At 47.6% G+C, this 57,671-nt stretch carries 43 protein-coding genes, 9 tRNA genes, 3 rRNA genes and 3 pseudogenes (2 of these 58 cut by a window edge); 48 read left to right on the forward strand and 10 right to left on the reverse strand.

The window, feature by feature from the left end:
• The 9 genes from LAJLEIBI_RS01900 to LAJLEIBI_RS01940 form a co-directional block, all read left to right on the forward strand.
• Window positions 1-188, forward strand: partial view of a DUF6142 family protein gene (locus tag LAJLEIBI_RS01900; protein WP_006444223.1) — the end only. The gene continues 211 nt to the left of window position 1, outside the view; the window shows 188 of its 399 coding nt (coding positions 212-399); the start codon falls outside the window, past its left edge; the stop codon is at window positions 186-188.
• The gene (locus LAJLEIBI_RS01905) at window positions 189-2,237 is read left to right on the forward strand and encodes an aminopeptidase (RefSeq protein WP_006444222.1); all 2,049 of its coding nucleotides are present in this window, start codon (window positions 189-191) and stop codon (window positions 2,235-2,237) included. It abuts the gene before it with no gap.
• A gap of 78 nt (window positions 2,238-2,315) precedes the next feature.
• Entirely contained in the window at window positions 2,316-2,828 is a 513-nt protein-coding gene (purE, locus tag LAJLEIBI_RS01910) for a 5-(carboxyamino)imidazole ribonucleotide mutase (RefSeq protein WP_040435745.1), read from the forward strand.
• Between the two features lie 11 nt (window positions 2,829-2,839).
• Entirely contained in the window at window positions 2,840-3,865 is a 1,026-nt protein-coding gene (gene purM / locus LAJLEIBI_RS01915) for a phosphoribosylformylglycinamidine cyclo-ligase (RefSeq protein ID WP_006444220.1), read from the forward strand.
• A complete protein-coding gene (gene purN, locus LAJLEIBI_RS01920; protein ID WP_006444219.1) occupies window positions 3,859-4,485 on the forward strand; it encodes a phosphoribosylglycinamide formyltransferase in 627 nt (208 codons plus the stop codon). The genes purM and purN overlap by 7 nt, the downstream gene beginning before the upstream one ends.
• Window positions 4,486-4,522: 37 nt before the next feature.
• Entirely contained in the window at window positions 4,523-5,260 is a 738-nt protein-coding gene (locus tag LAJLEIBI_RS01925; protein WP_006444218.1) for a hypothetical protein, read from the forward strand.
• A gap of 70 nt (window positions 5,261-5,330) precedes the next feature.
• Window positions 5,331-6,602, forward strand: coding sequence for a phosphoribosylamine--glycine ligase (purD, locus tag LAJLEIBI_RS01930; RefSeq protein ID WP_006444217.1), 1,272 nt, complete (start codon window positions 5,331-5,333; stop codon window positions 6,600-6,602).
• 8 nt (window positions 6,603-6,610) lie between these two features.
• On the forward strand, window positions 6,611-7,210 hold the full coding sequence (locus tag LAJLEIBI_RS01935) for a helix-turn-helix domain-containing protein (RefSeq protein ID WP_006444216.1): 600 nt from the start codon (window positions 6,611-6,613) through the stop codon (window positions 7,208-7,210).
• Between the two features lie 41 nt (window positions 7,211-7,251).
• Window positions 7,252-7,707, forward strand: a complete 456-nt coding sequence (locus tag LAJLEIBI_RS01940; protein ID WP_006444215.1) for a hypothetical protein — start codon at window positions 7,252-7,254, stop codon at window positions 7,705-7,707.
• Window positions 7,708-7,800: 93 nt separating this feature from the next.
• Here LAJLEIBI_RS01940 and LAJLEIBI_RS01945 read toward each other — a convergent pair whose 3' ends face one another.
• The 3 genes from LAJLEIBI_RS01945 to LAJLEIBI_RS01955 form a co-directional block, all read right to left on the reverse strand.
• The gene (locus LAJLEIBI_RS01945) at window positions 7,801-8,295 is read right to left on the reverse strand and encodes a zf-HC2 domain-containing protein (RefSeq protein WP_006444214.1); all 495 of its coding nucleotides are present in this window, start codon (window positions 8,293-8,295) and stop codon (window positions 7,801-7,803) included.
• Window positions 8,288-8,773, reverse strand: coding sequence for an RNA polymerase sigma factor (locus tag LAJLEIBI_RS01950; RefSeq protein WP_040435743.1), 486 nt, complete (start codon window positions 8,771-8,773; stop codon window positions 8,288-8,290). The genes LAJLEIBI_RS01945 and LAJLEIBI_RS01950 overlap by 8 nt, the downstream gene beginning before the upstream one ends.
• Window positions 8,774-8,932: 159 nt before the next feature.
• Window positions 8,933-9,133 (reverse strand): helix-turn-helix domain-containing protein, encoded by a 201-nt coding sequence (locus tag LAJLEIBI_RS01955; RefSeq protein ID WP_006444212.1) that lies wholly within the window; start codon window positions 9,131-9,133, stop codon window positions 8,933-8,935.
• A 149-nt stretch (window positions 9,134-9,282) separates the two neighbouring features.
• On the opposite strand from LAJLEIBI_RS01955, the pseudogene LAJLEIBI_RS19460 reads away from it, so the two are divergent.
• Window positions 9,283-9,926: pseudogene (locus LAJLEIBI_RS19460) on the forward strand (transposase); the annotation flags it as partial.
• Between the two features lie 95 nt (window positions 9,927-10,021).
• Here LAJLEIBI_RS19460 and LAJLEIBI_RS01965 read toward each other — a convergent pair.
• Window positions 10,022-10,352, reverse strand: a pseudogene (locus tag LAJLEIBI_RS01965) (helix-turn-helix domain-containing protein); the annotation flags it as partial.
• A 432-nt stretch (window positions 10,353-10,784) separates the two neighbouring features.
• Between LAJLEIBI_RS01965 and LAJLEIBI_RS01970 the strand changes: the two are divergent.
• The 3 genes from LAJLEIBI_RS01970 to LAJLEIBI_RS01980 are packed head-to-tail and all read left to right on the forward strand — an operon-like array spanning window position 10,785 to window position 14,504.
• Window positions 10,785-12,053, forward strand: a complete 1,269-nt coding sequence (locus tag LAJLEIBI_RS01970) for an amidohydrolase family protein (RefSeq protein WP_006444207.1) — start codon at window positions 10,785-10,787, stop codon at window positions 12,051-12,053.
• Window positions 12,054-12,081: 28 nt separating this feature from the next.
• Complete coding sequence (locus tag LAJLEIBI_RS01975) at window positions 12,082-13,179, forward strand: M24 family metallopeptidase (protein WP_040435742.1); 1,098 nt, start codon at window positions 12,082-12,084, stop codon at window positions 13,177-13,179.
• Window positions 13,180-13,211: 32 nt separating this feature from the next.
• The gene (locus tag LAJLEIBI_RS01980) at window positions 13,212-14,504 is read left to right on the forward strand and encodes an MFS transporter (protein ID WP_006444205.1); all 1,293 of its coding nucleotides are present in this window, start codon (window positions 13,212-13,214) and stop codon (window positions 14,502-14,504) included.
• 108 nt (window positions 14,505-14,612) lie between these two features.
• Here LAJLEIBI_RS01980 and LAJLEIBI_RS01985 read toward each other — a convergent pair whose 3' ends face one another.
• Window positions 14,613-15,347, reverse strand: coding sequence for a GntR family transcriptional regulator (locus LAJLEIBI_RS01985; protein WP_006444204.1), 735 nt, complete (start codon window positions 15,345-15,347; stop codon window positions 14,613-14,615).
• 228 nt (window positions 15,348-15,575) lie between these two features.
• Here LAJLEIBI_RS01985 and LAJLEIBI_RS01990 point away from each other — a divergent pair, with 228 nt between their 5' ends.
• The 3 genes from LAJLEIBI_RS01990 to pnuC are packed head-to-tail and all read left to right on the forward strand — an operon-like array spanning window position 15,576 to window position 18,159.
• Window positions 15,576-16,568, forward strand: coding sequence for an ADP-ribosylglycohydrolase family protein (locus tag LAJLEIBI_RS01990; protein WP_006444203.1), 993 nt, complete (start codon window positions 15,576-15,578; stop codon window positions 16,566-16,568).
• The gene (locus LAJLEIBI_RS01995; RefSeq protein WP_006444202.1) at window positions 16,568-17,464 is read left to right on the forward strand and encodes a PfkB family carbohydrate kinase; all 897 of its coding nucleotides are present in this window, start codon (window positions 16,568-16,570) and stop codon (window positions 17,462-17,464) included. Before LAJLEIBI_RS01990 ends, LAJLEIBI_RS01995 begins: the two co-directional genes overlap by 1 nt.
• 2 nt (window positions 17,465-17,466) lie before the next feature.
• On the forward strand, window positions 17,467-18,159 hold the full coding sequence (gene pnuC, locus LAJLEIBI_RS02000; protein WP_006444201.1) for a nicotinamide riboside transporter PnuC: 693 nt from the start codon (window positions 17,467-17,469) through the stop codon (window positions 18,157-18,159).
• A gap of 72 nt (window positions 18,160-18,231) precedes the next feature.
• Here the strand turns inward: pnuC and LAJLEIBI_RS02005 are convergent, their stop codons facing one another.
• Complete coding sequence (locus LAJLEIBI_RS02005) at window positions 18,232-19,089, reverse strand: MurR/RpiR family transcriptional regulator (protein WP_006444200.1); 858 nt, start codon at window positions 19,087-19,089, stop codon at window positions 18,232-18,234.
• A 303-nt stretch (window positions 19,090-19,392) separates the two neighbouring features.
• Between LAJLEIBI_RS02005 and ald the strand changes: the two genes are divergently transcribed.
• The 23 genes and pseudogenes from ald (at window position 19,393) to LAJLEIBI_RS02125 (ending at window position 41,912) form a co-directional block, all read left to right on the forward strand.
• Window positions 19,393-20,508 (forward strand): alanine dehydrogenase, encoded by a 1,116-nt coding sequence (gene ald, locus LAJLEIBI_RS02010; protein ID WP_006444198.1) that lies wholly within the window; start codon window positions 19,393-19,395, stop codon window positions 20,506-20,508.
• Between the two features lie 224 nt (window positions 20,509-20,732).
• Entirely contained in the window at window positions 20,733-21,101 is a 369-nt protein-coding gene (locus tag LAJLEIBI_RS02015) for a GntR family transcriptional regulator (protein WP_040435883.1), read from the forward strand.
• A 59-nt stretch (window positions 21,102-21,160) separates the two neighbouring features.
• On the forward strand, window positions 21,161-23,599 hold the full coding sequence (locus tag LAJLEIBI_RS02020) for an ATP-dependent Clp protease ATP-binding subunit (protein WP_006444196.1): 2,439 nt from the start codon (window positions 21,161-21,163) through the stop codon (window positions 23,597-23,599).
• 56 nt (window positions 23,600-23,655) lie between these two features.
• Window positions 23,656-24,069 (forward strand): hypothetical protein, encoded by a 414-nt coding sequence (locus LAJLEIBI_RS02025; protein WP_006444195.1) that lies wholly within the window; start codon window positions 23,656-23,658, stop codon window positions 24,067-24,069.
• 125 nt (window positions 24,070-24,194) lie between these two features.
• Window positions 24,195-25,547, forward strand: a complete 1,353-nt coding sequence (gene radA / locus LAJLEIBI_RS02030; RefSeq protein WP_006444194.1) for a DNA repair protein RadA — start codon at window positions 24,195-24,197, stop codon at window positions 25,545-25,547.
• Between the two features lie 416 nt (window positions 25,548-25,963).
• A 16S ribosomal RNA gene (locus LAJLEIBI_RS02035) occupies window positions 25,964-27,506 on the forward strand.
• A gap of 125 nt (window positions 27,507-27,631) precedes the next feature.
• Window positions 27,632-27,749, forward strand: a 5S ribosomal RNA gene (gene rrf, locus LAJLEIBI_RS02040).
• Window positions 27,750-27,800: 51 nt separating this feature from the next.
• Window positions 27,801-27,874 (forward strand) — tRNA-Ile (locus LAJLEIBI_RS02045).
• 32 nt (window positions 27,875-27,906) lie between these two features.
• Window positions 27,907-27,979, forward strand: a tRNA-Ala gene (locus tag LAJLEIBI_RS02050).
• A 251-nt stretch (window positions 27,980-28,230) separates the two neighbouring features.
• Window positions 28,231-31,121, forward strand: a 23S ribosomal RNA gene (locus LAJLEIBI_RS02055).
• Together the 16S, 23S and 5S rRNA genes with 9 tRNA genes alongside form the textbook arrangement of a ribosomal RNA operon.
• Before the next feature lie 124 nt (window positions 31,122-31,245).
• Window positions 31,246-31,319, forward strand: a tRNA-Asp gene (locus LAJLEIBI_RS02060).
• A gap of 6 nt (window positions 31,320-31,325) precedes the next feature.
• Window positions 31,326-31,398: transfer RNA gene (locus LAJLEIBI_RS02065), tRNA-Val, on the forward strand.
• Between the two features lie 9 nt (window positions 31,399-31,407).
• A tRNA-Tyr gene (locus tag LAJLEIBI_RS02070) sits at window positions 31,408-31,489 on the forward strand.
• Between the two features lie 11 nt (window positions 31,490-31,500).
• Window positions 31,501-31,573, forward strand: a tRNA-Thr gene (locus LAJLEIBI_RS02075).
• Between the two features lie 24 nt (window positions 31,574-31,597).
• Window positions 31,598-31,671 (forward strand) — tRNA-Met (locus LAJLEIBI_RS02080).
• Between the two features lie 37 nt (window positions 31,672-31,708).
• A tRNA-Phe gene (locus LAJLEIBI_RS02085) sits at window positions 31,709-31,781 on the forward strand.
• Between the two features lie 26 nt (window positions 31,782-31,807).
• Window positions 31,808-31,880: transfer RNA gene (locus tag LAJLEIBI_RS02090), tRNA-Lys, on the forward strand.
• A gap of 218 nt (window positions 31,881-32,098) precedes the next feature.
• A complete protein-coding gene (locus LAJLEIBI_RS02095; protein ID WP_006444695.1) occupies window positions 32,099-33,175 on the forward strand; it encodes a glycosyltransferase family 2 protein in 1,077 nt (358 codons plus the stop codon).
• A complete protein-coding gene (locus LAJLEIBI_RS02100) occupies window positions 33,093-35,579 on the forward strand; it encodes a YfhO family protein (protein WP_083790655.1) in 2,487 nt (828 codons plus the stop codon). Before LAJLEIBI_RS02095 ends, LAJLEIBI_RS02100 begins: the two co-directional genes overlap by 83 nt.
• On the forward strand, window positions 35,566-35,955 hold the full coding sequence (locus tag LAJLEIBI_RS02105) for a GtrA family protein (RefSeq protein ID WP_006444693.1): 390 nt from the start codon (window positions 35,566-35,568) through the stop codon (window positions 35,953-35,955). The genes LAJLEIBI_RS02100 and LAJLEIBI_RS02105 overlap by 14 nt, the downstream gene beginning before the upstream one ends.
• A gap of 1,605 nt (window positions 35,956-37,560) precedes the next feature.
• Window positions 37,561-37,978: pseudogene (locus LAJLEIBI_RS02115) on the forward strand (GGDEF domain-containing protein).
• Window positions 37,979-38,215: 237 nt separating this feature from the next.
• Window positions 38,216-40,750, forward strand: a complete 2,535-nt coding sequence (locus LAJLEIBI_RS02120) for a cation-translocating P-type ATPase (protein ID WP_040435882.1) — start codon at window positions 38,216-38,218, stop codon at window positions 40,748-40,750.
• Window position 40,751: 1 nt separating this feature from the next.
• Window positions 40,752-41,912, forward strand: coding sequence for an AI-2E family transporter (locus tag LAJLEIBI_RS02125; RefSeq protein ID WP_006444690.1), 1,161 nt, complete (start codon window positions 40,752-40,754; stop codon window positions 41,910-41,912).
• A 56-nt stretch (window positions 41,913-41,968) separates the two neighbouring features.
• Here LAJLEIBI_RS02125 and LAJLEIBI_RS02130 read toward each other — a convergent pair whose 3' ends face one another.
• From LAJLEIBI_RS02130 to LAJLEIBI_RS02140, 3 genes are all read right to left on the reverse strand, one after another.
• A complete protein-coding gene (locus LAJLEIBI_RS02130; RefSeq protein WP_006444689.1) occupies window positions 41,969-42,943 on the reverse strand; it encodes a dipeptidase in 975 nt (324 codons plus the stop codon).
• Window positions 42,944-42,980: 37 nt separating this feature from the next.
• Window positions 42,981-44,216, reverse strand: a complete 1,236-nt coding sequence (locus tag LAJLEIBI_RS02135) for a DUF819 family protein (protein WP_006444688.1) — start codon at window positions 44,214-44,216, stop codon at window positions 42,981-42,983.
• A 159-nt stretch (window positions 44,217-44,375) separates the two neighbouring features.
• On the reverse strand, window positions 44,376-44,744 hold the full coding sequence (locus LAJLEIBI_RS02140) for a sporulation initiation factor Spo0A C-terminal domain-containing protein (protein ID WP_006444687.1): 369 nt from the start codon (window positions 44,742-44,744) through the stop codon (window positions 44,376-44,378).
• A gap of 133 nt (window positions 44,745-44,877) precedes the next feature.
• Between LAJLEIBI_RS02140 and LAJLEIBI_RS02145 the strand changes: the two genes are divergently transcribed.
• The 9 genes from LAJLEIBI_RS02145 (at window position 44,878) to LAJLEIBI_RS02185 (ending at window position 57,616) form a co-directional block, all read left to right on the forward strand.
• The gene (locus LAJLEIBI_RS02145; RefSeq protein WP_050765560.1) at window positions 44,878-45,615 is read left to right on the forward strand and encodes a helix-turn-helix domain-containing protein; all 738 of its coding nucleotides are present in this window, start codon (window positions 44,878-44,880) and stop codon (window positions 45,613-45,615) included.
• Between the two features lie 247 nt (window positions 45,616-45,862).
• Window positions 45,863-47,107: a sugar ABC transporter substrate-binding protein gene (locus tag LAJLEIBI_RS02150; RefSeq protein ID WP_040435880.1), complete on the forward strand. Its 1,245-nt coding sequence runs from the start codon at window positions 45,863-45,865 to the stop codon at window positions 47,105-47,107.
• Between the two features lie 70 nt (window positions 47,108-47,177).
• The gene (locus tag LAJLEIBI_RS02155) at window positions 47,178-48,062 is read left to right on the forward strand and encodes a carbohydrate ABC transporter permease (protein ID WP_006444683.1); all 885 of its coding nucleotides are present in this window, start codon (window positions 47,178-47,180) and stop codon (window positions 48,060-48,062) included.
• Between the two features lie 12 nt (window positions 48,063-48,074).
• Complete coding sequence (locus tag LAJLEIBI_RS02160) at window positions 48,075-48,905, forward strand: carbohydrate ABC transporter permease (protein WP_006444682.1); 831 nt, start codon at window positions 48,075-48,077, stop codon at window positions 48,903-48,905.
• A gap of 18 nt (window positions 48,906-48,923) precedes the next feature.
• Window positions 48,924-51,074 carry a glycoside hydrolase family 3 N-terminal domain-containing protein gene (locus LAJLEIBI_RS02165; protein WP_006444681.1) on the forward strand — a complete coding sequence of 717 codons (2,151 nt, stop codon included), beginning with the start codon at window positions 48,924-48,926 and terminating at the stop codon, window positions 51,072-51,074.
• 15 nt (window positions 51,075-51,089) lie between these two features.
• On the forward strand, window positions 51,090-54,392 hold the full coding sequence (locus LAJLEIBI_RS02170) for a GH36-type glycosyl hydrolase domain-containing protein (protein ID WP_040435879.1): 3,303 nt from the start codon (window positions 51,090-51,092) through the stop codon (window positions 54,390-54,392).
• A gap of 12 nt (window positions 54,393-54,404) precedes the next feature.
• Window positions 54,405-55,364 carry a LacI family DNA-binding transcriptional regulator gene (locus LAJLEIBI_RS02175; RefSeq protein WP_006444679.1) on the forward strand — a complete coding sequence of 320 codons (960 nt, stop codon included), beginning with the start codon at window positions 54,405-54,407 and terminating at the stop codon, window positions 55,362-55,364.
• A 226-nt stretch (window positions 55,365-55,590) separates the two neighbouring features.
• Window positions 55,591-56,217 (forward strand): nucleoside recognition domain-containing protein, encoded by a 627-nt coding sequence (locus LAJLEIBI_RS02180; protein ID WP_006444678.1) that lies wholly within the window; start codon window positions 55,591-55,593, stop codon window positions 56,215-56,217.
• A 13-nt stretch (window positions 56,218-56,230) separates the two neighbouring features.
• Complete coding sequence (locus LAJLEIBI_RS02185) at window positions 56,231-57,616, forward strand: alanine/glycine:cation symporter family protein (protein WP_040435927.1); 1,386 nt, start codon at window positions 56,231-56,233, stop codon at window positions 57,614-57,616.
• On the opposite strand, the gene brnQ is transcribed toward LAJLEIBI_RS02185, so the two are convergent.
• Window positions 57,613-57,671: the end of a branched-chain amino acid transport system II carrier protein gene (brnQ, locus tag LAJLEIBI_RS02190; RefSeq protein WP_050765559.1), read on the reverse strand. 1,258 nt of this gene lie beyond the right edge of the window; only the last 59 of its 1,317 coding nucleotides appear in the window; its start codon lies beyond the right edge, outside the window; the stop codon is at window positions 57,613-57,615. The two genes, LAJLEIBI_RS02185 and brnQ, sit on opposite strands and share 4 nt — an antisense overlap.

The raw sequence follows: 57,671 nt of genomic DNA on the forward strand, positions 1-57,671 counted from the left end.
GCAGTGTAAACGTGATCGCAGGCTTTGCCGGACTTGCGGTGATCATACTGGCCTGGCTCGGGCTTATGTCGGGGATCCGCGGTTTCCGTGAAAGAGAAAAGAATTACATAACCTGTAAAGTAGGAGTCGTCAGCAATGTACTTCTTCTTTTAGGGCTTATCAGTATATTTTTCAGGGGGCTGTTTTAAATGATAGAGGAAAGATATGAACTTGCAACAGAAAGAATAAGATCCATCTGTGAGGAGGATACGGCGGCGGACACATTCCGCGGCTATTTCCGGCATGTGGCGCGGTTTATCGTGATGCTCGACGAACTGAACAGCGAGATGGAGAAGGGAGTATACGCGCAGGCGCCGCTCGATCATCTTAAGAGATGGAACGAAAGACTGTATGCGGATATACTGCCGGAGCATTACGGGACAAGTTATGCCAATCCGGACTACGCGGCAGAGAAGCTGGGAGAAGAATACGGGCAGATACTCAGCTTTCTCTACACAGAGATCAGAGGGGCGGTCGCGTATGTGTTTGAGAGAAAGAAAGAATATCTGGATATTCTGTATGAATTGTTTATAGAGATATACAATGCATTTGAGGAAAAAGAGGCGCCGGAGACAGCGGCGCTCAAGGATATTGTCTACTGGTACGCAAGCGATTACAGTGATGTGTTCGCCGCGGACAGAATCAGGGAGCAGACGGATCCCGCGGCGTCATTTGCGGCGGATATTATTATGAACAGCGACCTTACGGACTTGAGATATCTGTACCGGTTCGGGGAGTATATAAGCGAAAATGAATGGAAGACGGCGGAACATCTGAACAGTCTTGGTGCGTCTGTGATCCGGAAGATGGCGGATACGTTCACGGAAGGCTACCGGATGGGATTCATCAACACGGGAAAGGATCTGTCCGTGAAATCGGTCGTAAACATCAGATATGTGCTCGGCTTCGAGCGGGTCATCCGGCAGGCGGCAGAGAACTTTACCGGGATGGGGCTTAAGCCGGTCATCTACCGTTCCGGCGTGAGCGTGCTGACGAAGCGCCAGCATCTGAAGACTGGTTATTACGGGGCTATTGCCAATAAGCAGTACGAGTATGACCACAGAAATGACCAGGGCCTGTTTCTGGATAAGAAGTTTGTGGAGCGCAAGCTGGAAGTCATCCAGTCCGCTTATGAGCAGAATAAAGAACTGGCAGCAGGCTTTGCCGGTCCGGCATGCATGGATGTCTTCGGGGAACGGCCGTTTGTTCCAAAGCAGAAAGACACGGCCGTAAAACTTACGAAGAAGCAGGAGGAGCTGGCGCTGCTCTTTGACAGCCGTTCGGCCCAGATCACGAATACGTATATCAAAGGAGAGGAGAGGAGCTTTACTATTGTGGCCTATCCGGTTCCTGAGATCGGCAGTCAGTACAAAGAGATATTTGATGAAATCATCCGGATCAATACGCTGGACGCCTCCCTATACGCGAAAGTGCAGCAGACGCTTATCGACGCTCTCGACAGAGGGAAATATGTGAAGATAAAGGGAAAGGGCGTAAATAAAACAGATCTCACGGTACAGCTTCACCGGCTGGCGGACCCGCAGAAGGAGACGATCTTTGAAAACTGCGTCGCGGATGTAAATATACCGGTCGGCGAGGTGTTCACTTCCCCGGTGCTGGAAGGCACAGACGGAGTCCTGCATGTGAGCCGTGTGTATCTGAACGAGCTTCTGTACAAGGATCTAAAGCTTACGTTCTCCAACGGTATGATAGCTGATTATACGTGCGGCAATTTTGAGCGGGAGCTGGAGAATAAAGAATATATCCATGACAATATTCTGCACAGGCATTCAACGCTGCCCCTCGGTGAGTTTGCCATCGGGACGAACACGACCGCTTATGTAGCTGCGAGGAAATACAGGATGGAAGACAAACTTCCCATTCTGATCGCCGAGAAGATGGGGCCGCACTTTGCGGTCGGAGATACGTGCTACAGCTGGAGCGAGGATATCAAGGTATATAATCCGGACGGGAAAGAGATCGTGGCAAGAGATAATTCCGTCTCCGTCAGACGTCTTAACGACGTGTCAAAGGCGTATTTCCACTGTCATACAGATATCACGATACCTTATGATGAGCTTGGCAGCATAACGGCAGTCACAGCGGACGGGGAGGAGATCCGGCTGCTTGAGGACGGAAGGTTTGTGCTTCCCGGGACAGAAGTTCTGAACGAACCGCTGGAAAAATACAATAATTAAGACATGCGTATTGAACTGCCGGCGTGCAGTATGATATGATTTATAGATAGAATTTTTAAATACGAAAGGATGAAGATTATGCCAAAAGTAGGAATTGTTATGGGCAGCGACTCAGACATGAAAGTGATGAGCAAAGCGGCCGACATGCTTGAAAAGTTAGGAGTAGAATATGAGATGACGATCATCTCCGCACACCGCATGCCGGATATATTTTATGATTATGCCAAGTCGGCGGAAGAAAAGGACTATAAAGTTATCATAGCCGGCGCGGGAATGGCCGCGCATCTTCCCGGTATGTGCGCAGCTATCTTCCCGATGCCTGTGATCGGGATCCCGATGTCCGGAAAGAATCTGGACGGACAGGATGCACTCTATTCCATCGTTCAGATGCCGCCTGGAATCCCGGTTGCGACAGTGGCCATCGACGGAGGGGCCAACGCCGCAATACTGGCTGCCAAAATTCTGGCGACTTCTGACCCGGAACTTCTTGGCAGGCTGAAAGCTTACTCAGAGGAAATGAAAGAGACGGTACAGGCCAAATCAGAAAAGCTCGACAAACTCGGATATAAAGAATATATGAAGCAGATGTAAGGAGAAGAGGAATGGATTACAAAAATGCAGGTGTAGATATCGAAGCAGGTTATAAATCTGTGGAGTTGATGAAAGAGCACATCAAGAATACGATGAGGCCGGAAGTGCTGACGAATATCGGTGGATTCTCCGGAGCTTTCTCCATGGAAGCATTTAAGGGGATGGAGAAACCGACGCTTGTTTCAGGCACAGACGGCGTAGGTACAAAACTGAAATTGGCATTTCTTTTAGATAAGCACGATACGATCGGTATCGATTGTGTCGCTATGTGTGTGAACGATATAGCCTGTGCGGGCGGGGAACCGTTATTCTTCCTTGACTATATCGCGTGCGGTAAGAATGAGCCTGAAAAGATCGCCGCGATAGTAAGCGGAGTGGCAGACGGGTGTGTACAGTCAGGCGCGGCGCTCATCGGAGGGGAGACGGCGGAGATGCCGGGCTTTTATCCGGAAGAGGAATACGACCTGGCCGGTTTTGCGGTAGGAGTCGTTGATGAGAAGGACCTGATAACAGGAAAAGAGCTGAAAGCCGGCGACGTACTCATCGGAATGGCATCTTCGGGTGTTCACAGCAATGGTTTCTCTCTCGTGAGAAAAGTATTTGACATGACGAAAGAGTCACTCAATACTTATTATGACGAGCTCGGCGCTACATTGGGAGAGGCCCTTCTCGCGCCTACAAAAATATATGTGAAAGCGCTGTCCGCAGTCAAGAGCGCAGGAGTGAAAGTAAAAGCGTGCAGCCATATCACAGGAGGAGGCTTCTATGAAAACATACCGCGTATGCTCTGTGATGGCGTGAATGCGGTCGTGGAAAAGGACAGCTATCCTGTTCCGCCTATCTTCCGGATGCTTGCGAGGGAAGGCCAGATCGAAGAGAAGGCAATGTACAATACATACAATATGGGGATCGGAATGATCGTAGCCGTGGATGCGGACGATGTGGACAAGACAATGCAGGCCGTCAGGGCGGCGGGCGAAGAGCCATATGTCGTAGGCCGTATCGAGGCAGGTGAAAAGGGAGTTACATTATGCTAAATGTAGTTGTGCTCGTATCCGGGGGCGGAACGAATCTGCAGGCTGTCATAGACGCCGTGGATTCTGGCGCTGTTGCCAATACAAAGATAGCAGGTGTGATCAGCAACAATAAGAACGCATACGCACTGCAGCGGGCGAAGGATAACGGAATTCCCGGAGTATGTATATCTCCGAAAGAATTTGCGTCCAGGGATCTGTTCAATGTGAAGTTCCTTGAAGCGGTGGATGAGATGAGGCCGGACCTCATAGTGCTGGCCGGTTTTCTTGTCGTCATACCTCCCGCGATGATAGAAAAATACAGAAACCGTATCATCAACATTCACCCGTCTCTTATCCCGTCTTTTTGCGGGACGGGCTACTACGGGCTGAAGGTCCATGAGGCGGCGCTTGCGCGCGGAGTGAAGGTGGCGGGAGCTACCGTACATTTTGTAGATGAGGGGACAGACACCGGTCCGATCATCCTGCAGAAGGCGGTGGATGTAGAACCCGGGGATACCCCGGAGACGCTCCAGCGGCGGGTGATGGAACAGGCAGAATGGAAGATACTGCCCGAGGCCATCGGACTCATTGCCGCAGGCAGGGTGAGCGTAAAAGATGGAAGAGTACAGATCAAAGCGTAAAGCAGGACCGTGTGTCTGCATATGAGGAGGGAACGCGATGAAACGTAAAAGGTTGTGGATGATCCTGGCAGCATTTATGCTGTCGGCGGCGCTTGCAGGGTGCTCAGGCGGCAGCAGCGGCAAAGAGGACAAGAGCCAGAAGCAGGAAGAGAAGAAAGAGCAGGACGAAGATAAGCAGAAGGAAGACGTAAAAGAAGAGGTCAAAGAAGAGGTCAAAGAATATGCGCCGGGCACTGTGGACGGAAATCACTATGAAAGCGAGTGGATGAACGTGCGCATTGACCTTCCGGAAGGCTTTGTCATGGCCACGGAAGAAGAAATTGCGAATATTCAGGAGGCAGGCGTCCAGTTTTTGGACGATGAGGAAAAAGATAAGCTCAATAATGCCCTTGATGAAGGCACGACTTTCTATGAGATGATGGCGGCGACCTTGACAGGCAGTCCAAATGTTAACATATCAGTGGAGAAACTGCCGTATAAAAACGCGACGGCAGAACAGTATGCCGATGTTACGAAGGAAGTTGTCGAGAAAAGCATGACGAACGGCATGACGGCCTCTTTCCAGGAAGGCACCACGGACGCGGTACTGGGCGGACAGGAATATAAGTGTATCGCAGGTACGGCCAATGTGCAGGCAGAAGGAGTCAGTGCGGATCTTAATATGGATATGTACATCCGTGTACAGGACGGATACGCCATAGTGGTTAATATCACTTATACGGCTGATACGGTGGCCCAGAAGGATGAACTTCTGGCAGCTTTCCAGGAGTTTTAAAGCCTGGTGCCGGCAAAACGGCATAACATGATAAAGGTTGACGGGAACAGATACAGGAGGAGAACTTGGAATGAAGGTATTAATTGTCGGAAGCGGCGGAAGAGAACATGCCATAGCTTACAGCGTGGCAAAGAGTGATAAGGTGGATAAGATTTACTGTGCTCCGGGCAACGCGGGGATTGCGGAACTTGCGGAATGTACTCCCATCGGCGCCATGGAGTTTGACAAGATCGTCGCGTTTGCCAAAGAAAAAGAAATAGATCTTGTGATCGTAGGTATGGACGACCCGCTTGTGGGCGGTCTGGTCGATGAGCTGGAAGCGGCAGGTATCCGCGCGTTCGGGCCGAGGAAAAACGCTGCGATCCTTGAGGGTTCAAAGGCATTTTCAAAGGACCTTATGAAGAAATACAACATTCCGACGGCCGGATATGAGAATTTTGAAGATCCGGATGAAGCGCTCGCATATTTGAAAACTGCAAAATTTCCAATTGTACTGAAAGCGGACGGACTTGCGCTCGGTAAGGGCGTGCTCATATGCGGAACGTACGAGGAAGCGGAAGCCGGAGTGAAGACGATCATGGTGGATAAACAGTTCGGAACATCCGGGAATACGATGGTTGTGGAGGAGTTCATGACCGGGCGCGAAGTCTCCGTATTGTCGTTTGTGGACGGGAATACAGTGAAGACGATGACGTCCGCCCAGGACCATAAGAGGGCCGGGGATGGCGACACGGGTCTCAACACGGGCGGTATGGGAACTTTTTCTCCCAGTCCGTTTTATACAAAAGAGGTGGAGGAATTCTGCGGCAAATATATTTACCAGGCGACGGTCGATGCCATGAAGGCAGAAGGCAGGCCGTTCAAGGGGATTATATTTTTCGGCCTTATGCTGACCGAGGAAGGCCCGAAGGTTCTGGAGTACAACGCCAGATTCGGCGATCCCGAGGCGCAGGTCGTACTGCCGCGCATGAAGAACGATATTGTCGAAGTGATGGAAGCATGTGTGGACGGTACGCTTGATAAGATAGACCTCCAGTTCGAGGATAATGCGGCGGTATGTGTCGTGCTGGCATCTGACGGCTATCCGGTCAAGTATGACAAGGGCCTGCCGGTCACCGGACTTGAAGAATTCAGAAAACACGACGGGTACTACTGCTTCCATGCCGGAACAAAATTCGACGGAGAGCAGATCGTGACGAACGGGGGGCGTGTCCTTGGCGTGACGGCAAAGGGCAGAGACCTGAAGGAGGCAAGGGCCAATGCCTATGCAGCCACGGAATGGGTGAAATTCGACAACAAATATATGCGCCACGATATCGGAAAAGCGATCGATGAGGCGTAGAGGCGGCAATGAAAGAATTCTGCAGTGTATGCTGCGGAAGAAAAGGAGCATGGAAAGAATTGAATGATATTCAGTTGATCGGTTACAGCATCCGCAGTCAGAGGCGGAAGAAAGGAATGACGCTGCAGCAGCTTTCTGAGGCGACAGGATTGTCGATCGGGTACCTGAGCAATCTGGAACGCAACGCAAACAGTCCTACTCTTGTCAATATCCAGAAGATATGTGAGGCATTCGGAACTTCTCTGTTCAGCCTTCTGGAGATGAATAAAGAAGAAGACATTATCGTCCGGCATAATGAGCGTGAGCCGATAATCAGTGAAGAACATAATATGAAACTTGAAAATATTGATTTTGGGCTGGACGATACTTCTTTTATCTACATGACGATCGAACCGGACGGAGCTGGCGACGGACTCTGGTGGGAACACGAATATCATGAGGTCGGGACCGTGATCAAAGGCCGTCTGACACTGAAACTGGACAATCAGGTATTTGAGCTGGATGAGGGAGATACGATCCTCATAAAAGCCCATACACGGCATTGCTATTATAACAAGACACAGGAGAGCTGCGTCTCCTATTGGACAAGATGTAAAGAAATAAAATAACCAATGGCACTAAGGCCGCCTTTCGCTATTTCATTGTAGTTTTGGGCTTGCTGCGTGGCCTTGCCAGCTATGAATCCAATGATTATAAAGACATCAACCACGGGAACCTTATCGCGCTGGCAGATTTCTATGGCGTGACCCTTGACTATCTGTTCTGCCGGACGGAGAACCGGGAGCAGATCAACACGCCACTAACAGAACTCCACATTATCGGACGGTATCGCCCCGGCGAGGATGCCCTATATCTGAAAGTGCTGCAAGCCGCCCATGTGGATGATGATGAATATTTCAGCCGCATGGTGCTGGATGATATAAACCTCATTATCCGGGATGTTCGTGCGCTGCATAAAAAGGACAGCGAGAGCGCACCGCTGACCACGGTTGCCGATGAGCTGAAAGAAAATCTGTCCGAAGAAGAATTTCGCTGGCTTATACGGATTCTTCAAAAATCAAAGAAAATGAGGATACCTATCAGCCAGAGAAAGAAGCGTAAATAAAAACTGCCGTTGAGGGAATGGGCGTTCCTGCAACGGCAGCTTGGGGATATACCTATTCAATTCAGAATCGAGCATATTATTCAATGTATTCCATCAACATTTTGCGTCTTTTTCGTTGAAATTGATTTTCTTGCGTTTAATAACACTCTTTATCATTAACATAACAATGATGTACACAGCGCATACAATCAATCCGGAAATTGCCATTTTCATAAGCCCTACAGACCATGCTACTCGAAGTCTTGCTAACTGATATTCTTGTATTCCACCAGATAAAATTACGGGAACGCCCACTTTTAGGATAGGAATACATGCTCCCAGTAAGAAACTGATAATTGCTCCCAGAATTAAACTTGCCTTTTGATACAAATTGATTTTTTTCAAATATGCCACCTCTTTCTTTTCTGTGTTGGAAGTTATTGATTCCAAAGTTGCCAACTCTTTTTTATATACCGAATATTCTTTTTGACAGTCCGAACATTTTTCTAAATGCTCTTTGATATACCCATTTGTTTCTTCTGTAGTTAGACCATCTACATACAAAGGCAATAAATCATGAATTATATTGCACGGGATTTTGTCATTCATTTTTATTCATCTCCTCAATTATTCTTTTTTTCCCTCGATAGAAATTAACACGTGCCCAGTTTTCCTTTTTGCCCATAATTTCTCCTATTTGGTAAAAAGAAAGTTCTCCTATCAATCGTAAATACATAACTTCTCGTATTGGCTCATCAAGTCGATGTATCAATTTCAATACTTCCGTGTTCTCCCATTGAATAAATACTTCGTCTTCAGCAGAAATGGTTTGAGATACATTTTCAAAATCTAAAATATCCGCATTTAACTTGTTGTCTCTCAAATATTTTAGCCAAAGATTTTTTGCAATTCCGCAGAGCCAGGTCAATACACTGCTATTACCCTTAAATTTATCAATGGCATTCACAGCATAGAAAAAAGTTTCTTGTGTTAATTCCTCGGCAAGTTCGTGACTATTGGTTTTGCTTAGCAGAAATACATATACTCTTTGAGAATAGTTTTGATATATCTCCTCTACGGTTTCCATTTTCATCCTCCTTTCTAAGTTAGTACCATAAAGCGGCGATTCGTTACAATAAATATCTATAATCTTTCAAGTGAAAAGCAGAGCGTATTTGCTCTGCTCCATAAACTTTCTTCACATTTGTTTAGAAGCAATGTCACTTCGCTTTGAAAGCAAATCACTTCATTTTTCCAGTTCTATCACATCAGTAATATCGCAATCCGAAGTCTCACATATTTTTATCAACGTTTCCATGCTGATGTGCTTTCCTTTTCCCATATTGGCAATCATATTTGTGGTAAGACCGGCGGCAAGCCGCAAGTCCTCTTTCCTCATATTTCGTTCTTTCAGTAAGTTCCAAAGGGGTTGATAGCTTATGTGCATTTATCGCCCTGCCCTTCTCCCGGTATCGGGGTTTCTGCTTCCCATTATATCAAAATTCTTGCCAACTCACAAGATTTCTTGACACAGCCGCCGGGTTCGTCTGGATTGTGCTTTTCCTTTCCGCTTTTTCATTACACACGAACGCACAAAAGCGGTTCTCACAGGCTGACCTTTGTGTATCTGCGGTAAATCCAAAACTTATCAAGGACTTTGGAGATAATTCTCTCCGCAAAGTCAAGTCTGACAAAGCAGATGCAGTAAAAATTGCCCGCTATACTCTTGATAGTTGGACAGAATTGAAACAATATAGTCTCATGGATGAAATTCGTAATCAACTTAAAACCATGAACTGCCAGTTTGATTTATCAAAAATGGTGTAAACGTAAGAAGTACAACTTCAGTCGATCAAAAGCTGAAGAAATTTACGAAGGAGCTAAGGAGCTTGTTTCCGTACTTCCAAAAGACGATTGACAAGGTTGATCATCAGACAGGCTGTAGATCAATTAAATACTGCTTCCCAGACCATAGAACAGCTTCGTACCATGATGAATGAGGCTGCTTCAAAACTGCCCTAATATCCGGTTGTTATGGTATGAAAGGTGTCGGCAAGTCGTTTCAAGTCATGGATGCCCTTATCAAAACAAAACCTCAGGACGCCCCTGTTTACTTGTTTATGGATAAGAAACGGGCGCAAGGCAAGCCTTACTATGTCTACATGACTGCCGGTGCGAATAAGTTTCTCCGCATCTACAATGGACGGGTGAAAGAATATCTTTCAACGCTTTCAGAGTAACCATCTCATACATACCTTTGTTTCAGACCAGCGAATATCGGTGGCCTATTTTCAATACTCGAAATCCCACATCAATCTTGTATGCGTCGTTCGGCTCCGTTCCTTTCCGGCTGCGTAGCCGCTGCGCCCTTATAAGGCAAGGGGGTAGGGGAATGGATAGGAATGGAATGGGTACTTGATAAATCCGTATTTGATGTTTCAGTAATAGATAGTTCTTTATTTAGTTGCGTTGGATTTTCGCTGTGCGGATTGCGTCGATACCCGGTTGATATGGGACAGCCCGGCAAGGGTATAATCCCGATCCTCCTGCAAGGAAAGCATTTGCGACAGTAGGCCTTTGGCCTTTAACGTCAATTCCTTATTTCGCAAGTGGTGATTGGACATAACTGTGTAGACCTTGTTTTTCTCCACTCGGAATACAGCCATAGCGTAAAACCTCCTTTCGTTCTGAAAAAGCGCATAAAAAAGCCGTAGATTTTCAAGGTCAAAAATCTACGGCGTAGCCGGACAATGGAAAAGGAATACGGTGTAGTAGTATCCCTTTCACGTTAGATATTCAGTTTTTTGTACCGTTGCCGCTTGCCCGCTGCCATAAAAACATTGATATCATGGGGTTTCTCTTTGTTTTCTTATGTCAGTGGGGCATATATGCCGCAGCTTAGTTTATAAGCCATCGACAAAACATTGTCGGCGGCTTTTTTGTGTGTTGAAAAAGCAGATCGGATATAAAAAAACAAATATAATATCATATAAAATGAAAATATATAAAAATATTTCATATATATGAAAATTATATTTACAATTATTTTGTATGTGATATAATATTAACAAATATAAAAAAGATCGGCGGTGAAAAAAATGAAAAAGTCATATTTAATTATTTGCGGAAAGCTTTTTGACGGTATCCGCGAAGAACTGCAGCCTCATATGGAGATACTTGTGGAGGGAAATAAAATAGTATCTACAGGCAGGAACCTGTCCAGACCAAAAGAGGTGGAGATAATTGATCTGGGGCATCTGACGGTGACTCCGGGAATGATCGACGCCCATGTGCACGGGAATCTGATGCGCTGGCAGGAGACGGACAATATATTGTTTCAGTCGGAGGGGTACAGTACGCTTGCTTTCCTGCACACTGCGCAGCGCTGTCTCGAGCGGGGGTTTACGACAATACGGTGCAACGGCATGGGACCGGGGGGATACGGGATCGTGGACGTCAGAGAGGTGATCAGCAGGGGACTTTTTCCGGCGGCGCGGATGAATGTGGGGGCACATATGCTGGGCGGCCCGGGAATGCCGGGGGATATGAGCATGTACGCGAGCACGAACGAGCCGTTATCTGACTTTATGCAGATCAAAACGATCGGCAGCGGCAGAGACTTTTTCAGGGATCAGGTGCGCAGAGAGGTAAAATACGGCACAGACTTTATAAAGATATTTTTGTCCGGCAGTTTTTTGAGCCCGGACGGAGGTCCGGAGATCAGTTATCTTGATGACGAAGAGCTGGAGATCATCATCAGGACGGCCCACGACCTGGGGAAACCGGTCACGGCCCATGTTTATCCGCCCCGCATGATGAAAAAGCTGCTGGAGTTCGGGATCGACGGAATGGAGCACGGGGCGCTCATGGATGAAGAGACAGCGCGCACGTTTGAAAAACAGGATACATATCTCGTTCCTACATTTTCACCGTTTCAGGATGTAATAGAAGGAAATGATGAACTTGTGGACATGAATACTGAGGACAGCCGTATGAAGCTCAGGAAGTATGCGCCGCAGCTCAGGGAAAGCAGAGAGATCATCCGCGGCAGCCAGATACGGCTCGGGTTTGGATCAGATTTCTGTGCTGTACATCAGCCGTATGAAAGCTGGTATGAATACCGCAGCTGGATGCGGTCCGGCATGGGGGCGTTCAGAACACTGAAGGCCGCCACGAGCGTAAATGCAGGCATACTGAGGATGGACCATTTGATCGGGACGATCGAGCCGGGCAAACTTGCGGATATCTCCGGCTGGCACAGAGATCTGATGGAAGACTGCGACGCCCTGAGCGAGTGTGATTTTGTCATGAAAGACGGAAACGTTTATCCTGCCGGCAATACTGTTGTGGACGAATATACAGTATAGGCACATATAAAAGAAAAGGGGTATGTTTATGAAGACATTGGAAGAGAGAAGAAAAAAATTATGCAGACTTCTGCGGGAGGAGGGAATCCAGAAGGCGGTCATCGGTGAACCGATGAACATTGTTTATCTAACAGGTATCCATATCGTTCCGTACGAGCGGTTCTACGGTTTGGTCGCGGACGCTGAAAAAGAGGAGTTCACCATGATCAATCCAGGTGTGGATACCGGATGTATGAAAGGTACATTGAGAGAAGTCACATATCAGGACGAAAACGGACCGTTTGAGGCTGTAAAAGAAGTGGTGGGGACGTGTGACGTTCTCGCTGTCGACAAGAAGTATTACTCTATGGCAGTGGGAGAGCTGTTCTCGGGACTGCAGTGCAGGATCACAGATATCGGCATGTGCGCCGCGAAGCTCCGCATGTACAAAGACGACCGCGAAGTGGAGACGATGCAGTTCGCGGCAAAGATCGTAGATGAAGCCATCGCGTATGTATCAGACAGGATCAGGCCTGGAATGACGGAAAAGGAATTAAACATGATGCTGTATACTTATATGTCCCGGTATCCGGGATTCATTACGGATGAGTTCATAATCCTTGTGCTCGCCGCGGCCAACTCTGCCAATCCCCACGGGGTAAGCGGGGACTATGCCTTCAAAGAAGGGGATATTGTGCTGATGGATTTCTGCGCGTATTACAATTATTACTGGTCAGATATCACAAGATGTGTATTTGTCGGCGAGGCAAAGGATCCAAAGCTTGTGGAGATCTATGAGATCGTGCGCAGGGCAAACCTGGCGGCGATCAGTGCGGTCCGCCCGGGGGTAAAGGCGAAGGAGATTGACAAAGCTGCGCGGGACGTTATCACCGAGGCCGGATATGGCGAATTGTTTCTGCACCGTACAGGGCACGGGCTCGGTCTGAGTGTGCATGAGGAACCGTATATAACGGCTGTAAATGAACTGGTGCTGGAAGAAGGAATGACCTTTACGATCGAACCGGGGATCTATATAGAAGGAACCGGCGGCGTGCGCATAGAGGATGATATTCTTGTGACAAAAGACGGATGCAGAATCCTGACCGGTACATCAAAGAAACTGGAAGACCACATTATTCGATACTAATTTACTGCCGCTTAAGGAAAGGTGGGATACATATGAAGAAGGAGAACAAGACAACGGGCAAGTTAAAAGGTAATATGCCGACCTTGATCATATTGATCATTTCCGGCGCGCTCATATATGCGCTGCCTTATTTCAGAAGTTATTATTATGATTCATTTGTAAAACTTTTCAATATCAGCAATACGCAGATGGGCGCTCTTGGCAGTGCGTTCGGAGGGGCCAGCGTGTTTGCGTATTGTCTCGGAGGCTTCTGTGCCGACCGCTGGCCGGCGAGAGGGCTGATGACCATTTCTCTTATTGCGGCCGGACTCTGTGGTTTTATACTTCTGCTGTACCCGCCGTATGGGGTTGTATTTATGGTCCATCTCGTGTGGGGCATCACGTCAATACTTACGTTCTGGAGCGCGCTTGTTAAGGCGATACGCTCTCTGGCAGATTCGGACGAACAGGGAAAGGCATTCGGCTTTTTTGAAGGAGGACGAGGTATCGTCAATATGGTACAGTCCGCCATCATACTTGCACTGTTCGGATATATCTCCAAGGCGGTATCCGAAAAAGCAGCCCTGTCTGCCATCATTGCAATCTACTCTACGATATGTATCCTTCTGGGGGCCATGGTATTCTTTATGTTTAAGGAACCGGAGCGTACCGATGGGGTGCCGGAGAAATTATTCAACATACCGGTGCTTAAGCGTGTGGCGAAAATGCCTACTACATGGCTGCAGATTCTCGTTATCTTCTGTTCCTATGCAATGATAATAAGCTACTTTTATATTACACCGTATGCGACTTCCGCGTTTGGTGCGTCCGCTATCATCGCGGCGGCGCTCGGGTATTTCTCGCAATACTGCCGCCCGGTCGGCTGTTTTGTATCCGGCATACTGGCAGATAAGTTCGGTTCCTCAAAGATATGCGCCATATCCTATGTCATAATGATCGCCGGCATCGCCGGGCTGATCGTGACGCCGGGCAGTCCTTCCATGATATGGATGATCCTTGTGTTCATCGCTGCGATCTACGCGTCCATGTACGCCATCCAGTCCATGCACTATGCGATCATGGAGGAGGGGGATTACCCGCTTGAGATCACCGGAACTGCGACCGCGATCATCACGCCAATAGGATACAGTGCAGAATTCTTCATGCCGATCATAGGAGGCATGTGCCTGGACCACTGGAATAATTCAGAGACCGGATACAAGGTTTTCTTCGGTATCCTGGGAGCGCTGGCGCTGATCGGGCTCATAGCAATCCTTGCATGGATGGTGATCACGAAGGAAAAGCGGATGCAGATCATGGCGGAAAAGAATAATGGAAAAGAATAACAGATGAGAATAACGGATATGGAAGGAACCCCGGCCGGGGGCTCGCCGCATGCGGCGTCACCGGGCCGGGGTCCTTTTTGAGTTCTCTGCAGATTTCTCCGGGCAGTCTTAATTCTGATTTCTGCTCTGTGTCAGCGTATATTCAAAATGGTCTGTCAGATAATACGTTGTAAAAAGTTCAATGGGTATCTCACTGTCCTCTGTCACACCATAGGTCAGACCTGAGGAATAGAGCAGAGGGGTATCCCTGCTTATATCGAGATGCTTCATGACGTCCCCGTATGCAGGGACTGCCTTCAGCTTCAGCGCGGTAGTTGATATCTTCACCTTGTAGTTTTCTTCGATGATCTTATAGAGAGAACTGTTTTTGAAGTCATAGCCCTCGATATCACGGAAGATCTCATATGGAAGCGTGGTCTGGGTAAAGCACAGCGGCGTGTCGTCCGCATAGTATATACGTTCCAGATAAAATACCGGGTCTGCTTTCCGAAGCTGGAGTTTTTCTACCTCCTCCGGGCTGCTTATGCGTATCTCGGATCTGATCACTTTGCGTCCTGGCGTCATGCCCTGTCGTATGATCTCTTCTGTGTAGCTGGAGATGGAAGTAAGTTCCTGGAGCCGTGCGGTTCTTCTGACACACGTGCGTTTCCCCTGCATTTTTTCGATATATCCGTGATGATAAAGCTCATCGATAGCCCGGCGCGCCGTCACACGGCTGACGCCGTAGGCGGCTATAAGTTGGGATTCGCTCGGCAGTTCCGCACCGCTTGGCAGTTCTCCCGACTGTATTTTCTCGATCAAATCGTGTTCAATTATTTTATATTTCGGTTTGTTTTCGCTCATTTTAATTCCCTCTTTTGAGATAAAACCGTAAATACGGTAAATCTGTCTTTCTATGCTTATTATAAGGAAGATCCTGGTTTAAGTAAACCTGTTATTATAAGTTGAAAAACTGGAAAATATATCTTTGTATAGTATGTACAAAAATAAGTCGTATTATTTTGCTAATATTACAAGTTGACTATATAAGAAATAAAACTTATTATAATAAGTGAAAGGAGACATAATAATATGAAAGACAAGATATTGGGAGTTTTATACGGAATGGCCATCGGAGATGCGATGGGTATGCCTCCGGAGCTTTGGAGCAGAAAGCGGGTGCTGGAGCATTATGGGGAGATCGTGGATTTCCTGGACGGTTGTCCGGAAAATATTATTTCCTATCAATATAAAGCAGGGCAGTTTACAGACGATACGAGCCAGGCGCTGACCATCCTCGACAGTCTGGCGGAAACAGATTTTGTGCCGTCCGCCGAAAGTATAGCGGAGCATATTTTAAGATGGGCGGAGAGGGAGAATGCATTTGAAAATAACATTCTCGGTCCGACCTCCAAGGTTGCGCTGCAGCTGTTCCGGGAGGGAAAAGATGCCCGGAGCTTCTCGGATGAGGCGGTATCCAACGGCGCGGCTATGAGGATCGCGCCGGTTGGCACACTGTTTGAACCGGAAGACAGAGAGCGGCTCAGCGATTACGTTGCCGCCATCTCGCAGGTGACCCACACGAGCGATATCACGATCGCCGGAGCGTCCATGATCGCCATGGCTGTGGCGTCGGCAATGAAATATGGGGACAGGGAGCGGATGATAGAAGATGCCCTGTCTGTAGAATCGTATGCCATGTCGCTAGGGGCGTCCACGCCGAGTCCGTCTCTTAGTGCCAGGACAAAGCTGGCTGTGGGTTACGCCAGAGAGTACCGAGAAGACAGCAGGGCATTTCTGGAACATATATACAACATAATCGGCGCCGGTGTAAATACATCAGAGTCAGTACCGGCAGCGCTGGCGATCGCTTATTACAGCTTTGATGTCAGGACATGTGCGCTGCTTTGTGCCAATCTAGGAGGAGACACGGATACGATCGGCGCCATGGCGGCGGCCATATGCGGAGGAGCCGCAGGTACCGCCGGCATTCCGGATTCCTATATGGCGAAGATCAGGCAGGCGAATAAAGTAGATCTGGAAAAGTACGCACAATTGCTGGCAGAGAAACGGGGGAAGGTTTGATGAGTAAAAAGTGTCTGATAATAGGAGCCGCAATGCTGGATATCATCATGGAGATAGACCGGCTTCCGCGGTCCGGCGAAGATATCTATGCGAAGGCCCAGAAGATGACGGTGGGCGGCTGCGCGTATAACGCCGCGGATATAATGAAGCATTTTCACGCGGAGCATACGTTATTCGCCCCGCTTGGGACAGGGATGTATGCGGAAGTTATCGAAGAGGAACTTAAAAAGAACGGGCATGAAAGCGCTGTAAAGTCCGGTCGTATGGACAATGGATACTGTCTGTGTATGGTAGAGGCAGACGGTGAGAGAACATTCGTCACCTTGCCGGGGATCGAGTCTGTATTTGAGAAGGAATGGTTTGACTCACTGAACATGGAAGACTATGAGTCCGTCTATGTGAGCGGTTATGAGATAGAAGGGGCGGGCGGAGATGTCATACTTGATTTTCTGGAGCGTTCGCCGGAGCTTCTCGTGTATTATGCCCCTGGTCCGAGGATCTCTTACATCCCTGCCGAAAAGGCGGACAGGATGTACAGCCTGCATCCGGTCCTCCACCTCAACGAGACGGAAAGCCTGGCGGCTTCCGGCGCGGATACGGCAGAAGAGGCGGCAGAACGTCTGGAAGAGATGACTCAGAATACAGTCATTATTACGATGGGAGCGGGGGGTGTCCTTCTCCGTGAAGAGGGCAGAACTTCCGTTATACAAGCGGAAAAAGCAGAAGTGGCAGATACGATCGGCGCGGGCGATTCACATATCGGCGCGGTCATGGCGATGCGTGCGTCCGGCGCTGATTTTGAAAAAGCCGTAAGGACGGCCAACAAAGTCTCGGCGCTGGTCGTAGGCGTGAAGGGACCGACATTGACGAAAGAACAATTTGAGAAAGGACTATAAACATGGAAAAGACAAAAAGAATTTTTGCAGACTGGAGCAGGTTTGAGATCTGCTGGCTCGTATTATCTACGGTTATCATGATCGTGCTCAGTGTTATATGGGGGGACAACCTTCTTGCGCTCATCAGCGGTATCACCGGTATCCTTGGGGTGGTGCTGGCGGCGAAGGGAAAAGTGAGCACTTATATTTTTGCGACGGTCAATGTTGCCATATATGCGCTTCTTACATTTCAGAATCATTTATACGGTGAGTTCATGCTGAACGCGTTCTATTATATTCCGATGAACTTTATCGGCTTTTACCTCTGGTCCAAGCATAAAGACAATGAGAGCGGGGAAGTGGAAGGCAAGAAGCTGACCGGTAAGCAGACGGTCATACTGTTTGCGGCAGTGGCAGTCGTTGTGCTCGTGTACTGGCAGATCTTAAGCCGTATCGGCGGACAGCTTGCGCTCATTGACGCCATGTCGACCGTATTTTCGGTGGTCGCTCTCATTATGCAGGTTGCAAGATATGCAGAACAGTGGCTTCTGTGGATCATTGTAAATGTCGTATCGGTCGTTATGTGGCTGCTTCTCATCGGGAAAGATTCTTCCGCGGTGACGATGGTCGTCATGTGGATCGCATATCTTTTCAATTCTGTGTACGGATATTATAACTGGAGGAAACTGGCGGCGAAAAATGTAGACAACAAATAGAGAAGATAAGAAAAAAACAGCGTGCCGCGGCGCGCTGTTTTTATATTGTAGTATGAGACAGTGATACGTCAGTCAATAGTTTCCTAATTCGCCGAGGTATTTATCGATTTTCTTCAGGCGGCGTTCAATTCCTTTTACTTTATGGCTGACCGTATCGAGCAACGCTTCGGCTACGAACTGCGGGGCGACCATCGAGTTGAAAAAGGTATTGCTGTCCACGGGAACCGTGAACAGAACAGTAGCGTACTGGGCGAGCAGCGCGCTTGGTTTGTCCGTGATCACTATGATCTTTGCGCCCACCTCATACGCCATTCTGGCAGATATTTTATCGATGGAAGAATAACGCGGGAAACTGAATGCCACCACACAGTCGTCCTTCGAGATGTTGCACATATGATCCACCGGGCTGATCGACGCGGTATTCGTCATTTCCACATTGGGAAGCATATGCTTCAGATACAGCAGAAAATAGTCGCCGAGACAGCTGTTGCCCCGGGAGGAAATAATATATTTCCTTTTGCTTGATATGATAGCTTCAGCGGCTTCCTCGAAAAGCGCCGTGCTGTTATTTACAAATACTGCCTCCATATTTTTGGCCGCGTTTTTAAAATGTCTGTTAATATAGTCGGAGCTCGTATCGAGCTTTGCTCTCTTTGCCACTCTCTGTGAAGGTACTGTTATAGAACTTGAGATGCTGAGAACTTTGTCCTGGTAATCCTTGCGCAGGTTTTTCTGAAAATCCATAAAACCGTCGAATCCCAGGGAGCGGCTGAAGCGTATGACAGAGGATTCGCTGACTCCTAATTTTAATGCTATTTCGGTGGAGGTCATAAAGCAGGCATCAGCAGAGTTGTCCAACACGTATCTCGCGATCATCTTTTGTGTCTTGGTGAGATTGGCATTGTTAATAGTTTCCCTTAATTCTTTCATACTTTGTCCTCCGAAAGCATACGTATTTCTATCCTATACTTAGATTTAATCACGAAAAACTGAATTTTGCAAGAATAAATTGTAAATACAACTGACATAAAATTAACACAATTAAAAGTTTTTGTTAAAAATATAACTTTTATTGAATATTATTGACGGCTGTGATACTATAATTTTAGAGACAAATGAATAATATTCTTCACAAAATCGATAGGGTGAAAAATATTGTTCATGAAAAGTCAATGCCGAACGCATGGCAGTCAAACTAACATAATTTTTAGTACCAATAGGAGGTAAAACAAAGTGAAAGTAGGATGCGTAAAAGAGATTAAAAACAATGAATTCCGTGTAGGTATGACACCTGACAACGTAAAGAGTTATGTAAATGCAGGTCACGAAGTTTACATTGAAAAAGGAGCTGGTGTAGGTTCCGGATTCATGGACCCAGAGTACGAAGCAGCAGGCGCTAAGATGATCGACACTGCTAAAGAAGTTTGGGATACAGTTGAAATGATGATCAAGGTTAAAGAGCCATTGCCGGATGAGTATCCATTATTCCACGAAGGCCTGATTCTTTATACATATCTTCATCTTGCAGCTGACAAGCCGCAGACAGACGCTCTTTTGAACGGAAAAGTGAAAGGTGTTGCTTACGAGACATTGATCGAGAGAAACGGAAGCATTCCGCTTCTTGCTCCAATGAGCCAGATCGCTGGACGCTTAAGTATCCAGGAAGGCGCTAAATATCTTGAGAAGACATTCGGCGGAGAAGGCGTTCTCCTTGCCGGCGTACCAGGAACACCAAAGGCTAATATCGTTATCCTCGGCGGCGGTTCCGTTGGAACGAACGCTTGTAAGATCGCTGTAGGTATGGGCGCTAACGTAACGATCATGGATATCAACCTCCAGAGACTTGCATATCTGGATGATATCTTCGGAGCACGTATCCAGACATTGGTATCAACAGATGCCAACATCGAAAATGTAATAAAGGACGCAGACCTCGTGATCGGATCTGTATTGATCCCAGGTAAAGCTGCTCCTAAGATCTTCAAGAAGAAATATCTCAAAGAGATGAAACCAGGCGCTGTATTCGTAGACGTTGCTGTTGACCAGGGCGGATGTGGCGAGACAACAAAGGTTACATACCATGATGATCCGATCTACGAGGTAGACGGAATCGTTCACTACTGTGTAGGTAACATGCCGGGTGCAGTTCCAAGAACATCTACGATTGCACTTACAAACGCTACATTAAACTACGGCTTACAGATCGCTAACAAGGGCCTTGAGAAGGCTTGTACAGATAACGACGTAATCTACTCTGCGATCAATACATATGACGGAAAACTCACATGTAAGAACGTTGCAGACAGCTTTGACAGCTATGAATACGTAGATATCAAATCTTTATGGTAAATCGGTAATTGACTTTTCCAAACTTAATTCCTTCAAAGTTGCAAAAGGACTTACGGCTTCGGCCGCAGGTCCTTTTAAATTGTCAGAAAATGGGAAGAATTTTGAAAGGGGTCAGACCCCTATGGCCATAGGGGTCTGACCCCTTTCAAAATTTACACTTGCGGACAAAAACTATGTGTGCTAAGGTATATATAACAAAAGACACAGTGAGAAAAGGTGATAATATGCTGATAGAGATTGATTTTAACAGTGATGAAGCGTTATACATCCAACTGCGCAACCAGATTATCATGGGGATCGCCACGGCTACGATCCACGAGGGAGATCCGCTGCCTTCCGTGCGGCAGCTTGCGGACACGATAGGCATTAATATGCATACCGTGAACAAGGCGTACAGTATACTGAAGCAGGAAGGGTTTATACAGCTGGACCGCAGAAGAGGCGCCGTGATAGCTATTGATGTCAATAAGGTGCAGGCGTTGGAGGAAATGAAGCGGCAGCTTCAGATCGTCCTGGCAAAGGGCAGCTGCAAGAACATTACGAGAGATGAGGTCCATGCGCTGGTGGATGAGATATTTGAAGAATATTGTTAACAGCAAAATTAAGTTGGAAAGGAGTTATGATGCAGAAAAAAGCATCATAAGCAGACAGCATGAATTATACAGAACAGGCCAATGAAGTATTACAGATCGCAAAGGCAATAGCGAGAGAGCTGGACCATCCGTATGTCGGCACAGAGCATCTGCTGCTGGGACTGAGAAAGGTCTACACCGGTGTTGCCGGCCAGGTCCTTGCGGCCAACGGTGTTGACGAGGAAAATATACTGAAAGTGGTGGACGAACTTGTCTCACCGGTGGGAAACACCACAGTTGCACACAATCCGGAGTTCAGCCCGAGACTCCAGTATATTCTGGAGGAAAGCAAAGGGGAGGCACTCCGTTTCCGGTCCTCTGACGTCGGAACGGAACATATGCTGCTTGCCTTATTAAAGGAAGTAGACTGTGTGGCAGCACGCATACTTCTGACACTTGGCATCAGTCTGCAGAAGCTGTATCAGGATGTGCTGGCAGTGCTCGGAGCAGACCCGAAAGAATATCAGGAAGACCTAATGCAGGAAAGCGGCAGAAAGCGGGAAGGGGTGCTGGAACAGTACGGTACAGATCTGACCGCGGAGGCAGAAGAAGGCAAGCTGGATCCGGTTATCGGAAGAGAGGCGGAAATCAACCGTCTCATGCAGGTGCTGAGCCGGCGCACAAAAAACAATCCGTGTCTCGTAGGGGAACCGGGGGTTGGAAAGACTGCCGTCATCGAGGGACTGGCATCGCGTATCGCGTCAGGTGTGGTGCCCGACAGCATGAAAGAAAAGCGTATCCTTACGATGGACCTGGCCGGAATGATCGCCGGCTCCAAATACCGGGGCGAGTTCGAGGAGCGGATGAAGAAGCTCATTCAGGAAGTAAAGGCGGCAGGAAACATTATTCTCTTTCTGGATGAAGTGCACACGATCATCGGGGCAGGAGGCGCGGAAGGCGCTATGGATGCATCCAATATACTGAAGCCGTCGCTGGCAAGAGGGGAACTGCAGCTTATCGGTGCTACCACCATAGTAGAATACAGGAAATACATTGAGAAGGATGCGGCGCTTGAACGGCGGTTCCAGCCGATAACCGTGGAAGAGCCGACGGAAGAACAGTGTCTGGATATTCTCCGGGGGCTGCGTTCCAGATATGAGGAACACCATCACGTGACGATCGGCGACGAGGCGCTTGACGCCTCAGTCCGTCTTGCCGACCGCTATATCAGCGACCGTTTCCTTCCGGACAAGGCGATCGACGTGCTGGATGAGGCGTGCTCCAAGGTAAGCCTGAAAGGGTTCAAGGTGCCTGACAGTATCTTTGAGCTCGAAGGTACGATCACAGAGCTGATGAAAAAGACAGAAGATGCTGTGAGACAGGGAAATATGCAGGAGGCATCCGCGCTGCACACGGAACAGGAGGAAGCAGAAAAGAAACTGGAGGAGGTCAGAAAGCGTTTCAGGAAGAGAAATGCGCAGAAGGAGCTCTATATAACAGAAGAAGATATCGCAGATGTAGTGTCCGAATGGACGAAAATACCTGTCAAACGGCTGGCAGAGTCGGAAAGCGCAAGGCTCAACAAGCTGGAGCAGACGCTCCACAAAAGGGTCATTGGACAGGAGGAAGCCGTCCGGGCCGTATCAAAGGCTATCAAAAGAGGCCGCGTAGGCTTAAAAGACCCGAAAAGGCCGATCGGTTCATTCCTATTTCTCGGTCCTACAGGAGTCGGCAAGACAGAGCTGTCCAAGGCTTTATCGGAAGCCTTGTTCGGTAACGAAGAGTCGATGATACGGGTTGACATGTCAGAATATATGGAAAAGCACAGTGTAGCCAAGATGATCGGCTCCCCTCCGGGATATGTGGGCCATGACGACGGAGGCCAGCTGAGCGAGCAGGTGCGCAGACATCCGTACTCAGTCGTATTGTTTGACGAGATCGAGAAAGCGCATCCGGATGTGTTCAATATACTGCTGCAGGTGCTTGACGACGGGCATATCACAGATTCACAGGGAAGAAAGGTAGACTTCCGCAATACGGTGATCATCATGACATCCAACGCCGGTGCGCAGGCCATCATAGACCCGAAGAAGCTTGGATTTAACGCAAGAGAAGACGCGGCCGGCGACTATAAACGGATGAAGGACAACGTGATGCGGGAGATAAAGCTGATTTTCCGTCCCGAGTTTGTGAACCGTATTGATGAAATTATCGTATTTCATCCTTTGACACAGGAGGAGATGAAGAAGATAGTAGGTCTTATGTGCAGAGAATTCACAAAACGTGCCAGGGAACAGCTTGATATAACGATAACGGTCAGAGATTCCGTCAAAAAGCACATTGTGGAGACCGGCACGGACCAGAAATTCGGAGCACGGCCTCTGCGCAGGGCGGTGCAGAACCAGCTGGAAGACCGGCTGGCCGAAGCGATTCTGTCCGGTGAAGTGGAAAGAGGCTCGGCAGTAGAGATCGGAATGTCTAAAAAAGATATTAAATTTATTTCAAAGACTACAAATTAATACTGTTTTGATATATAATAGGGGTACAAAAGAAGAACCTTAGGAGGATAAAATCAATGGCAGCAGTGAAAGAGCTTTTGAAGGCTGAAGCAGACGGGACACTTAGTTTTGGGGACTACACGCTGGACAGTAAGACAAAGCTGGATGGATTTGAATTTCAGGGCGATTTATACAAAGTGAAGACCTTTTCAGAGATTACAAAGTTAGAGAAAAACGGTATGTTTGTATATGAATCTGTGCCGGGAACAGCAGTGGAAAGCTTTAAGGCAACAGAGGAGGAAGTATCATTTAAGGTATCCGGAACTCAGGATGCGCAGTTCACACTGGAACTTGAGGCGGACAGCGAATATACTGTCTATATGGACGGAGCGGATGCCGGTGATATGAAGACGAATCTGAGCGGTAAGTTGAGTGTCAGTGCAGAACTGGAGCCAGATGAATGTGTTGAAGTAAGAGTCGTAAAGAAGTAGTACCGGATGATCAGTAAAAAGGTCAGCCCCCTGCCTCCACAGGGGCTGGCCTTTTTGTAACTTTATATTTCAGATATAACAGATCAGACATAATAGAAATGATATGATAATAGAGGAGAGAAAATATGGCAAAGGGGAAAAAGAGTATATTTTTCTGCCAGAACTGCGGACATGAAGAGGGCAAATGGCTGGGCCAGTGTCCGGCCTGTAAAGAATGGAATACGTTTGTAGAAGAGAAAGTGACGGCGGCCAGACCAGGCGCCGCAAGGCAGATGAAAGAGGCCGAAGTGGTGGCGCTGTCCGGTGTATCTACGGATGAGGAGGCCAGGATAAAGACGACGATCGAGGAGATGGACCGGGTGCTCGGCGGCGGGATCGTCCCCGGTTCCCTCGTACTTGTAGGGGGAGACCCGGGCATCGGAAAGTCTACGCTTCTCCTGCAGGTATGTCAGAAACTATCGCAGGAAAAAGAAATATTATATATATCGGGAGAGGAATCGCTGGCCCAGATAAAGCTGCGCGCAAACCGGATGGGGCCATTCAAAGACAACCTTCTGCTTCTGTGCGAGACTAACCTGGAGCTGATACGTTCAGTGATAGAAAAACGGCGCCCGCAGCTTGTGGTGATCGATTCGATCCAGACAATGTACAGTGAGGAGGTGGCGTCCGCACCGGGAAGCGTATCCCAGGTTAGAGAGTCGACGAACGTGTTCATGCAGCTGGCCAAGGGGCTTGGCATCTCCATATTTATCGTGGGACATGTGACGAAGGAAGGGACGGTGGCAGGGCCCCGCGTGCTGGAACATATGGTGGATACAGTTCTCTATTTTGAAGGGGACCGCCACGCATCCTACCGTATCCTGCGCGGCGTTAAGAACCGTTTCGGCTCAACCAACGAGATAGGCGTGTTTGAGATGCGGCAGGACGGACTGCAGGAAGTTGCCAATCCGTCGGAATATATGCTGAGCGGCCGGCCGGAAAATTCCTCCGGTTCTGTTGTAGCCTGTTCCATGGAAGGAACGAGGCCTATCCTCATAGAGATCCAGGCGCTGGTCTGCCAAAGTAACTTCGGTATGCCGAGACGTACGGCCGCAGGCACGGACTACAACCGTGTGAACCTGCTGATGGCAGTGCTGGAAAAAAGGGCGGGCCTGCATCTGTCCAATTACGATGCCTATGTAAATATCGCGGGTGGAATTAAGATGAATGAGCCGGCCATAGATCTGGGCATTGTTATGGCTCTCATCTCCAGTTATAAAAACCGTCCTATTGATGAGAAAATGATCGTATTCGGAGAGGTAGGACTGAGCGGTGAAGTAAGGGCCGTCAATATGCCGGAGCAGAGAGTGGCTGAGGCAAAAAAGCTCGGGTTCGAGACGTGCGTGTTGCCGGAAGTGTCGAGAGACCTGGTGAAGGGAGTGAAAGGCATCCGCCTTGTCGGGGTTAAGACGATAAATGAGGTGTTATCCCTTTTATAGTTATAGAAATGAAGAAATTACAAAATAAGTGTTGACAAGAAACGACATGTTTGGTATTCTACTATAGCTGTCGCTTGAGAAAGCAGTACGCAATAACTTGTTTCATATTTAATTGAAAAATGTTGTTGACAGGAGCTTGAACAATGTGATAGTATATATGAGCTGTCGCTCGGGAGAGCGTGAAAGAAAAATAAAAAAGTTGTTGACAAATGACGACGGATATGATAAATTATAGAAGTTGTTGCTTGCGGCGACAAACAGCAAAGAACCTTGATAATTAAACAATAGACAACAACCCTGAAAATTTCTTAAAAGAGAAAAATTCAGAACGGACATCAAAAAAAGATGTCAACCTAAAAAACAGTAATAACGGGATAGGATTAGCTAGTAGTTAATCCTGACCGCGATTAAACACTTTTAACGAGAGTTTGATCCTGGCTCAGGATGAACGCTGGCGGCGTGCTTAACACATGCAAGTCGAACGAAGCAATACTGTGTGAAGAGATTAGCTTGCTAAGATCAGAACTTTGTATTGACTGAGTGGCGGACGGGTGAGTAACGCGTGGGCAACCTGCCTTACACAGGGGGATAACAGCTAGAAATGGCTGCTAATACCGCATAAGACCTCAGTACCGCATGGTAGAGGGGTAAAAACTCCGGTGGTGTAAGATGGGCCCGCGTCTGATTAGGTAGTTGGTAGGGTAACGGCCTACCAAGCCGACGATCAGTAGCCGACCTGAGAGGGTGACCGGCCACATTGGGACTGAGACACGGCCCAAACTCCTACGGGAGGCAGCAGTGGGGAATATTGCACAATGGGGGAAACCCTGATGCAGCGACGCCGCGTGAAGGATGAAGTATTTCGGTATGTAAACTTCTATCAGCAGGGAAGAAGATGACGGTACCTGACTAAGAAGCCCCGGCTAACTACGTGCCAGCAGCCGCGGTAATACGTAGGGGGCAAGCGTTATCCGGATTTACTGGGTGTAAAGGGAGCGTAGACGGCATGGCAAGTCTGAAGTGAAAGCCCGGGGCTCAACCCCGGGACTGCTTTGGAAACTGTCAGGCTAGAGTGTCGGAGAGGCAAGTGGAATTCCTAGTGTAGCGGTGAAATGCGTAGATATTAGGAGGAACACCAGTGGCGAAGGCGGCTTGCTGGACGATGACTGACGTTGAGGCTCGAAAGCGTGGGGAGCAAACAGGATTAGATACCCTGGTAGTCCACGCCGTAAACGATGATTACTAGGTGTCGGGAAGCAAAGCTTTTCGGTGCCGCAGCCAACGCAATAAGTAATCCACCTGGGGAGTACGTTCGCAAGAATGAAACTCAAAGGAATTGACGGGGACCCGCACAAGCGGTGGAGCATGTGGTTTAATTCGAAGCAACGCGAAGAACCTTACCTGATCTTGACATCCCGGTGACAAAGTATGTAACGTACTCTTTCTTCGGAACACCGGTGACAGGTGGTGCATGGTTGTCGTCAGCTCGTGTCGTGAGATGTTGGGTTAAGTCCCGCAACGAGCGCAACCCTTATCTTTAGTAGCCAGCATTTGAGGTGGGCACTCTAGAGAGACTGCCAGGGATAACCTGGAGGAAGGTGGGGATGACGTCAAATCATCATGCCCCTTATGACCAGGGCTACACACGTGCTACAATGGCGTAAACAAAGGGAAGCGACCCTGTGAAGGCAAGCAAATCCCAAAAATAACGTCTCAGTTCGGATTGTAGTCTGCAACTCGACTACATGAAGCTGGAATCGCTAGTAATCGCGAATCAGAATGTCGCGGTGAATACGTTCCCGGGTCTTGTACACACCGCCCGTCACACCATGGGAGTCAGTAACGCCCGAAGCCGGTGACCTAACCGAAAGGAAGGAGCCGTCGAAGGTGGGACCGATAACTGGGGTGAAGTCGTAACAAGGTAGCCGTATCGGAAGGTGCGGCTGGATCACCTCCTTTCTAAGGAAAAGAAGAAGTAGGGGTTGTTGTTTATTGTTTAGTTATCAAGGAGTGAGTGAGGAAAACGCACTCACGGAGTAAAACTAAAAGAGCTTTTTTAAGCCTTCAAAAGTTTAAAAAGGACTGCTGGTGGCGATGCGCCTGGGGGAAACACCCGTACCCATCCCGAACACGATGGTTAAGGCTCAGGCGGCCGATGGTACTGCACTGGAGACGGTGTGGGAGAGCAGGTGGCTGCCAGCTTTAAAAAAGAAAAAGAGGCGGAAGCCTTTTTTAGATAAAAGACCAGAGAACGGGCTTATAGCTCAGCCGGTTAGAGCGCACGCCTGATAAGCGTGAGGTCGGTGGTTCGAGTCCACTTAAGCCCACTTGAGTTTTAAAAACAGAACAAACACCAGACGGGGGATTAGCTCAGTTGGGAGAGCGCCTGCCTTGCAAGCAGGAGGTCACGAGTTCGAATCTCGTATTCTCCATTTGATGTCCACGGCGTCACATGCCGCGCATCAAGCATGTACCTTGAAAATTGCATACAAAGAAATAAAGATTAAATATCTTATTTAATCAAGACATCCGAGGTAATGAAAGACTTACTGGACGTTATGTCCGGTGAGAAAACATTATTTATATTCGAGACAACGAATCAAAAAAACAAACCTAAGAAACCAACGCATATCACGCTAGATATGTGTAGCGAGGGAGACACACCCGTATCTCCTGAGCAGTTGGTCATGCTAAAAAGAGCATATGGTGGATGCCTTGGCACTAAGAGCCGATGAAAGACGTGATAAGCTGCGAAAAGCTTCGGGGAGGAGCAAATATCCTTTGATCCGGAGATATCTGAATGGGGAAACCCAGCTGAGGAAACCTCAGCTATCCTTACGCCAATCCATAACGTAAGGAAGGGAACCCGGTGAACTGAAACATCTAAGTAGCCGGAGGAAGAGAAAACAACATGTGATTCCGCGAGTAGCGGCGAGCGAAAACGGAAGAGCCCAAACCAGGGTGCGTGCACCCTGGGGTTCGGACCGCAGGATTGATTCAGGAAGAGTAGCAGAACGGTTTTGGGAAAGCCGGCCAGAGAGGGTGAAAGCCCCGTAAGCGAAAGTCTGACTGACATGGCGGTATCCAGAGTACCACGAGACACGAGAAACCTTGTGGGAACATGCGGGGACCACCCCGTAAGGCTAAATACTCCTTAGTGACCGATAGCGCATAGTACTGTGAAGGAAAGGTGAAAAGGACCCCGGGAGGGGAGTGAAAGAGAACCTGAAACCATATGTTTACAAGCTGTGGAACACCCTTATGCGGTGAACCGCGTACTTTTTGTAGAACGGTCCGGCGAGTTACGCTGGCTGGCAAGGTTAAAGACTGAAGGTCTGGAGCCGAAGGGAAACCAAGTCTTAATAGGGCGAATGAGTCAGTCAGAGTAGACCCGAAACCGGGTGATCTATCCATGTCCAGGTTGAAGTTGCCGTAAAAGGCAATGGAGGACCGAACCCACATCCGTTGAAAAGGGTGGGGATGAGGTGTGGATAGGGGAGAAATTCCAATCGAACCCGGAGATAGCTGGTTCTCCTCGAAATAGCTTTAGGGCTAGCCTCATACAAGTCTTGCGGAGGTAGAGCACTGAATTTCCTAGGGGGCGTCAAAGCTTACCGAAGAATATCAAACTCCGAATGCCGCGTAGATGATGTATGGGAGTCAGACTGCACGAGATAAGTTGGGTAGTCGAAAGGGAAAGAGCCCAGACCTGCAGCTAAGGTCCCAAAATGTGTGTTAAGTGGAAAAGGATGTGGGATTTCAAAGACAACTAGGATGTTGGCTCAGAAGCAGCCATACATTCAAAGAGTGCGTAATAGCTCACTAGTCGAGAGGTCCTGCGCCGAAAATGTCCGGGGCTGAAACACACTACCGAAGCTCAGGGATGTACGAAGTACATCGGTAGAGGAGCATTGGATGCGGGAAGAAGCAGTACCGTAAGGAGCTGTGGACTGCATCGAAGAGAGAATGCCGGAATGAGTAGCGAGAGGAAGGTGGGAATCCTTCCGGCCGAATATCTAAGGTTTCCAGAGTAAAGCTGATCTGCTCTGGGTAAGTCGGGGCCTAAGGCGAGGTCGAAAGACGTAGCCGATGGACAACAGGTTGAGATTCCTGTACCACGATATAACAGAACTGTGGGGACACGTGTGGAAAGCATAAGCCGGGAATGGAAAGACCGGCGCAAGCGGGGTAGGCGTACATCAGGCAAATCCGGTGTGCAAACCAAATCCGTGACGCGTACCGAACTTAAAGTAGGGAAGTATGTGAGCCATGCGTCAAGAAAAGCCGCTATCGTTTATATCGTGCCCGTACCGTAAACCGACACAGGTGGATGAGGAGAGAATCCTAAGGCCGACGGGAGAAGCATTGTTAAGGAACTCGGCAAAATGACTCCGTAACTTCGGGAGAAGGAGTGCCAGAGAGATCTGGCCGCAGAGAATTGGCCCAAGCAACTGTTTAGCAAAAACACAGGTCTATGCAAAACCGAAAGGTGAAGTATATGGGCTGACGCCTGCCCGGTGCTGGAAGGTTAAGGGGAGAGGTTAGCGCAAGCGAAGCTTTGAACTTAAGCCCCAGTAAACGGCGGCCGTAACTATAACGGTCCTAAGGTAGCGAAATTCCTTGTCGGGTAAGTTCCGACCCGCACGAAAGGCGTAATGATTTGGGCACTGTCTCAACAATGCACCCGGTGAAATTGAAATACCAGTGAAGATGCTGGTTACCTGCGCCAGGACGGAAAGACCCCATGGAGCTTTACTCCAGCTTGATACTGGGATTCGGTATTGCATGTACAGGATAGGTGGGAGGCGAAGAAGTGATGACGCCAGTCGTCACAGAGCCGCTGTTGGGATACCACCCTTGCAGTATTGGATTTCTAACCATCAGCCGTGAACCGGCTGGGGGACAATGTCAGGTGGGGAGTTTGACTGGGGCGGTCGCCTCCGAAAGGGTATCGGAGGCGCTCAAAGGTCCTCTCAGAATGGTCGGAAACCATTCGCAGAGTGCAAAGGCAAAAGAGGGCTTGACTGCGACACCGACGGGTGGAGCAGGTACGAAAGTAGGACTTAGTGATCCGGTGGTATAAAGTGGGATTGCCATCGCTCAACGGATAAAAGCTACCCTGGGGATAACAGGCTTATCACTCCCAAGAGTTCACATCGACGGAGTGGTTTGGCACCTCGATGTCGGCTCATCGCATCCTGGGGCTGAAGTAGGTCCCAAGGGTTGGGCTGTTCGCCCATTAAAGCGGTACGCGAGCTGGGTTCAGAACGTCGTGAGACAGTTCGGTCCCTATCCGGCGTGGGCGTAGGATATTTGAGAGGAGCTGTCCTTAGTACGAGAGGACCGGGATGGACTGGCCGCTGGTGTATCTGTTGTTCTACCAAGAGCATGGCAGAGTAGCCAAGCCGGGACGGGATAAACGCTGAAGGCATCTAAGCGTGAAGCCCCCCTCAAGATGAGATATCCCTGCGCAAGCAGTAAGACCCCTTGAAGACGACGAGGTAGATAGGGCAGAGGTGGAAGTGCAGCAATGTATGGAGCTGACTGCTACTAATCGGTCGAGGGCATGACCAAGAGCGAAGAGAGCGCGGAGTCAGGAATGACGGAGGCGCGTCTCGAAGCGAAAAGGTGGATAGGTAATGGATGTAATATTTATTTCTTGTATGCAGTTTTGAAGGTACATATCTTCAGATAGCGAGGCCCAGTGGCTCAGTTGGTTAGAGCGCCGCCCTGTCACGGCGGAGGTCGAGAGTTCGAGTCTCTTCTGGGTCGCTATATGGGATCTTAGCTCAGCTGGGAGAGCATCTGCCTTACAAGCAGAGGGTCATAGGTTCGAGCCCTATAGGTCCCATATGAAAATGGATGGATTCCCGAGTGGCCAAAGGGGGCAGACTGTAAATCTGTTGGCAACGCCTTCGAAGGTTCGAATCCTTCTCCATCCATTACCAGACTTGCCGTTGTGGCTCAATTGGCAGAGCAGCTGATTTGTAATCAGCAGGTTACCGGTTCAAGTCCGGTCAACGGCTTCATAATCTAATATTAGTTAATAACGCGGGGTGGAGCAGTCTGGAAGCTCGTCGGGCTCATAACCCGAAGGTCGTAGGTTCAAATCCTGCCCCCGCAATTGATGCTTGTTGAACTACAAAAGTTCAATAAGATATGCCCAGATAGCTCAGTCGGTAGAGCAGAGGACTGAAAATCCTCGTGTCGCTGGTTCGATTCCGGCTCTGGGCATTTTCTTTACTGTGAAAATAGTATACGGGCGTGTAGCTCAGGTGGTAGAGCACTTGACTTTTAATCAAGTTGTCCGGGGTTCGAATCCCCGCACGCTCATGGGAATGAGAGTGGCAGGAATCCTTTGTGATAAAGGTTCCTGCCGTTTTCTTTAAAATACTAAAAATTCCAGCAGAGTATGTGAAAAGCATACTCTGTTTTTTATTCTGTAATTTTGAATCTTTACTTAAACTTAAGATTTTCTTTCGGAAAATGATAGATACTATATATATAATTACAGTCAGACATAAGCAATCAAGCATTAAGAAGGAGGTCTTATGATGTACAGAGATAATAAACCTGCAGTCAGCGTGGTCGTTCCTTGTTATAATGAGCAGGAAGTACTGCCTCTTTATTTACAGGCCATGCAGGAAGTGATAAAGAAGATGGAGCCTGTGACCGTGGAGATCATATTTGTCGATGACGGTTCAGCAGATGAAACGCTGAAGCTTTTAAAAGAATTTCATGAAAAAGATAACAATTACCGGTATCTTTCCTTTTCCAGAAATTTCGGAAAAGAATCAGCGCTTTACGCCGGACTTAAGGCGGCCGAGGGAGAGTATGTCGCGGTAATGGACGCAGATCTGCAGGATCCGCCTGAGTATCTCCCTGAGATGTACGATATCTTACAGGAAGGCGAATATGACTGTGTGGCCACGAGAAGAGGCGACCGTCACGGGGAGGCGAAGCTGCGCTCCTTCCTTTCCGCTTCTTTTTATAAATTCATAAATAAGCTCTCCCAGGTACAGATCGTGGAGGGAGCCAGAGATTTTCGTATGATGAACCGGAAAATGGCGGACGCCATACTATCATTAAGTGAGTGCAACCGTTTTTCCAAAGGATTATTCGGATGGGTAGGGTTCAGGACAAAATGGCTGGAATATCACAATGTTGAGCGGGCGGCCGGCGATACAAAATGGTCGCTCTGGAAGCTGTTCAAATATTCCATCGACGGAATACTCGGTTTTTCGACAGTACCGCTGTCCATGGCTTCATACGGCGGCATTCTGTTCTGCGGGGCTGCGTTCTGCATGATCGTATTCCTAGTGGTAAAGAACTTGTTCTGGCATGACCCGGTGGCAGGCTGGCCGGCCATGATGTGCGTAATTTTCCTCATAGGAGGCGTACAGCTGCTCTGCATTGGTATTTCAGGCCAGTACCTTGCCAGGGCATATACAGAGATAAAAAACAGGCCAATCTATTTATTGAGGGAATCAAGTGATGAAGAGGATGCAAAAACCGACGGCAAAGACAACAAAAAGCAGGGAAGATATGTTATATCTCTCGATTCTTATGGTCATCCCGCTCATACTGTATATCCTGAAGATAAGAAACGGATATCTGGCAGGCTCTGAGATCGACTGGCTCGGGCAGCACAGCGTATTCCCGGATTATTTCCGCAAGCTGTTTTATGAGACGAAAACACTGTTTCCCCAGTTCGCGGCAGAGCTTGGCGGTGGGCAGAATATTTACAACTTTGCCTATTACGGACTATTTAACCCGTTGTATCTCGTATCATACGCGCTGCCCTTCGTAAAGATGACCACATACATTCAGGTCGTCTCGCTGCTGGAGCATATGGCGGACGGAGTGCTCTGTTATTACTGGCTCAGCAGCGGGCATTTTAAAAAGCGGGAAAGCTTTTATGCTTCTTCGATACTTGTGCTGGCCGCATCTGTGACCTATCATTCCTCCATGCAGCTGATGTTTGTGAACTATATGCCGTTTCTGCTGCTGGCGCTGATCGGCTATGACCGGTACTGTAAAAAGGGAAAGTACGGCCTGCTGACACTGTCCGTTTTCTTCATGATACTTACGAGCTTCTATTTTGCGGTAGGGGGCATGACGGCCCTGTTCATCTATGGGGTGACAGGATACCAAAACGAGACGGATGAGTCCGTGGGTCTCATATCATCGTGCCTGAGGTTCATTAAGTGGCTCTGGGGACGGTTTTACCCGGCGCTTTTCGGATGCTTTCTATCGCTTTTCTATCTGATACCAGTTTACTTTGCCATGACAGCGGGCCGTGCCGGGCATGGAGGAATCACTGTTTCAAAGCTTCTCATTCCTGATATACGCCTTCATAAGCTATTATACAGCGGATACGGGATGGGTCTTACGGCAGCTGCGCTTCTCATGCTGTGTATCAGTATATTTTATAAAAAGTGCCGGGAGAAATTCATGGCAGCGCTGTTGCTGCTTATGCTTCTGTTCCCTGTATTTGACTGGCTGCTGAACGGTGGGCTCTATCTGAGGGATAAGGCTTTTATCCCATTTCTGCCGCTTTTATGCTGGCTTGCGGCAGCGTTTTTTACCAGGCTTGAAACCCAGGCGCTTAAAGCGCGCCAGGCGGCGGCAGGGTGCATTCTGGCCGGAGCGCTCGTCGCCGTTTCGCTGCTTACGAACAGTTATGCAAGGCAGGAGAAGTATCTTTTATTTATAGACTTTGCCGTCTGCGGGGCATCGGTATTGCTCAGCATGGTCTGTTGGAAAAAGGCGTTGTGCGCTGTGACGCTGGCAGTGATGGCATTTCTCTGCGCAGGTCAGTGCACCGTGCTGAAAGAGGAACTGGTCACGTCGGCCGATATGAATAAAATAGAAGATCCGGATATTGAAAAAGCGGTAAGGTCTGTACTGCACGGAGGCTTTTACCGGACCGAGACAAGGGGCGGATACAGTGAGAACAAAGCCAGCCAGAACCGGGTGCTGGCCTGCGGGCAGAATCTGACGACCGTATATTCTTCTATCAGCAATTCGTACTACAGCGAATTCCGCAATAAAGTGCTGAACCTTAGTAAGCCGAGCAGGAACAGCCTTATGGCGGACACCGTAGACAATCCCATTTTCCTGCGGCTCATGGGCGTGCGCTATATAGTGGGAGACCGGGCGCCGGCCGGCTATGAGAAGATAGGGCAGAGCGGAAGCGTGAATATATATGAAAATAAAAACGCCGCGCCGGCTGCTTATGTGACAGACCGTATCATATCAGAAGATACTTATTCAGATCTGTCTTATCCTGAGCGCCAGCTGGCGCTGCTTGGCGCAGCAGTGGCACATACGCCTGATACCGTGGATGACATTCCGGTAAATGTAAAAAAGGTGAACGCACATATCAGTACAACAGTCATAAAAGGGAATGCCTCCTATGGCTCCGTATCTGTGGACAGTGATATGCCGGGAGATACGTATCTGTTTCTGGAATTTGACGTGAAGAACAACAGGCCTTCGGAAGACGTGACAGTCACTGTGAACGGAGAGCAGAATAAGCTCAGCGCCAGAAAGGCGGCATACTATAATGGCAATACTACATTCCATTATACGTCACTTTTAAAGGCGGGGGAGACAGAGTTCCCTGTAAAATTCGGAAAAGGGAACTACGAGATCAGCAATGTCCGCGCCTGGACCGGTACGGCCGGGGAGGAGGCGGCAGCCGAGCTGTACAGACGGCCTGCGGCGCTTGAAGTTACAGGGGCCGGAAATGTCCTTGAGGGGACGGCAGAGTCCGAACATGGAGGATGGCTCATCACATCTGTCCCGTATGATAAAAGCTTTCAACTCTATGTGGACGGCAGGCAGCAGAAGATCAGGAGAGTAAACACCGCGTTTGTAGGTGTCCCTCTGAAGGCCGGCGCACATGAGATCAGGCTTGTCTATCACGCGCCGGGAAGAAATGCCGGTATTGCGGCAGCTCTTATCACAGCTGTAATACTAGGAGCGGATATTATAAGGAGAAAGAGGCGGTTGCATGGCAAAATATAAAAAAATAACGGCTTACATGGTATTTGGCATCTTAACTACAGTTGTCAATGTGGCAGTGTATTATATCTGTTACCAGATATTAAAAATCCCAAATATATACAGTACGGCCGCCGCATGGTGCATGGCTGTTGTATTTGCTTTTCTTACAAACAAACCATTTGTGTTTGAGAGCAGAAACTGGAGCCAAAAGACAGTCGCCGCAGAGGCGGTCCGGTTCTTCGGCTGCAGGGCGCTGACCGGCGTACTAGAACTTGCGCTTATGTTTCTGCTCGTGGACATCTTAGCCCTTCAGGGTACTGTGATGAAGATATTCACCAATATTATCGTTATAGCGTTAAATTATATTGCAGGAAAATACTTTGTGTTTGACAGCTGACAAAATGCGACAAAAAATCCCTTCACCGGATGTTATATTATATCCGGTGAAGGGATTTTATTATACCGAAATGCAGAAACGTTAGAATGTGGGGACAGTATTCGTATGAGATTCAGAAAGAATGGTAAATTTGAAGACAAAACAGTCCGGAGGAAAGGCCATTTCATCCATATAGAAAAACACAGCGGTAAAATCATCGGCCAGACGGCCGTTTTAAATATAGCGGCAGTCTTCATCTGTATAACCGCGCTCTGGAGTGTGTTTATCCACTATCAGACGAGGCTGGGCAGAGAATATAACGAATTGATGCAGGATAACCTTTCGTCCTATGTCAAAGCACAGACTGTAGAAGTAAATTCTTTTCATTCTGACGTGAGCGGCACTCTGAACGCGATACGGTCGCTGGCGGAAACAGAAGGGGCCGGCATAAGCGGCGGGAAGCTGCAGGATTATCTGGATACGGTAAATAAAGAACAGAGCAGATATTCTGTTTTATACATGACGCTGGACGAATTCGTGGAATCGGCAGCCGGAGGGGAAGCAGACAGAGCGGAAAAGGACAGGATATATGCATTGCTCCGGGCGGGACAGGAAGTGATCACAGATGTGAGCTGTAAGGAAGAGTACGCGGACTACAGGTACAGCATAGCCGTACCGCTGTTTGGCGGGCCGGGAGATATATCCGGTGTGCTCTGTACGGTGGCGGACGCACAGGAACTTGTGGACACGAGCTGGAAGTCAGGGGACATTGATGTGGTGAGCAGCTGTGTCGTCAAAAGCGACGGCAGCTTTGTGCCGCTCAGAGACAGTGATAAGCAGCTGAAGCCCACACTGGAGAAGGAACTGAAAGAGAAAAAGGTGTCTGGTGATATTCTGGTGCAGATAGAGCAGGCGCTCGCTCAGGATAAAGATATATTTGTCGGGGCTTTAAACAGAAAAACAGACAAAGGGTATTACATCGGCATATCTCCGCTCGGGTACAATGACTGGTATATCGTTGATTTTGTGAAGGAGAATAAAATATACGTCCATTCCAGTATGCTGATGAATCAGATGCTTCAGACGAGCATGGTCGTTCTGGCAATGATCGTCTTTGCCGCCGGCATGATCATGTGGTATATGATAACGAAAAGAAGAAAAGAGTCTCTGGAAGCAAAAAAATATATGGTTCTTGCACAGTTTTCCGACACGATAATGTTCCAGTATACGTACAGCGCGGACACAGCAGTTATCTCTCCCAATGCGGAACTTAAATTCCGGGTGAATCATCTGGAAAGCAGCCGTTATCTGAAAGAGAATAAAAATCTTATGGAACTGCACCGCGACGATGAAAAGATGTTCCAGGATATTTTAAAAACACCTCATAATGACGGAGAGATCCATGCGGTAAATATGAGGCTTGTAGACAAATGTGGCCGGTATATATGGTGTGAATGCCAGTACCGTTACGTATATGACGGGAATCACCCTTCGGCGGTGATCGGGAAGCTCACAGATATCAACAGCCAGATCAAGAGAGAGCAGCAGCTTCTCAAAAAAGTCCGGCTCGACGGTCTGACAGAAATATATAACAAAGCCGCAGGGGAAGAGATCATAAGACGTAAGATGGCTAAGTCCCGGAAAGGCCTGCTCTATATACTGGACGTAGATAATTTTAAGCAGATCAACGATCAGTACGGCCACTGTCAGGGAGATAAGGCGCTCGCTCACATTGGAGGGCTGCTCAAGTCGAAGTTCCGGTCAGATGATATCGTATGCCGGATCGAGGGACGAGTTTGTCGCCTATATGGATGGAACCGTGAACAGAAAGGCTGCGGCTAAAAAGGCGGAGGATATCTTTAAAGCGCTGGAGGAATGCTCACAGGAGATGGATTTTGAGATCACGGTCAGTATAGGGATCGCGGCATGCCCCGAGCATGGAAGCACATACGAGGAACTGTTCAACGCCGCCGACAAAGCAATGTACGAAGGGAAAAAGCACGGGAAGAATCAGTTTCAGATCGGCGGGAATGAAATATTATGACGATTTATATTGACTTTTTTTGTTTTATTCGGTATATTATGAAATAATAAAAGGGAGTAACTGGCGCCGGCAGAAGCCTGCGTTTACGATGTCGTCAGTACGATGAGCAGTCATCCGTATCGTAATGAAATGGTGAGACTTTTATTGCATATTAAATTATGCAATAGAGGTCTCTTTTTATATACAGTTGGAAATAATAGAAGAGAGAGTCTCATTGCAGGAAAGAGAGGAAAACATATGCTGACAAGTGAACAGGCCAGGGTCAACCAGGAGAAATACGGTTTTAACGAGCTGGCAGAGGGTAAAAAGAAGAGTACGGTGAGAATTTTTCTCGAGCAGTTTGAGGATTTTCTCGTTATCATTTTGATTTTTGCGGCTATCGTATCCGGCTTTTTAGGAGATGGAGAAAGCGCGGCGGTCATTTTCGTGGTCATAACGATCAACGCTGTCCTGGGGACTGTGCAGACCGTGAAGGCGGAGCAGTCTTTAAAAAGTCTGAAACAGCTCTCTGCGCCGGAGGCTAAGGTCGTAAGAGACGGGGTGACGATCCGGATACCGTCCCGGGAGGTGACGGTGGGGGATGAAGTGATACTGGAGGCAGGCGACTGCGTGCCCGCGGACGGGCGGCTCCTTGAAGTGGCCAGTCTGAAGGCGGATGAAAGCGCCCTCACGGGTGAGAGCTTATCAGTGGAAAAATCGCTGGATGAAGTGCCGGAGGGAGCGGCGCTCGGAGACCAGACAAACCGGGTCTTTTCCGGAAGTTTTGTAACTTACGGGAGGGGAACCTTTGAGGTCACGGCAGTCGGAATGGAGACAGAAGTGGGCCGGATCGCCAGGCTTTTGAAAACGACGTCGGAGAAGAAGACTCCGCTTCAGATGAACCTGGATGATTTCGGCAGGAAACTCTCTGTCATAATCCTCATATTCTGTGGTATATTATTTGCAGTGAATGTCGTGCGGGGCGGTTCTGTGGCAGATGCGTTCCTCTTTGCGGTAGCGCTCGCGGTAGCGGCCATTCCGGAGGCGCTCAGTTCGATCGTCACCATCGTGCTTTCTTTCGGAACACAGAAGATGGCAAAGGAACATGCGATCATCCGCAGACTCCAGGCAGTCGAAGGACTCGGAAGCGTGTCTGTCATATGTTCGGACAAGACAGGTACGCTCACCCAGAACAAGATGACTGTGGAAGATTATTATGTGGATGGAAGGCGTGTGCCGGCAGAAGAGATAGATCTGTCTGTCTGTGATGAAAAGCAGCTGCTCGTATTCAGTATGCTCTGCAACGATTCGGTCAATACAGACGGACAGGAGATCGGGGACCCGACGGAGACGGCGCTGATCAATATCGGCAGCAGGCTCGGCGTGGATGCAGGCGACATAAGAAGCGCGTATCCAAGACGGTCTGAGATTCCCTTTGACAGCGGCCGCAAGCTGATGTCCACGCTGCATCAGATAGACGGAAGGAATCTCGTCGTCGTCAAAGGCGCCGTCGATGTACTTCTCGGACGAATGGACGCTGTAAAAACCGGTGAAACGGTCAGAGATATGACAGAGGAAGACCGTCTGGAGATCGAGAGACAGAATATGGAATTCTCAAGAGACGGACTGCGGGTGCTCGCTTTTGCCTATAAAGAAATGAAGGAAGAGCGCTCCCTTTCACTGGATGACGAGGACGGTCTCATTTTTCTCGGCCTCATATCCATGATGGACCCGCCGAGGGAAGAGTCAAAGGCAGCGGTTTCCGAGTGTAAGGCGGCCGGGATAAAGCCGGTCATGATCACCGGAGACCATAAAGTGACGGCAGCCGCGATCGCCAGAAAGACCGGCATACTGAAGGATGATTCCGAAGCCTGCGAAGGAGCGGTGATCGAGGATATGTCTGACGAAGAGCTGAGAGATTTTGTAGAGAAGATCTCAGTATACGCGAGAGTCTCCCCGGAACACAAGATAAGAATCGTGCGGGCGTGGCAGGAGAAAGGCAATATAGTGGCCATGACCGGGGACGGGGTGAATGACGCCCCTGCGCTGAAGCAGGCGGATATTGGCGTTGCCATGGGTATCACCGGTTCTGAGGTGTCTAAGGATGCCGCCTCCATGGTACTGACGGACGATAACTTTGCCACGATCGTCAAGGCAGTGGAAAACGGCAGAAATATTTACCAGAATATAAAGAATTCGATCCAGTTCCTTTTATCCGGCAACTTCGGCGCCATACTGGCCGTGCTGTATGCGTCCGCAGCCGGACTTCCGGTGCCGTTTGCGCCGGTACATCTGTTGTTTATCAACCTTTTGACGGACAGTCTTCCTGCTATTGCCCTCGGTCTTGAACCACATACGAAGAGTGTCATGCAGGAAAGGCCGCGGCCGATGAATGAATCGATACTGACAAGGAAGTATCTGCTCAGTATAGGCACAGAGGGACTGTGTATCGGGATCATGACCATGGCGGCATTTTATATCGGCTACAGGCACGGCAGCAGTGCCCTGGCCAGCACGATGGCATTCGGGACGCTCTGTACGAGCAGGCTCGTCCATGGTTTTAACTGTAAGTCCGGAAGGCCGGTACTGTTCACAAATAGATTTTTTAACAATATATATTTGATAGGGGCGTTTGCCCTCGGCCTGGTCCTGATCACCGGAGTTCTGATGATACCGGGGCTTCAGGGGATCTTTAAGGTAGTTACGCTGGACATGGGAGAGCTGCTCACTGTGTACGGCCTGGCGCTGCTGAATCTGCCGGTGATACAGCTGATGAAAAAGATAAGGAGTTAAGATGGAGTTTAGCAAAGAGAGTGTAAAGAAGATCAGAGGACTTATCATATTTACGGCGATCGTCGTATTATGTCTTTGGGAGTATAATAAAGTATTTGATATACTTGCGTTTGTGTTTCACATTTTGTTTCCGTTCATCCTCGGCGGGGCGATCGCGTTTGTGCTCAATGTGCCCATGAATTTTGTGGAACGTCACCTGTTTGGGAGCGATAAGGTGCGCAAGAGCAAGGTGTTGTCAAAGATGGCAAGACCGGTCAGTATGCTTATTGTGCTGCTGCTTGTTTTCAGTGTCATCGGGATCGTTATGTTCATACTGATCCCGCAGCTTGGAAGAACCTTTGCCAATCTGGGGGAGAGTATACAGGCATTTATACCGAGGGTGCAGACGCGGGCCGCAGACCTGTTCCACAACAATAAGGAAGTAATGAAATGGGTGAACGACCTGGAGTTTGACTGGAATAAAGTTATGGATGCGGGGATCGAGTTTTTCCGCAGCGGCGCAGGGAGCGTCCTTGACTCGACGATCACCGCGGCGAAGAGTATTGTGAGCGGAATAGCCACATTCTTCATAGCGTTTGTATTTGCCTGTTATGTTCTGCTTCAGAAAGAGAAGCTGAATATACAGGCGAAAAAGGTGCTCTTTGCTTTTGTGAGAAGGGGAAGGGCGGAAGCGGCCCTGGAAGTTTTCTCGCTGACTTACAGTACCTTTTCCAGCTTTCTCACCGGACAGTGTGTGGAAGCAGTCATACTGGGGGGGATGTTCGTTGTGTCCATGGCGCTGTTCCGGCTTCCGTACGCGCTGCTTGTCGGTATTGTGATCGCGTTTACCGCACTCATACCAATCTTCGGCGCCTTCATCGGGTGCGCGGTAGGCGCTTTCCTGATATTTATGGTGGATCCGGTGAAGGCGCTTGTGTTCGTGGCGCTCTTTCTTGTGCTCCAGCAGATCGAGGGCAATCTGATCTATCCGCACGTAGTCGGTAATTCCGTCGGGCTGCCGTCCATATGGGTGCTGGCGGCGGTGAGCATCGGGGGCAGCCTGATGGGGATCGTCGGTATGCTCATCTTCATACCTGTCGTTTCCGTCGTCTATGCGCTGTTCCGCGAGATCGTGTACCTGAAGCTGAGACAGAAAAGAGTGGAGCCGGGGTCGATAAAATAGACCGCTATATGCATAAAAAAGGCACAGCCGGTGTGGCTGTGCCTTTTAGTCTGTTGTTATTTGATGACCTCTCGAATAATACGGTGCCAGTTCTTGTGAGATATTTTATCGATCTCTTCGTTACTAAATCCGACACGTTTCATTTCTTCAATGACATTTGGAACTTTGGAAGCGTCCTCCAGACCGATCGTGTAAGGGTTGGCCTGGCTGCTGAATGAGCTCAGCGTATCTCCGCATAAAAACTCGGAAAAGTCGAAGCCGAAGCCGACGTGGTCGATTCCCATCAGTTCTACCATACGAACGAGATGCTTTACCAGATTTCCGACTGTCTGTTCTGACTCCACATCATGTACGAATTCGTTAAAGGAATTCAGACCGACGATGCCGCCTGTCCTGGCCAGTTCCTTCAACTGTTCATCGGTGAGATTCCGGCGCTGGTTGCACAGAGCCCTGCAGTTGGAATGTGTGGCAACGACAGGTCCGTCCGCCGCCCGCAGCAGATCCCAGAAAGACGCGTCGTTTAGATGAGACACATCGAGAATCATTCCAAGATCCTGAATCTTCTTCACTGCTCTCCGGCCTGTATCCGTAAGTCCGCGTTCAGGATTCCCCAGTGCTCCTGTTGCCAGCGGATTCTCTTCGTTCCACGTAAGGCCGGCATGTCTGGCCCCGAACTGATAGAATTCGTCAATCAGATCCAGGTCTTCACCGATACTTTTTAATCCTTCCAGCCCGATGAAGGCATACATCCTGCCTTCATCCCGGGCTTTCATCATATCATCGTAAGAACGCGCCACTTTTAATATATCCGCACAGTCAGGTTCTTCATGGGCGATCGCCTCCATCATCTGACGCGTGCGCTTAAGCGGCTCTTTATCGAAAGGTGGATCATTCCAGATTACAAATATTCCGCCTTCGATCTGACCTTTTTTCAGACGCTCATAGTGGTATTTGCGGAAAATATCAGATTCCCCGTCAAGATAGTGGTGCGTCACATCGGTCCAGATATCAGAATGTGCATCAAAATTCATAACTCAAAGTCCCCTTTCTGTTTTTAGTTTAGTATTCTTATATTCCGAGAATACTTCCGACGATCAGTCCAAAGTAGGTTCCGAGAACATATCCGAGTGTACCGATAAGTACGATCGGTCCTACCAGCTTTGTCCAGCCTTTGGATACTGCCATGGCAACAGCCGTCGTAGGTCCGCCGATATTGGCGTTGGATGCAAGGATGATGTCCTCAAGGTTGAACTTAAGAAGCTTGCCTGCCACAAGGCTGAATACCATGTTGACCGCTACAACGATCGCCGCGAATACGAGCAGTAACGGAGAGTTCCTGATGATAAGCGGTACAGATGCAGGAACACCGATCACAAAGAAGAACAGGTAGATCAGGAAGGTACCCAGCTCCTGTGTCCCCTTGATGTTGCCGAAAAAGCCAGGTGCAAATGTTGCGCAGAGCATGGCGATGGTCGTGATCCACAGGTACATGTTGCCAAACAGCGTGTTCACGATCTGCAGGAATGGATTGGATGTCGGGATCACGCTTCCAAGTCCGGTCGCGATGATGTTGGATAACGCAACGATCACAAACGCGGTTGCAGCTGCAAGGGCGATGTCTCTTAAGGAGATCTCTTTTCTTCCCCAGAAAGCAGAAGCGTTTGTCTCGTTGTCTTTCAGGTTGCTGCCCGCTGCCTCTACTTCATCCACGTAAGGATGTTTGAAGTGTTTGCGGAAGAAACCGATGGACGGCATTGCGATCAACAGGAAGAAATACAATACCATAAGTAAGTTGTCTGCTACAGTCGCGGCGGAGATCATCTCTCCGGATACGTCGAATGCGGCGCCGAGGGCTGCGAAATTAACAGTACCGCCGATGTAAGTTCCGGTAAATACTCCTGCAAGTCCTCCCAGTTCCGGAATAAATTTGTTGAGCGCCGTGTAAGCGAGCAGTGCTCCGCAGGCGGTACCTACGGAACCGATCAGGAAGATGATCAGGATACGCCCTGAATCTTTTCCTATCTTTCTCATGTCACACTGCAGCAGCAGCAGAGGGATGGAAAGCGGTACTACAAATCCCCACACAACGTCCCATACAGGAGCGTCCATAGGAATGATACCAAAGTTGGATAAAACGATGGCGAAGATAAGAGCGATGATAGCTCCCGTCATTTTTGCCGCCCATTTATACCTCTGTTCCAGATAAATTGCAGCAGCGGCGCCTGTGGCACAGATAGCCCAGAGCACCCATGTGTTGTCCTTGCCTACAAGCGGATTGCTTAAGTCGAAAATATGTCCCCACATACTCTCTTCCTCCTTTCATTTTGCGTGTTTTCTGAATAATTTTCGTCAATTGTTGAAAATTGAACTAAACTTAGTATATATAATCTGTCTAAAAAAGTCAATAATTGTAGGAAAAAGCGAAAAAAAATAAATGTTCAAATTGGAATTGTGAGAAATTTATCACAAAAAAAGAATGGTATGTGTCAGTAGGGCAATAAACTGTGCGTTTGTGGGCCGTTCGTCAGAAAAACAGTTGGTCAGTTCCTGGTAGGTCATTCGGGCGTGTGAATGCCAGAGTATATCGATGGAAGTGCGGATGGCCCTCTCAACGGCAGCAGCGCTCGTATTGTAATTACCGGCTATAAACGGATACAATTTCTTTGTTATCCCGGTAAGGTATTCCGTGTCATTGATACAGAGCGACAGCGCGCATTTCAGGTACAGATATCCTTTCAGCTTGGGAGAGATCTCCAGCCGGTTCAGCAGAAGAGTCAGACGGCGGTTGAGCCGGATGTCTATTGGTGTCCACGTGTAAATGTTGTCAGTCATGACGTTCCCCTCTCTTTTTTGAACAATTTGCTTAATAAAATAGTAACAATAAGTCTGATTATAGGAAATATGTTATAATAAATCAATATTGACGTAAGGCCGAAAATTTCCAATAATGGAAAGGTGGAGAAATGTGAAGAACGAAAAAATAAAGCTCATAATGCAGAAAAGGGGGTTTACATTTGAAGACCTGGCATGGCTGAGCGGGGTCCCGTACAGCACCCTGACAAAGATCGGGAGCGGCGCTACAGAGAATCCGGGCTTTGCCGCCATGGAAAGGATAGCAAAGGTACTGGACTGCTCTCTGGATGAGTTTACAGACCGGGAACCGATGGTGCCGTACGATTATGCAGATTACGTATACAGGTTCAAAAAGCTGCCCGATAATATGAAAGAATATATCAAATACACCATTGACAGCGAGTACGATCAGATGATACACAGCGCGTCCAGTGAGAAGATAAAAATAAAATGTTTTGAGTTTACGAATATAGTAGGGGGCCTGGCGCAGTATGACAGCAGGATAGAAAGGGATATCATGGTCAGCAGCAATGAGATAAGCCGGGCGTGTACGTTCTGTGTATATCTGAGCACGCACGTACTTTTTCCGAAGTTCCCGGAGGGCAGTCTGCTCGGCTTCCGCTATGATGACGACTATGATCCGAAAAACGGGGAGATATGGATCATTATGCGGGGAGGATTTTTGTTCATGGGAAGAGTGTATAAGAGGAACAGGGATATATATGTAAAGGCGCTGAACGGGACGATAGACCACTGGCATATCAATTCCCACACACAGTATAAGAGGATCGGAAGGCTGGTCGGGGTGCTGAGGGAAGGGGAAGTGGATATGCCGGAAGACGTCCGGTAGGCAAAGAAAGAAGAAGGAACTGCAGGGCGGGATCCCTTACGTTTGAAAACCTATTAATACAAAAGGTTAAACGTTTCTATAAAGATATAATGTGAAATATGCACTAAAATAAAGCGGATAATATATAATTTATAGACAAAAAGCATTGTTTTGTAAAAAAGTTGAAGATTTTTTGTTGAAAATCGCATTGACATACAGTATAATCATTAATAGAAACGTTTCACTACGCCAAAAGGAGGAAAATGATATGAAATTGTTAAAGAAAATCGGATTATTTACACTTTCGGCTACATTAATGATAGGAGGACTTTCGGGCTGCGCCGCTGATTCCAAAAAGAGTGGAAATGAAAAGGGCCAGGTACTTAAGATCTGGGGGATGGGTGAAGAAGTAAAGCAACTATCTAAAATGACGGATAAATTCACGGAGGAAACAGGAATAGAGGTTGATATCCAGTCAATACCATGGGCAAACGCTCATGATAAGTTACTTACCGCGGTGGCTTCTAAGGAAGGACCGGATGTTTTACAGATGGGGACAACCTGGATGGCAGAGTTCCAGGAGGCCGGAGCGCTTACCGACCTTACTGAATATATGAAGGATTCGGATACTATGAACCCTGAAAATTTTTTCGAAGGTTCGGTAAATACAACATTATTTGATGGTAAGTATTATGGAGTACCGTGGGCAGCGGAGACAAGGGTATTATATTATCGGACAGATTTGCTGGCAGATGTTGGATATCCGGAAGGGCCAAAAACATGGGATGAATTAGAAGATGCTGCAAAAAAGTTAACAGAGCGTGGTGAAGGTAAGTACGGAATAAGTATTGACGCGAATGAACAATCTCTTGGTTTTATGTTCGCACGTCAAAATGGTTCGGCATTGATCAAAGATAATAAGCCATTGTTTGATCAACCGGAATTCGTTGAGGGAATTGGTTTTTTGACGGGATTGATCGAAAAAGGCTATGCGCCAAAACAGAATTTGGGAATTGAAGTGAATCAATCTTTTTCCGGTGATGCAATTTTACCAATGTTTATAAGCGGTCCTTGGATGGCAAAAACAATTAACGATACGGTACCGGATGTTGAAGGAAAGTGGGCGGTTGCATTATTACCGGCAAAGGAGAATAATATCTCTTCAATGGGAGGTTCTAACCTGACTGTTTTTGAGCATTCCAAAATGAAAGAGGAGGCAGTAAAATTTATTGAGTTTATGTCTCGTTCAGAAAATCAGATCGAATGGATGAAGTTGACAAATGCATTGCCGGTAGTAACGGCAGCATGGGATTCGGAAGACTTTAACGATGATTTTTATAAGGTGTTGAGAGAACAGTTAGACAATTCTGAGCCTATGCCTCTGATCCCGGAATTTGAAGAAATCGCACAGACATACTTGAAACATTTTGAACAGGTGGTAGTTGGAGGAGCGGATCTACAACAGGAGATGGACTCCTTTAATGAAAAAGCGGAAGCACTACTCAACAAATAAATAGGTTGATAAAGAGATTATCACGTCCGATAATCTCTTTATTATTAGAATTTAAGAAGGAGTAGATGAAATGAAAAAGACTAAAGCCCCCTATTTTTTCATAGCCCCGGCTTTAATTTTATTATTACTGTTTTCTATTATTCCGATCTTCGTAGCGCTAATAATTAGTTTTACCGATATGAGCCTGGTGGGATTAGCTGATTGGTCGAAAATTAATTTCACCATATTTGAAAACTACAAGGAAATTGCCGCTGATCCGGTTTTCTGGCAGTCAATTAAGAATACGCTTTTTTACGTTATTTTGGGAGTCCCTTTGATAATCGTACTTTCGATGCTGTTAGCATTAGCTATTAACTATGGAGATAATAAGATTTTTTTGCTTTTTCGAATTATTTTTTATACCCCTGCGATTACTAACGTTGTAGCTGTGGCAATCGTTTTCAGCTATTTATATAATGCGGATTTTGGTTTTTTAAATTATCTTTTATCCCTATTCAATATGGATCATGTTCCATGGTTAAACGACCCTGTAACTGCAAAAGTATCAATGGTCATACTCGGGGTGTGGCGCGCGGTTGGCGCAAACATGTTGATCTTCCTGGCAGCCCTGCAGGGGATTCCGAAAGAACTGAATGAGGCGGCATCGTTGGATGGAGCCAATCGGTTTAAACAGATTTGGCATATCACATTGCCGTCACTTAGTTTTTCGATTTTCTTTGTCACCGTAACAACTTTGATTGGCTGGCTGCAGTTCTTTGAAGAACCATTTGTAATGACAAAAGGCGGGCCGCTGGATGGAACTACCTCAATCGCACTATTTATTTACCGTAATGGTTTTCAATATAGTAAGTTTGGTTATGCGGCGGCAGGATCGTTTATTTTATTTATAGCGATCATTGTGATTACTATGATACAGTTCCGAATACAAAAAAAGAATGAAGAAGTGGGTTTTTAGGGAGGGATCGATATGAATAAAAGAACAAGAGCTGCAGTTTTCTGTAAAACTGTACTGGCAGTGATCTTAATGCTTGGAGCTTTGGTATGGATACTTCCATTTGTTTGGATGATCTTGTCTTCGTTTAAAACCGATTTAGAAATCATGCAGTTTCCTCCCAGTTTGATACCGGAGAATCCAATTTGGGACAATTTCAAAGATTTGTTTCAATCATTCGATTTTTTACTGTATCTTAAAAATACACTAATTGTTGTGGTCTGCTCATTTGGCGGCATGCTGCTCAATGCAATGGCTGGCTTCGGGTTTGCTAAATATAAGTTTAAAGGCCGTGAGACATTGTTTTATCTGGTATTGGCAACAATGATGATACCTGGGCAGGTAATTATGATCCCCGTTTACTTGATCATGAACGGATTAGGATTAACCAATACGATGCCGGGAATTGTTTTGCCGGGTTTAGTCGGAGCGTATGGAATATTTCTCTTTCGTCAGTTTATTTCCAATATTTCAGATGAATTATTGGCGGCGGCTAGAATCGATGGAGCCAGCGAATGGTATATTTTTACCCGAATTATCCTGCCGGTATCCAAGCCGATTCTGGCTGTCCAGGGAATCACTACATTTATTGGCGGATGGAACTCATTCTTGTGGCCGCTGATCATGGCAAATGAAGAAAAACTATATACCCTTTCCGTCGGTCTGCAATTGCTGAAAGGACAGTATACGACTAACTATGCGCTGCAAATGGCAGGGTCTTCTTTTATGGTAGTACCGATCGTAATTGTATTTATCTTTTTGCAAAAATATATTCTGCAGGGTTACAATGTATCAGGTAATAAATAGAGATTTGGGAGAAACTTAATGAAGCAGGATGGATTAGTAAGATTATTGGAATCAATGACGATGGATGAAAAAATCAATCAATTAATCCAGTTAGCAGCAACCTTTTATAGTGAAGACAGCAAAGAGAATACCGGACCAATAAGAGAAGTGGGATTAACGGAAGAGAATGTATGGAATGCCGGATCAATTTTAGGGCAGTCAGGTGCTGCAGAGTCAATAAAGATTCAGCGAAAGTATATGGAAAAGCACCGGTTAGGTGTGCCGGTTTTGTTCATGGCGGATGTTATTCATGGGTTCCGGACGATCTTCCCGATTCCGCTTGCTTTGGGCTGCAGCTGGGATCTGGAAATGGCTGAAAAGGTTGCGGAGATCTCAGCCCGGGAGGCATCTGTTTCCGGAGTTCATGTAGTGTTTTCGCCAATGGCGGATTTGGTCAGAGATCCCAGGTGGGGCCGCGTAATGGAGTCGACTGGTGAAGATCCTCTGCTAAACAGCTTTTTTGCAACGGCATTTGTTAAGGGCTATCAGGGAAAAGACCCTGGCAAAGAGCCTGAACGTGTGGCAGCCTGTGTCAAACACTATGCCGGGTATGGCGCGGTAAGCGGCGGCCGTGAGTACAATACCGTTAATATGTCGGAGCGGCAGCTGCGGGAAAGCTATTTAAGTGCTTATCATGCGGCAATTGAAGCGGGTGTAAAGGTAGTTATGACATCTTTCAATACTGTTGACGGTATTCCGGCAACGGGGAACGCCTGGCTGCTTCGCAGGCTTTTACGGGAGGAGCAGAAGTTTGAGGGGATCATTATATCAGACTGGGGGGCCGTCGAGGAACTAACGGTACACGCTGTGGCAAAAGACCGCAAAGAAGCGGCGCTGCTGGCTCTTAAAGCAGGTGTTGATATTGAAATGATGACCAGTTGCTACGCCCATCATCTTGAGGAATTGGCGGCAGAAGAACCTTCGTTGGAAACATTACTTGATCAGGCGGTTATGCGGGTACTAAAGCTCAAAAATGATCTGGGTTTATTTGAAGATCCGTTTCGCGGGGCTGATCCCGAGAAAGAAGAGAGGATAGTTCTTTGCCAGGAACACCGTCAAGTGGCCAGAGAGGCGGCGCTAAAGTCAATTGTTTTACTAAAAAATGATGGTATTTTACCAGTGAAAGAAGGCGTACAAGTAGCGGTTATCGGGCCTGGAGCGGCATCTAAGGATATTCTTGGAGCATGGTCGTGGCAGGGAAGAACGCAGGAAGCTGTTTCGATGATAGAAGGCGCTAAAAAGATCGATCCAAAGATTCTGACAGGATCGGAGCCGTTTGATTACATCGCGCCTTCTGCAAAAGCGGTGTCAGAAGCGGTGCAATTAGCTGAGCGGTCGGAGGTAGTGATCCTGGCCCTGGGAGAACCGGCGTGGATGAGTGGTGAGGCTGCCAGCCGCAGTGACATTCGGCTGCCGGAGAGTCAATTGGAATTCTTCCGGAAGGTTAGAAAGATAAATAAAAATGTCATTGTTGTTCTTTATAACGGCCGCCCCCTTGATCTGCAGGGTATTAATGATGCAAATGGCATTGTTGAAGCCTGGTTTCCCGGGACCGAGGGCGGGCATGCTCTTGCAGAAGTATTATGGGGAAAATTTAATCCGTGTGGGCGGTTGTGCATGTCATTTCCGGAGCAGGCGGGACAGCTCCCGATTTACTATAATGCGGATAATACAGGACGCCCGGCTGGAATATCAGCGGAACCTAAATATATATCAAAATATTTGGATGTTGCCAATGAAGCAAAATACGCTTTTGGCTTTGGTTTAAGTTATAGTGAATTTCATTATGGCCAGTTAGTGCTAGATAAGAATGTGTTAGCCTCAGACGGCAGGATTTCAGCTACTATCGAGGTGGAAAACCGTTCAAAGGCTGATGGCCTGGAGACAGTACAATTGTATATTCGTGATCTCGTTGGCGAGGTGGTTCGTCCGATAAAAGAATTAAAGGATTTTCGGAGGCTGGCTCTGCCGGCGGGACAAAAATGTAAGGTGACATTTACAATTGAAGAATCAATGTTGCGTTATTTCCATTCTGATCAAAGCTTTACTAGTGATGCCGGCGAATTTGATGTGATGATTGGGCCTGACAGTGCAAACTTGACAACGCAGCGGTTTAGATTAATAAAGTAAATTGGGATGGTATTTATGGAACAGAATAAGATTATTTTAAAAAAAGATGGTCTATCTGCGGTATTCTTGAAGAATGGTGACCTTTACCAACTTTGTAAGAATGAGATAATGATCAATCAGCTAAATGGGAATAACTTGGACGGTAGTGTGAATCAGATATACTTGCGAATACTAGAAAAAGGACAGATCTTTGCCGTTCCTTTGACTGGTTCTAATTCAAAAAGTGAATTTTGGTATGATCAGAATCAGCTTAGCTGGAGCGGAAGTTATGCCGGTGTAATATATCAAGTGGATTTTGTGATCGGTTCCGCCAATACGTGGTTCTGGAGAGTCAATTTAAGTGGCAGTGGTCAAAGGGCCGATCTGTTGTTTGGACAGGACTTGGGGATTGCTGCAAAAGCGATGATTAAAGCGAATGAAGCTTACGTGTCACAGTATATTGACCATCATATAACAACTGATTCCCACGGTTACGTGATTTCTTCCCGACAGAATCAACAACAGAGCGGCTGTAACCCGGTGGTTGAGCATGGATGCCTTAACCGGACAACGGGATTTTCAACGGACGGCTATCAGTTTTTTGGCAATGATTATAAGAAATGCGATAAACCGCGGGCTTTGTGTCAAAGCAAGCTGGATAATGAAGTCTATCAGTATGAATTTGCTTATTCAGCATTACAGACGGATTTGTTGGAATTACATGAAAATCAAATGGAAACAATAGTTTTCTATGGAATGGTGTGCGATGATCACCCGAAGGCGGTCGAAGCGCCAATTGGAAAGCGGAGCGAAGTCTTATCGCTTTTTGAACAAATATGTTTTGCCAAACCTGGTCAAGGAAGACATATTAATAAGCAAATTGGTGAGGTTTTAACCGGTCTGTCATTAAATGATACGGAACTGGAGCAATTATTTTCTAAACGAGTTCAAGTAGAACGAGATAATGATACAATATTATCTTTTTTCACGGATCATTATCATCATGTTGTGTTAAAGGAGAAGGAATACCGCATGGAACGCTCGCATGGACAGATCATTCTGAGTGGAACGGACTTGATCGTGGATCGGCCATTGATGAGCAGCACCCTATATATGAGTGGTATTTTTAATTCCCAGATTGCGTTAGGCAATACTTCAATGAATAAACTGCTTAGTAATAGTCGTAATGCTCTGAATGTTCAGAAACTCAGCGGGCAACGAATATATCTGAAAGCACAGGATGAATGGCAGCTTCTAACGATGCCGTCTGCATTTGAGATTGCGTTAAATTCGGCGACATGGTATTATAAACTGGTCGATGATATGCTTACTATAACAACGTACTGCCTGAGTGATGCAAGAGAAATCAGAACCGAAATCTCCAGTCAATCAGGACGTTTGTATGATTTTGCAATTACCAATCATATCATTATGAATGCAGAAGATGAAAGTCCTGAATACGAGATGACCGAGGAACAGGACTATATAAAGATAACCGCGGCAGGCAAGAGTAGTATTGCAAAAAAATATCCGGATCTAACTTATTACTTTAAACCAGATGTGCCTTACCAACTAAAGAGTGAGAATATGTTTGGTGTTGATACAGAAGTACCGGAGCTTATGGTTTTGTTGATTGAGAAGCAGCCAAAAGTTACGGTAAGGATTCAGGGAAGTATAACCGGAGAAGCATTTAAAGAATATTCCACATCTCACTTTAAAGAGGATTCAGCATATGTAAAACATATTGATGATCTTTTAAATGGTCTGGAGTTAGAACATCCTGTTCAGCCGGTCGGGCATATAAACATTTTAACCAGGTGGTATACACAGAATATGCTGGTCCATTATCTTTCGCCCCACGGATTAGAACAATATGGTGGCGCGGCATGGGGAACCAGAGATGTATCGCAGGGGCCGGCCGAGTTTTTTATGGCAGTAAATCGTCCGGATATTGTGAGATCCATTATCAAGGTGGTGTATGGAAATCAATTTTTTGATGATGGAAATTGGCCGCAATGGTTTATGTTTGACCATTATGAAGAAGAGAGGGCGGATGAAAGCCACGGTGATATCATTGTCTGGCCGTTAAAGATGGCGGCAGATTACTTAGAAAAGACTGGTGATGACCAGATTTTATATGAACAGATCGCTTACACAGATAGAGATACCTATCATAAAACAGAACTAAGCGAAAGCCTGTTTGAGCATATGAAAAAGCAAATTAGTTATATTGAAGATAACTTCCTGCCGGGAACCTGTTTATCATGTTATGGAGATGGTGACTGGGATGACACCTTGCAGCCGTATGACCCAAACATGAAAAAGAATATGGCCAGCAGCTGGACAGTGGCATTGACATATCAGACGGTTATCAAATTAGGGCAGGTGTTAAAGGAGTCTGGTAACAGCTACGGCGGGTATCTGATTGGTTTAGCGTCAAAAATTAAAGGAGATTTCCGGAGATATATGCTTGCCACCGGTACGCTTCCCGGATTCGTCTACCGTGAGAGTGAGGATAAGCTGCAACTCATGATTCATCCTCAAGACCGGAAGTCGGGCATTAAATACCGGCTTTTACCAATGACACGAAGCATCATAGCCGAACTTCTGACAGAAGAAGAAGCCCGGCATCACTATAAGATCATCAAGGATCATCTTGAATATCCGGATGGGGTGCGTCTGATGAGCAGACCGGCAGAGTACCATGGCGGCGTCTGTACATATTTTAAGCGGGCAGAGCAGGCGGCAAACTTTGGCCGGGAAGTTGGGTTAAATTATATCCATGCGGATATTCGTTATGCGGAGGCGATGGCCAAAATGGGAATTGGAGAAGCTGCCTGGCGAACGATGGAAAATATCAATCCGATTCAGATCCGCCATAGAGTTCCAGGTGCGATGCTGCGTCAGGCAAATGCCTATTTCAGCAGTTCAGATGGAAACTTTAAGACCAGATATGAAGCGGATCAAAAGTTTGAACAACTAAAAGATGGAACGATCGGTGTGAAAGGCGGATGGCGGATATACTCTAGTGGTCCGGGTATATACTTAAATCAGCTCATCTCAAACCTGTTGGGAATACGTGTAAATGTAGATTCTGTAATCTTTGACCCAATACTGCCGGATGCTTTGTCTGGATTAACGATTCATTATCGCATTTTCAGCCAAAAGGTCAAGATTGTCATTCATTCTGATCGTCAGAAACGTAAAATTGTAATTGCAGGAAAAGAAGTTCCCTTTTTAGAGCAGGTATATGCGTACCGCTCCGGGGGAATGATTTTGAATCGGGAAGTGCTTGAACAATGTTTGGATTCAAGTGATATTATAGAAATTTATTGTTAGGAGTGGAGTGAAATGGTAGGAATCAAAGATATTGCGAAAACGGCAGGTGTTTCGATTTCTACGGTTTCTTATGCCTTAAATGGAAGTAATAAGGTAACGGAAGAAACGAGACAACGAATCGAGCAGATCGCGGCAGAGCTAAATTACGTTCCCAATATGGCGGCGCGCACCTTAAAGAGGCAGCAAACTAACATAATTGCTGTGTATATATCAGATTATGGCGGCAGTTTCTATAGCGAATTAATGGAGGGTATTAAACAGGGATTAAATGCGTTTGACTATGAGATAATCGTTTGCAGCGGTCAGAAATCACATTTATTTTTGCCGGAGCGGATGGTGGACGGCGGCATTATTTTAGACTGGACTTTTAAAAATGAGGAAATCATCAATTTTGCTGATCGGGGACATCCGATCGTGGTACTTGACCGGGAGATAGAAAATAAAAATATATGTAGAGTGCTGTTAGACAATAAAGCTGGCGCTACTTTGGCGATAGAACAATTAGTAGCGGCAAGGACGGATAAAGTATATTTGGTTTCCGGGCCTAAAAAGGGTTTTGACAGTATTCAACGATTAGAGGCGAGTGTTACCGAGTTAAACCGTTACCATATTGATTTTGAGGTAATAGTTGGTGATTTTACTCAAGAGTCGGGTTATCATGCGGCGTATCAGATCATGGAAAGGAAGCCGCAATTTCCAATCTACATTTTTTCGTTTAATGACGAAATGGCAATCGGTATTTATCGGTATTTTACGGAGCGCGGTAAGATAATAGGGAAAGATGTTCGTATAATAGGGTTTGATAATACTGATATCGGCGCGTATATTACCCCTAGATTAGCTACGATCTCATATTCAAAGCACCGGTGGGGCTTAGTTGCGGCTGAGAAAATAGTTCAGCTGATCGAAGGCAAGAAAGCGGCAGATGAAGTCATCTGCACAACTTACATTCAGGGAGAGTCTTTTCGATAGAGGGATATAGGTGGTGAACAAAGGACAGGGCGTTAAATAAGCATAAACAATGAAAGGGAAATATTAGAGTGGAAAGTTCGACTACAGAACTTTCCGCTTTTTTTTGCTTTGCAGATATGCACGCAGCCGGCATACTGTCTGCTTCAGCGACTCGTGTGTGCTCTCAAACATATAATACTGCGGCCCGGCATAGGATATAAAGATATTACGTAGATGGAATGATTATATGCTGAATTATCTTTGGGCAGGAATGATACTGCTGGGCATTATATTTGCCGCGTGCACCGGCAGAATGCCGGATGTGACCAATGCCGCCATAGACTCGTCCAAGGAGGCGATCACGCTCTGTATCACGATGATGGGCGTAATGTCTTTCTGGGTAGGATTGATGGAGATTGCCACAAAGGCAGGGATCATAAAGAGCGTATCGAAAAGAATGCGTCCCATTATCCGCTTTCTCTTTCCGCGGCTTCCGATCGACCATCCGGCAGTGGAACATATCACGACAAATATGATCGCAAATATCCTGGGGCTTGGGTGGGCCGCCACTCCCGCGGGATTAAAGGCCATGGACAGTCTGGCGGAGCTTGAACGGGAGAGGGGCAATCCAGAATACCAGGACAAAAAAAGACTGCTTGGAGGTGTGTCTAAGGGACGCACGGCAAGCAATGAGATGTGTACGTTTCTGATTATCAATATCTCGTCTCTGCAGCTCATACCGGTCAATATTATCGCGTACCGGAGCCAGTACGGAAGTGTCAATCCGGCGGCTATAGTGGGAGCGGCCATTGTGGCAACGGGCGTAAGTACGCTGGCAGGTATCATATATGCAAAGCTGATGGACAGAAAGTGAGTTATTTATGACAATGATGGAGTACATAAAACAAGTCAACGATGTTCTTCTTGACTTTATCTGGGGCCGCGGCATGCTCATCATCTTTCTTTCGGTCGGGCTCCTTTTTACCGTGCGCACCGGTTTTTTCCAGTTCCGGAAGTGGCGTGTATGGCTCGGGATGACGCTCGGCCAGCTCTTTCGCAACAGGAATGTAAGGCGCACCGATGACGCGCAGTCCATGTCGCAGTTCCAGGCATTTTGTACGGCGCTGGCGGCGACTCTCGGTACCGGAAACATAACAGGAGTGGCGACGGCGCTTATCGCCGGCGGTCCGGGCGCCATATTCTGGATGTGGGTGTCCGCCGTGGTGGGGATGATGACCATGTATGCGGAAAATGTCCTCGGCATCCTTTACCGTTACAAAAACAAAAGCGGCAAATGGGTCGGCGGCGCCATGGTCTATATGGAGCGGGGACTTGGATGCAAATGGCTGGCCGTCCTGTTTGCGGTGTTCTGCATTTTCGCTTCGCTCGGCATGGGCAATATGACTCAGGCCAACGCAATGGCAGGGGGGCTTAAGGAAGCCTTTTATGTTCCTACCTTTGTCACCGGGTTCGCCGCCATGGTGCTGGTAGGTATGGTGCTGTTCGGCGGCGTGCGGCGCATTGCGACTGTGACGGAGCGTCTCGTTCCGGTGATCTCACTTTTCTATATTGCAGGAGGCGTGATCGTGCTGGCGGCGAACGCGTCGGAGATACCGAAGGCATTTCAGCTCATATTTACCGAGGCGTTTAACATACAGAGCGTCGGGGGAGGCGTGCTCGGCTACGGGATGCGCCAGGCTATGAAGACAGGGATCTCCAGAGGCGTATTCTCAAATGAAGCGGGGCTTGGCTCTTCTGTCATGGCCCACGCGGCATCAGATATCGACTCTGCGCCGGTGCAGGGAATGTGGGCGATCGTGGAAGTGTTTATCGACACGATCGTATTCTGCACTGTGACGGCTCTCGTTATCCTTACCTCCGGTGTCTACGACCAGCAGGGCTTTCTTGCCAATATCGCGCGGGGCGTGGAAAATGTGGACGGGACGACGCTGTGCGGAAGGGCGTTTGCGACGGTCATACCCGGCGGCGACAAGTTTCTGGCGCTGTCGATGATATTTTTTGCTTTTGCCACTATTGTCGGCTGGGCCTATTTCGGAGAACGCACATTTGCTTATTTGTTCGGGGAAAGGTCTGCCATCGTGTATAAGGTGATCTACATTGTGATGCTGCTTCCGGGCTGTGTGATAGCGCCGGGACTTGTGTGGGAAATTGCGGATACGTTTAATGGATTTATGGCGGTGCCGAACCTGACCGCCCTCATACTGCTGAGCGGCCAGGTGGTGAGAGTTACAAAGGAATATTTGAGAAATTAAGTTCTGACGACGATATTTCCGAATATACGCCGGCCCCGGGCCGGCTTTTCCTTTG

The organism is [Clostridium] hylemonae DSM 15053 (assembly GCF_008281175.1).
GTDB classification, from domain to species: domain Bacteria; phylum Bacillota; class Clostridia; order Lachnospirales; family Lachnospiraceae; genus Extibacter; species Extibacter hylemonae.

Bases quoted from the DNA above. Each gene is read 5' to 3' on its own strand.
- LAJLEIBI_RS01905 (WP_006444222.1), top strand. From the start codon at position 189: ATGATAGAGGAAAGATATGAACTTGCAACAGAAAGAATAAGATCCATC.
- purE (WP_040435745.1), top strand. From the start codon at position 2,316: ATGCCAAAAGTAGGAATTGTTATGGGCAGCGACTCAGACATGAAAGTG.
- purM (WP_006444220.1), top strand. From the start codon at position 2,840: ATGGATTACAAAAATGCAGGTGTAGATATCGAAGCAGGTTATAAATCT.
- purN (WP_006444219.1), top strand. From the start codon at position 3,859: ATGCTAAATGTAGTTGTGCTCGTATCCGGGGGCGGAACGAATCTGCAG.
- LAJLEIBI_RS01925 (WP_006444218.1), top strand. From the start codon at position 4,523: ATGAAACGTAAAAGGTTGTGGATGATCCTGGCAGCATTTATGCTGTCG.
- purD (WP_006444217.1), top strand. From the start codon at position 5,331: ATGAAGGTATTAATTGTCGGAAGCGGCGGAAGAGAACATGCCATAGCT.
- LAJLEIBI_RS01935 (WP_006444216.1), top strand. From the start codon at position 6,611: ATGAAAGAATTCTGCAGTGTATGCTGCGGAAGAAAAGGAGCATGGAAA.
- LAJLEIBI_RS01945 (WP_006444214.1), bottom strand. From the start codon at position 8,295: ATGAATGACAAAATCCCGTGCAATATAATTCATGATTTATTGCCTTTG.
- LAJLEIBI_RS01950 (WP_040435743.1), bottom strand. From the start codon at position 8,773: ATGGAAACCGTAGAGGAGATATATCAAAACTATTCTCAAAGAGTATAT.
- LAJLEIBI_RS01955 (WP_006444212.1), bottom strand. From the start codon at position 9,133: ATGCACATAAGCTATCAACCCCTTTGGAACTTACTGAAAGAACGAAAT.
- LAJLEIBI_RS01970 (WP_006444207.1), top strand. From the start codon at position 10,785: ATGAAAAAGTCATATTTAATTATTTGCGGAAAGCTTTTTGACGGTATC.
- LAJLEIBI_RS01975 (WP_040435742.1), top strand. From the start codon at position 12,082: ATGAAGACATTGGAAGAGAGAAGAAAAAAATTATGCAGACTTCTGCGG.
- LAJLEIBI_RS01980 (WP_006444205.1), top strand. From the start codon at position 13,212: ATGAAGAAGGAGAACAAGACAACGGGCAAGTTAAAAGGTAATATGCCG.
- LAJLEIBI_RS01985 (WP_006444204.1), bottom strand. From the start codon at position 15,347: ATGAGCGAAAACAAACCGAAATATAAAATAATTGAACACGATTTGATC.
- LAJLEIBI_RS01990 (WP_006444203.1), top strand. From the start codon at position 15,576: ATGAAAGACAAGATATTGGGAGTTTTATACGGAATGGCCATCGGAGAT.
- LAJLEIBI_RS01995 (WP_006444202.1), top strand. From the start codon at position 16,568: ATGAGTAAAAAGTGTCTGATAATAGGAGCCGCAATGCTGGATATCATC.
- pnuC (WP_006444201.1), top strand. From the start codon at position 17,467: ATGGAAAAGACAAAAAGAATTTTTGCAGACTGGAGCAGGTTTGAGATC.
- LAJLEIBI_RS02005 (WP_006444200.1), bottom strand. From the start codon at position 19,089: ATGAAAGAATTAAGGGAAACTATTAACAATGCCAATCTCACCAAGACA.
- LAJLEIBI_RS02015 (WP_040435883.1), top strand. From the start codon at position 20,733: ATGCTGATAGAGATTGATTTTAACAGTGATGAAGCGTTATACATCCAA.
- LAJLEIBI_RS02020 (WP_006444196.1), top strand. From the start codon at position 21,161: ATGAATTATACAGAACAGGCCAATGAAGTATTACAGATCGCAAAGGCA.
- LAJLEIBI_RS02025 (WP_006444195.1), top strand. From the start codon at position 23,656: ATGGCAGCAGTGAAAGAGCTTTTGAAGGCTGAAGCAGACGGGACACTT.
- radA (WP_006444194.1), top strand. From the start codon at position 24,195: ATGGCAAAGGGGAAAAAGAGTATATTTTTCTGCCAGAACTGCGGACAT.
- LAJLEIBI_RS02095 (WP_006444695.1), top strand. From the start codon at position 32,099: ATGATGTACAGAGATAATAAACCTGCAGTCAGCGTGGTCGTTCCTTGT.
- LAJLEIBI_RS02100 (WP_083790655.1), top strand. From the start codon at position 33,093: ATGTTATATCTCTCGATTCTTATGGTCATCCCGCTCATACTGTATATC.
- LAJLEIBI_RS02105 (WP_006444693.1), top strand. From the start codon at position 35,566: ATGGCAAAATATAAAAAAATAACGGCTTACATGGTATTTGGCATCTTA.
- LAJLEIBI_RS02120 (WP_040435882.1), top strand. From the start codon at position 38,216: ATGCTGACAAGTGAACAGGCCAGGGTCAACCAGGAGAAATACGGTTTT.
- LAJLEIBI_RS02125 (WP_006444690.1), top strand. From the start codon at position 40,752: ATGGAGTTTAGCAAAGAGAGTGTAAAGAAGATCAGAGGACTTATCATA.
- LAJLEIBI_RS02130 (WP_006444689.1), bottom strand. From the start codon at position 42,943: ATGAATTTTGATGCACATTCTGATATCTGGACCGATGTGACGCACCAC.
- LAJLEIBI_RS02135 (WP_006444688.1), bottom strand. From the start codon at position 44,216: ATGTGGGGACATATTTTCGACTTAAGCAATCCGCTTGTAGGCAAGGAC.
- LAJLEIBI_RS02140 (WP_006444687.1), bottom strand. From the start codon at position 44,744: ATGACTGACAACATTTACACGTGGACACCAATAGACATCCGGCTCAAC.
- LAJLEIBI_RS02150 (WP_040435880.1), top strand. From the start codon at position 45,863: ATGAAATTGTTAAAGAAAATCGGATTATTTACACTTTCGGCTACATTA.
- LAJLEIBI_RS02155 (WP_006444683.1), top strand. From the start codon at position 47,178: ATGAAAAAGACTAAAGCCCCCTATTTTTTCATAGCCCCGGCTTTAATT.
- LAJLEIBI_RS02160 (WP_006444682.1), top strand. From the start codon at position 48,075: ATGAATAAAAGAACAAGAGCTGCAGTTTTCTGTAAAACTGTACTGGCA.
- LAJLEIBI_RS02165 (WP_006444681.1), top strand. From the start codon at position 48,924: ATGAAGCAGGATGGATTAGTAAGATTATTGGAATCAATGACGATGGAT.
- LAJLEIBI_RS02170 (WP_040435879.1), top strand. From the start codon at position 51,090: ATGGAACAGAATAAGATTATTTTAAAAAAAGATGGTCTATCTGCGGTA.
- LAJLEIBI_RS02175 (WP_006444679.1), top strand. From the start codon at position 54,405: ATGGTAGGAATCAAAGATATTGCGAAAACGGCAGGTGTTTCGATTTCT.
- LAJLEIBI_RS02180 (WP_006444678.1), top strand. From the start codon at position 55,591: ATGCTGAATTATCTTTGGGCAGGAATGATACTGCTGGGCATTATATTT.
- LAJLEIBI_RS02185 (WP_040435927.1), top strand. From the start codon at position 56,231: ATGATGGAGTACATAAAACAAGTCAACGATGTTCTTCTTGACTTTATC.